Source organism: Nocardiopsis alba (assembly GCF_000710955.1).
In the GTDB taxonomy this organism is placed as follows: Bacteria; Actinomycetota; Actinomycetes; order Streptosporangiales; family Streptosporangiaceae; genus Nocardiopsis; species Nocardiopsis alba.
The window spans coordinates 1-57671 of record NZ_BAZE01000003.1; the positions used below are offsets into that span (position 1 = coordinate 1).

Consider the following 57671-nt stretch of genomic DNA (forward strand, 5'->3'; position numbering starts at 1 on the left):
AAGGGCCTTACCGCTCGACTTGCATGTGTTAAGCACGCCGCCAGCGTTCGTCCTGAGCCAGGATCAAACTCTCCATAAAGGTCACTCAACCCGACCCGGCGACCCGAAGATCAGCCTGGGAAGGGTAAACCTAGAAGAAATCCTGACCGGTCACTCTCGTGACCAATCAAAGGAACCCTCCACACCGAAGTGTGGTCGGGGCCAAAACAAACATGGCTTAAAGAAAATCAAACACGCGCTGTTGAGTTCTCAAGAAACAATCACGCTTCCCGTACAAGCTCCAGGACCAGTGTCCCGTTCTGCTCTTCCGTGGAAGGCTTTGTTCGCGTTCGCACCGTTTCCGGTGTTTCCCGCTGTGTTGTGTCTTTACTTTATCAGGTCTTCCGTGTCCCGCAACTCGGCGGTTTTCGGTGTTCCCGATCGGGGTAAAGCCCGATTTCGCTTTTCTTTCGAGTTCCGCGTTTCCGCGTCCCTTTTCGGAAGAAGCGACTCTGCGAGTTTACATGCTCCGAGCACTGCTCGAACCAGGCTTGATCGAAGAGGTGAGACCGGCCCGCCCGCGGAAGATCCCGCGTTCGTCTCGCTCGGTCTTCACCAACTGTACCCCCGGGTGGGAGTGCTCGTGACGGGTTCGGAGAAACTCTCCGGTGTCGTGGCTTACACGTCCACCGAGCGCCCCGTGACCCGCCCCGAACGTCCCCTCGTCAGAGCTTCTCGATCGGGGCGTACTTGACCAGGAAGTCCTTCTCCCCGATGTCGGCGCCGAAGTCGATGCGCGCCTTGGTCTTGTCCCCGGCCCCGTCGACCAGCTGGACCCGCCCCATACCGAAGGAGTCGTGGTTCACCAGATCGCCGACGCTGAGCGTGGGGGCCTCCTTGGCCGCCTTCTTACGGCCTCCCCCGAAGGTCCCGCCGAAACCGCCACCGCCTCGACCGCCACCGATCCCGCGCGAGGGCGGGGCCGCCAGGGACGATTCGGCGCGCCGCCAGTCGACGAGTTCCGAGGGGATCTCGTCCAGGAAGCGGGAGGCCGGGTTGTAGGAGGGGGTCCCCCAGGCGCTGCGCACGGCGGCCCGACTGACGTAGAGCCTCTCCTGCGCACGGGTGATCCCCACGTAGGCCAGGCGCCGCTCCTCCTCCAACTGGGTCTTGTCCCCCAGAGTCCGGGTGTGCGGGAAGACGCCGTCCTCCATACCGGTGAGGAAGACGACCGGGAACTCCAGCCCCTTGGCGGCGTGCAGGGTCATCAACGTGACCACGCCGCCCTCGTCGTCCTCGTCGGGGATCTGGTCGGTGTCGGCGACGAGGGAGACCCGCTCCAGGAAGTCGACGAGTGTGGGCTCGCCCGGGTCGATCCCCTGGTTCTCGGCACCTTCGAGGGCGGCCTCGTCCTCGATGAGCGCGGCGAAGGTGTTCTCGAACTCCCGGGCCACGTCGACGAACTCCTCCAGGTTCTCCACCCGGCTCTCGTCCTGGAGGTCCTTGGACTCGGCGAGCTCGGACAGGTACCCGGTCTTGCCGAGCACCGCCTCGACGATCTCGGCCGGTGTGCTCCCCGGAACGCCCTCGGAGAGCTCGTCGAGCAGCGCGGTGAAGTTGCGGACGGCGTTGGCCGAACGGGTCGCGATCCCCGGGGCCTCGTCCACCCGGCGCAGCGCCTGGGCGAACGTGATCCGTTCCCGGGCGGCGAACAGCTCGATGGACTCCTCGGCCCTGGCCCCGATCCCCCGCTTGGGGACGTTGAGGATGCGTCGCAGACTGACCGTGTCCTCGGGGTTGGCGAGCACCCTCAGGTAGGCGAGGATGTCGCGGATCTCCTTGCGCTCGTAGAAGCGCACTCCGCCGACGATCTTGTACGGCAGTCCCGTCCGGACGAAGACGTCCTCGAACACACGCGACTGGGCGTTGGTCCGGTAGAACACCGCGACCTGCCCGGGGCGAACGACACCCTCGTCGTTGAGCCTGTCGATCTCCCCGACCACGAACGCCGCCTCGTCGTGTTCGTTGTCGGCGACGTAACCGGTGATCCTGGGGCCTTCGCCCTGTTCCGACCACAGGTTCTTGGCGGGTCGGCCCTCATTGCGATCGATGACCGTGTTCGCGGCCGAGAGGATGTTCTGGGTGGAGCGGTAGTTCTGCTCCAACAGGATGGTGCGCGCGTCGGGGAAGTCGCGCTCGAACTCCAGGATGTTGCGAATGGTGGCGCCGCGGAAGGCGTAGATCGACTGGTCCGCGTCGCCCACCACGCACAGTTCGGCGGGCGGGACCACGCCGGTATCGGAGCCCTCGGCGGCACCGACCAGTTCGCGGACGAACACGTACTGGGCGTGGTTGGTGTCCTGGTACTCGTCGACCATGACGTGCCGGAAACGGCGCCGATAGTACTCGGCGACGTCCGGGTACATCTGGAAGAGGTTGACCGCGACCATGATGAGGTCGTCGAAGTCCATGGCGCCGGACTCGTGGAGACGGCGCTGGTAGAGCCGGTAGGCCTCGGCGAGCTTCTTCTCCTGCTCGGTCTGCGCCTGTTCGGCGAAGGTGTCGTAGTCGATGAGCTCGTTCTTGAGGTTGGACACCTGGAAGCCGAAGGACTTGGGCGGGAACCTCTTGGGGTCCAGGTCCATCTCCTTGCACACCAACTGCATGAGCCGCGCGGAGTCGGCGGAGTCGTAGATGGTGAACCCACTCGGGTATCCGAGTCGGTGCGCCTCCCTGCGCAGGATGCGCACGCACGCCGAGTGGAAGGTCATCGTCCACATGGTGTTGGCGGCACGGGTGCCGAGGAGCGCCTGAATGCGTTCCTTCATCTCGGCGGCGGCCTTGTTGGTGAAGGTGATCGCGAGGATCTCCCCTGGGCGCACCCCGCGTTCGGCCATGAGATAGGCGACGCGATGGGTGAGGACACGGGTCTTTCCAGAACCGGCGCCCGCCACGATCAGGAGGGGGGAACCCGCGTGCGTCACGGCTTCGCGCTGGGGACCGTTCAGACCTTCGAGAAGTTGCTCTTGGGAGGACACGTCTACCAGGTTACGACCGACCGACGACGTCGCCGGCCACGCCCGGTGTCCGGGGCGGCTTAGTCTGGTTTTCCACCAGGTGAGCCTTTCGCCCACCTGACGCATGTCCTGATCGGGGGAGATTGGTCTTGGCAGACCGGGAGACCATACGCGTGTTCGTCGACTGCGACCCGGGGATCGACGACGCCGTCGCGCTCGCGTACCTGGCCGCACGTCCCGAGGTGGAGATCCTCGGAGTCGGCGCGGTGTTCGGCAACAACACCGTGGAGGTGACCGCGAGCAACGCGCTGCGGCTGTTGGACCTGTACGGTCGCCCGGGAGTCCCGGTCGCGGTCGGCGCGGAGCGTCCGCTGGTGCAGCCCCCTCGTCTGGCCGAACACGTCCATGGCGGTAACGGCCTGGGCGATGTGGAGCTGCCCGAACCGGCGCGTGAGCCGGTGGCGGAGTCCGCGGCGGAGTTGCTCGTGCGTCTGGCCCGGGAGAACCCGGGCGAGCTGGACGTGCTGGCGGTCGGTCCGCTCACCAACCTGGCGATCGCGCTGTCCTTGGAGCCGCGCCTGCCGCGTCTGGTCCGTCGCCTGGTGGTGATGGGCGGCGCCGTCGAGACGGCGGGGAACGTGACCTCGCACGCCGAGGCCAACATCGTCAACGACCCCGAGGCGGCCGAGGCCGTGTTCGCCGCCGGGTTCGACCTCGATCTGGTGGCGCTGGACATCACGATGCGCACGGTGGCCACCGGCGAGTGGCTGGACCGGCTCAAGGAGGTGCCCGGCGATCGCGCCCGGCACACCTCGGCCTTCCTGGACTTCTACGCCGACTTCTACAAGGGGATCTTCGGTGTGCGTCAGTGCGCCATGCACGACCCCTTGGCCGCGGCGGTGCTGGTCGACCCCCACCTGGTCACCGAGGCCTTCGACGCCCCGATCCGGGTGGAGCTGGCCGGGTCGCTGACCCGGGGCATGACCGTGGCGGACCGTCGTCCTCGCCCGAGCGCCGACGAGCGCCGCGCGACGCGGGTGGTCCTCTCGGTGTCCGAGGAGGAGTTCCTGAAGCGGATGCTCGACGCGCTGCGCTGAGCCCCGCCTCTCACGGCCGTCCGCCGCCGGGTTCAGACCAGGCGGCGGGCGGTGGCCCAGCGGCTCAGCTCATGCCGGTTGGAGAGCTGGAGTTTGCGCAGTACCGAGGAGACGTGCGTCTCGACCGTCTTGACCGAGATGAACAGCTCCTTGGCGACCTCCTTGTAGGCGTACCCGCGGGCGATGTGCCGCAGGACCTCGCGCTCGCGCTGGGTGAGGCGGTCCAGCTCGGGGTCGACCGGGGGCGCGTCGGTCGCCGAGAAGGCGTCGAGCACGAAGCCCGCCAGCCGCGGTGAGAACACCGCGTCCCCGTCGGCGACACGGACGATGGCGTCGGCCAGTTCCCTACCGGAGATGGTCTTGGTGACGTAGCCGCGGGCACCGCCGCGCACCACGCCGATGACGTCCTCGGCCGCGTCGGAGACCGACAGGGCCAGGAAGCGGATCCCGGGGTTCTTGGCGAGGACGCGCCGGAGCACCTCCACCCCTCCGCCACCGGGCAGGTGGACGTCGAGGAGAACGAGGTCGGGGCGGGTCTCGTTGATCACGTGCACGGCGCTGTCGACGTCGCCGGCCTCACCGATGACCTCGACGGCGTCACCGAGCTCGCCGCGTACACCGCTGCGGAACAGACGGTGGTCGTCCACGATCACGACGCGGGGAATCGCGTCTCCGTCACTGAAGGTCGTGCTCTCTTCTCCCACACGAACGACCTTACCCCCGTGCCGGTCCCATCACAGTTCCGGGATGCGGGGCATGGTGAGCTGAACCTCGGTGCCCTCTCCCGGAGCGGTGCGGATGCGCGCGGAGCCTCCGTGGCGTTCCATTCGACCGATGATGGAGCCGCGCACCCCCATGCGGTCCTCCGGGATGGCCTCGAGGTCGAACCCTTCCCCCCGGTCGCGGACGAAGACGAGGACCTCGCGTTCCTCCACCTCTCCGAAGACGGAGATACCGGAGCCTCCCGCGTACTTGGACGCGTTGACCATCGCCTCTCGGGCGGCCCTGAGCAGGGCGCCGAGACCGTCGTCCATGGGGCAGTCGCCCACGCAGACCACCTCGATGGGGACGCCGTGCTCCTCCTCGACCTCGGCGGCGACGCGTTCGAGGGCGGGAGAGACGGTGGTCTCCGCGTCGGCGGGACGTTGGTAGAGCCAGCTGCGCAGGGCGCGTTCCTGGACGCGGGCCAGGCGTTGGACCTCTCGGGGGTCCTCCGCCCGCCGTTGGATGAGGGTGAGGGTGTGCAGCACGGAGTCGTGGATGTGCGCGGCGAGTTCGGCGCGTTCGGCGTTGCGGATGCGCTCTCGGCGCTCGGCGTCGCGTTCGCGGACGAGGCCGATGATCCAGGGCGCGGCGACCAGGGAGATGCCCGCGAGCAGGGTGAGCGCGAAGCTGAGTCCGGCACGGGCGTCCTGGAGCTGCTGTTGGAAGACCATGAAGCCGATGACGCCGATGACGATGAGCAGGACGCCCGTGCCGGTGCGCATGAGGCCTTTGGGGCCGGCGCGGCTGACGGTGCTGGCCATCCACTCGTCGCGTTCGGCCGGGTTGGCCTGCTGCCACAGGATCGTGGCGCCCAGGGCGCCGAAGATGATGAACCAGAGCAGTGGGTCGAAGACCCCGCCGAAGATCATGAAGAGCACGCCGAAGGCGGCGGCGAGACCGACGTAGGCGATGATCTGGGAGATGTCCCGGCCCTTGCGCCGGTGTTCCTCGGAGCCTTCGGGCCGGTCCTCGACCTCTTCTCGGGGCAGGGCGAAGTACAGGGCCGCGTACACGGCCAGCCCTATGCCTCCGACGGTCAACGCCATGAGGGCGAGCCGCACCACGACCGGGTCGATGCCCAGGTGGCGGGCCACGCCGGCGGCGACCCCTCCGAGGAGGCGGCCCTCGACCGCCCGGGTCAGCCGCGGGGTCTCCGCGGCCGTCGTCTCCACCGCCCGCTCACCGCCTTCGTCCGATCGCTCCGTACGGACGCGCCCGCGTGACGCGGCGCCTCCGGTTACCTGCCCTCTCCAAGCATGCCCTGTGGTCGACGCGCCGACATCGGGGAGGCACCCCTGGTCCGCGGCGCACGCCGGTCAGGGTGTGCTCAGGGTCGTCCCGGATTCCCTCTGGGACGTATCAGGGGCGACGATGGTTCCATGAGGAAGGTGCGGTGAGCGACGATGACCGACGGTGAGGCCCAGAGTCCTCCGGCCGAGGCCGGGGACGCCGTCGATCCTCCGGAGACCGGCCCCGGTCTGCGGCGCGACGACGACCGGCGGGTGATCGCCGGTGTGTGCGCCGGTCTGGGCGCCTACACGGGGGTCGACCCGGTCCTGTGGCGGACGGGTTTCGCCTTGACCGCCTTCGCCGGTGGCACGGGCCTGTTGTTGTACGTCGCGGCGTGGATGTTGATGCGCGACCCCCAGGGCGGACCGGCCACGTTCGAGCAGATGTTGGACCGGGCCATCCCGTCCAGGGCCGTCCCCCGCCTGTTGGCCGTGGGGTTGATGGGCGCGACCGCGCTGAGTCTGGTGGGCGGTTTCGGCTGGGCGACGTTGGTGTTGGCGATTCCACTGGTGTTGGGCCTGCTGACCGCGCGTGCGCGGGGCATGGAGTTGCGTTCGGTCCTGTCGGGGCTCCGCGCGGACCTGGCCAGACGGGATCCGCCGCCGACCGGACCGGTACCGCAGCCGAGCGCGGCCTACTACAACCCGGCTCAGCCGTGGGCCTCCGCTCCGCACGGACCGGTGGATCTGGCCGTGGTCTCGGAGCGCACCTCACGGGACGCCGAATCCGACGACGACCTCGACGACCCCGCGGATGAAGAGGAGGACGTTCCCGAAGGGCGTGATGACGGGAAGGGCGGCGAGGGCTGCTTCGAGAGACGGAGCCGTCCCTCCCCCCTGGCCTCGCACGCGCTGTGGACCGTGGTGACCATGGCGATCGCGCTGGTCGTGGCCGCCCCCCATCTGGGGTCGGTGTTCCACGGGGCGGGGAGTACGGACCTGCTGTTCGGTCCGGTGTACGGCCTCTACTTCATGGCGGCGGCGGTCGCGGTGGTCGGCGTGTTCTCACTGATCGGCACGTGGGCGGGCAACACGCGCGGACTGTTGTTCCTGGGGACGCTCGCCGTCCTGGGCGCGGTCCTGGTGGGAACGTTCGATCTTCCTCGGGCGAAGGTGGGCGAGGCGGTCTGGGAGCCGGAGGCGGTCGCCCACGTCGAGGGGGAACCGATGCGTCTGACCCTGGGCCGGGGGGTCCTGGACCTGAGCCGGCTCGGTTCCTCACTGGAGGCGGGACAGAGCGTGGACGTGGCGGCCCGGGTGGACCACGGCGTGCTGGTCGTGGTGCTCCCCGAGGACGCGCGGGTCGACCTGACCGCGGGCGCCGGTTGGGGCATGATCGACCCGACCGGCGCGGGGGCGGACGAGATGTACGGGGCCGACCTGACCTACGAGGAGGTCTTCGACCCGCCGGAAGGCGGCGCGAAGGACGAACCGAACGGGCCCGAGACGGGAACCGAGGAGGAACCCGAGACGAGCGGGACTGACGAGACGCCCGTGATCAATGTGAACGCGGAGACCGCGGGTGGAGTAGTGGAGGTTCGATATGGCCAAGCGCGGGATTGACGTCGGCTCGTTGATCGCCGGGGTGATGTTCCTCGGTCTGGCGGTCGTGCTCGTCGTCCGGGGCGGCGGCTCCTGGGACTTCGACCTCCTGTGGCTGATCCCGGTGCTCTTCACCGGTCTCATCCTGGTGGGGGTCGCGAGGGCCCTCCTGAGGTCGAGGGCGCGATCCTCCGAGGGGACCCGGGCTCCGGATCGGAGCGAGCGGGCCGCCCCCGAGGACTGATCCGCTACTCGGGACGCTGTTCGGCGATGGCGGCGAACCCCTCGATGCCCAGGGACTCCCCGCGCGCCTTCGGGTCCACGCCGGCGGCGCGCAGGGCCTCCTCCGCGGCCGGGGCCGAGCCGGCCCAACCCGCGAGGGCCGCGCGCAGGGTCTTGCGGCGCTGCGCGAAGGCGGCGTCGATGACCTGGAACACCTCCCGCCGGGAGGCCTTGGTGGTCGGAGCGGGTCGGCGGATCAGCTCCACCAGGCCGGAGTCGACGTTGGGGGCGGGCCAGAACACGTTGCGTCCCACGGCTCCGGCCCGGCGCGCGGAGGCGTACCAGGCGACCTTGGCGGAGGGCACCCCGTAGATCCGGCCGCCGGGGGTGGCGGTGATCCGGTCGGCGACCTCGGCCTGCACCATCACCAGGACCCGTTCGAGCCCGGGCAGGAGTTCGAGCAGGTGCAGCAGGACGGGGACCGACACGTTGTAGGGCAGGTTGGCCACCAGTGCGGTCGGCTCGGGGCCGGGGAGTTCGGTGACGCGCATGGCGTCGCCGGGGACGACGGTGAGCCGGTCGGCGAGTTCGGGCGCGTGCGCGGCGACGGTCCCCGGCAGGGCCTCGGCCAGAGCGGGGTCGATCTCGATCGCGGTGACCCTGCGCACGTGCGGGAGCAGGGCGAGGGTGAGCGAGCCGAGTCCCGGACCCACCTCGACGACCACGTCGTCCTCGCCGACGTTCGCGACGCGAACGATGCGGCGGACGGTCCCGTGGTCGATGACGAAGTTCTGGCCCAGGGTCTTGGTGGGCCGGATGCCGAACCGTTCGGCCAGCGCCCGCACGTCGGCGGGGGTGAGCAAGCGGGAACGGTCGTCGGGGTCGGGTGCGGATGTCTGTGTCACCCACACATCTTGCCGGCAGCCGCCCACCCGCTCGTCCCTGTGTCAGTCGAAGAGGTGGATCCCGCAGTGGGGCCACTGGCTCCGCCAGTCTCCGCCCACGCTGTCGTAGAGCAGTTGGGCGCGCATGGTCTGTTCCTCCGGGCTCGCGTCGGAGGGCAGCCCGCTACCGCCGACCGAGGCCCAGGTCCGCGGACTGAACTGGTAGAGGCCGTAGTAGCCGCCCGCCGAGTTGACGGCGGCGGGGTCCCCTCCGGATTCGCAGGCGGCGAGCCCGGCCCAGTCGAGTCCGGCCGCCTCTCCACCGACCTCGGGGAGGTCCGCGGTCGCCTCCTCGACCTTGGTGCCGATCTCCACCAGCCCCGCCACCGGTTCGGTGACGATCTCCTCGGAGAGTGCGTGTTCGACCTCCTCCCCCTCACGCAGGACGGTCGCCGTGGTGACCTCCTTGAGGCCGTCCTCGGGTTCGGTGACGACCTCGCGTTCCCCTTCGGGCAGGTCGGGGTTCTCCCGTTCCACGATCTCGGCCTCGATGACCACCTCCTCCGTCTCGGGTTCGCCGATCACGGGCAGGACGTGGACGACCATGTCGGGCTCGGCGGGTTCGTCGAGGTCGGGGGTGACGACGTCGTGCTCGCCCGGTTCCACCCCGGCGGCCTCCAGGACGTCGGCGACGGTCTCTCCGGTGGTGCGCGTCTCGGAGCGGATCGTGTCGTACACGACGACCATGCGGGGCGCTCGGCCGGCGGTGACGGTCAATCCATCGGAGGGGATGGCGGTGTCGTGGGCCTGGGAGAGTTCGACGCCCTCGGGGTCCAGGCCGATCTGGCGGAGCCCCTCTCCGAGGGTCGCGGCGTTGACCCGATGTTCCAGGCGGCGACCGTCGAGTTCGACGGTGAGGTCGCGCGGCGAGCGGACGATGACGTGGTCTCCGCCACCGATCGGGGTGTCCGGGGAGGGGGCGACGATGTCGTGGTCGTCGAGGGTGATCCCCGCGGAGTCGAGGACGTCCTGGACCGTGCCGCCGAAGGTGTGGACGGTGCTCCGCTCCCCGTTGGCGTCGAGGGCGACGCTCTTGTCCATGGCCAGGGCGGTGCCGCCGCAGGCCAGGGCGAGGGCCCCGGCGACGGAGGCGGCGATCAGGAGGAGGGGCGGGGAGGAGCGTGTACGCCTGCGTCCCTTGGCGCGACGTCCACCTCGTCCCTTTTTCCTTCCGGGGTTTTCGGACATGACCTTCTCACTCTTCTCCGGCACGGGAAAGGCAGGGGTTCTGTCACCGTTCCGGGGGCCGTCCGGGCGAATGCCGGCTTTGTCCCCCGCGATCGGGATCGCCGTTCGACCGTCCCTCGAGAGCAGGGTTCGACGTCCTCTTACGTGGGGGTTCCGCGCAGGAGGACGAGGGGCGCGAAGGCGAGTAGGACGACATTAACATCGGGGAGAGTTCTCCTTTTGTTATTAGCCGAAAATCGAACCACGCGACGCTCCATTAAGCCATATCGCCCCTTTTCTTCTTTTCGACTCCACCCGCCGCGTCCAGGACGCGCTCCGCGACGGATCTGGCGCCCGCGCCGCTCGGGCTGCACAATGAACCGAACCCCGTTCTAGTCAGCTCGCGTTCGAAAGGCACCCATGGGACCCCTCAACGGAATCCGCGTCGTCGAGTTCACGGGCCTCGGCCCCGCACCCATGACGGGCATGCTCCTCGCCGACCTGGGGGCCGACGTCGTCCGGATCGACCGCCCTCAGGCCGCCGAGGCCATGCGCTCCGGCGCCCCCGGCCCGCACATGTGCGAGGGCCGGGCCGTGGTCGGGATCGACCTCAAGTCGGAGGAGGGGCGGGAGACCGCCCGCGACCTGATCGGCCGGGCCGACGTCCTCCTGGAGGGCTTCCGTCCCGGGGTCATGGAACGGCTCGGACTGGGCCCCGACGACTGCCACGAGATCAACCCCCGCCTCGTGTACGCGCGGGTCACCGGCTGGGGGCAGGACGGCCCCCTGGCCCACACCGCGGGCCACGACATGAACTACGTGTCCGTGAACGGGGCCCTGCACTCCATCGGACGCGCCGACGGCCCCCCGATCCCCCCGATCAACCTCCTCGGCGACTTCGGCGGAGGCACCATGTTCACGATCACCGGGATCCTCGCCGCCCTCGTGGAACGGCAGACCTCCGGACGCGGCCAAGTGGTCGACGCGGCCATGGTGGACGGGGTCTCCCTGTTGATGTCGATGGTGCACGAGGACCGTTCGCGCGGCGCGTGGAGCGACGAGCGAGGCACCAACTACCTCGACACCGGTGCCCCCTGGTACGACGTCTACGAATGCGCGGACGGACGGCACCTCTCCGTCGGGTGCATCGAACCGAAGTTCTACCGGGCCTTCCTGGAAGGGGTCGGGCTGGCCGAGGAGGATCTCCCCGAGCAGTGGGACACCGAGAACTGGCCCGCGCTCCGGGAACGCTTCGCGAAGGTCCTGCGCACACGCACCCGGGACGAGTGGGGGCGGATCTTCGAGGGGACCGACGCCTGCGTGATGCCGATCCTGTCCATGGAGGAGGCCCCCGACCATCCGCACATGCGCGCCCGCGGCTCACTCGTGCGCGAGAAGGGGCGGATCATGGCCGGTCCCGCGCCCCGGTTCGATCGGACCCCCGGAGGGGTCACCCGGGGCGGACCGCTCCCCGACATCGACGAGGTTCTGCGCGATTGGGGCGTCACGGACTGAGCGGACGCCCGGAATCGCCGTTGTCATCGTTTTCCCACGACGAGCCGCGCAGGTCACTAGGGTGAGCGCGACCAGAGGGTGATTCGTGCGATCGGGGGGGCCGCCATGTCACCGAGTCCTGTGCTCGGCACGCGTTGGGGAGGACGACTGTGCGCGCTCCTTCTGGCCGCGGCGGTCCTCGCGGGCGCGGCGCCCGCCGCGGCCGCCGCGGGTCCGACGCCGAGGGCGCCGGAGGGACGGGAGGCCCCGGTCGTCCTGGTGGGGATCCCGGGGCTGCTCTGGGAGGACGTCACCCCCGAGCACACGCCCACCCTGTGGGAGATGGCCGGGGACGGGGCGATCGGCAACGTATCGATCCGCACCGCCACCTCCCGGACCTGTCCCACCGACGGCTGGCTCTCGGTGTCGGCCGGCCAGCGCGCCCTGTCCGAGCGGGAACGGTTCACCGTGTGCGAACCGGCCCCCGCGCCCGTGAGCGACGGCTCGGGCGCCTCCGTTCCGGGATACGACTCCTACATCGAGCAGAACCTGGCCTCCCCCTTCTCCGCGCCCGTGGGCATGCTCGGCCAGACCGTGCGCGACGAGGGCGGGCTCACCTTGGCGGCCGGCCCCGGGGCGGCCCTGGGCGCGGCCGACACCTCGGGACGTGTCGACCACTACCTGCCCTCGGCACGGGAGCTCACCCGTGAACGCCTGGAAGGGGTGTCCCTGGCCGTCGTGGAGCTGCCCGAGCTCACCCGCCTGTACCCCGACCCCGCGACCACCACCGACGGGGAGGGCGACCCCGACCCCGAGGACGTCCCCGAGTGGGTACGCGAAGAGGCGTTGGAGACCCTCGACTCCCGAATGTCGTCCCTGATCGGAGCGCTTCCCACCGGTTCCTCCCTGATGGTGGTCGGGGTGTCCATGGACACCGGGCCCTCACGTCTGACCGTCGCCATGAACGGGGAGATGACCGCCCAGGGCCTGGTCGGTCCGCACTCCTATCTGGCCTCGGAGTCCACCCGCCGCCCCGGGCTGGTGGTCCTGACCGACACCACCACGACCGTGCTCGACGCGCTGGGTATGCGGGCCCCCGCGCCCACGGGAGGACGGGTCTGGCAACTCGACGAGCGCCCGGCGACCACGGAGGCCGCCATCGGTCGACTGGTCGACTTCAACACCGCGGCGGTGGTCGTGGGCGCCTCGATCCCAGGCTTCTTCAGCGGCCTGGTCGCCCTTCAGCTGCTGATCTACGCCGCGGCCGCCTACGCCCTGCACCGGTACTCGGACGGGGAACGGAGCAAACGGGCCCTGGTCCTGTCGATCACCCGCGTCGTCGCCCTGGCCGGGGCGGCCTTCCCCGTGGCGAGCTACCTGGCCAACCTCATCCCGTGGTGGGCGGCGACCACTCCCCCTCTGGCCCTGCTGACCTCGGTACTGGCCGTGGACGCCCTGGTCGTGGCGCTGGCGATGGCGGGACCCTGGCGCCGCACCATCCTCGGGCCGATGACGGTGGTGGCGGGCGCCACCACCCTGGTGCTGTTCCTGGACCTGTGCTTCGGCGCGAACCTCCAGATGAACTCCCCCACCGGATACTCACCGATCGTGGCGGGACGTTTCTACGGGATCGGCAACATCGCGTTCGCGACCTTCGCCACCGGCATGCTCATGGCGGTGGCCGGGATCGCGCACATGCTGATCGGACGTGGCCGACGGCGGACCGCGGTGGTCACGACGCTGATCATCGGGGTGTCCTCGGTCCTGATCGTCGGCTGGCCGGGGTTGGGCACCGACTTCGGCGGCGTGATCGCCCTCATCCCGGGGCTGGCTGTGACCACGATGATGATCGCGGGGATACGGATCACCCTGCCGCGCCTGGCCGTGATCGGCGTGACCTCTCTCACGGTGATCGCCCTTCTGTCCTGGATGGACTACCTGCGGCCGATCGAGGAGCGCAGCCACTTCGGCGCGTTCGCGGCCCAGGTCGTGAACGGGGAGGCCGGTACCGTCCTGGCCCGCAAGCTCGGAGCGATGTTGGGGACCCTCGGCAACTGGCAGCTCACCCTGCTCTCGGCCGGCGCCCTGCTGTTCCTCTTCGCGGCCCTCAACCGGCCGACGAACTGGCGGATCGGGGCGCTCCAGCGGGCCTACGAGTACGCTCCCACGCTGCGTGCGGGCCTCACCGGCTCCCTGGTGACCGCGCTCGTCGGGTTCGCCGCCAACGACTCCGGTGTGGCCATCCCGGCCCTGGCGTTGACCGTGGCGGTCCCGCTCACCCTGTCGGCGTGCGTGTGGGCGCTCCAGCAACAGGAGCGGTCGCCCGAACCGGACACCGATATCGACGGAACGGAATGCCTACGAAAGGCGTGATCGTGTACACCATCGCGTACGGAAAGCGACAGGTCCACGGGCACGACCCGGCGTCTCTCACGTCACGAATAGGCTACGGCCCTGTGGTAAAGTCCGAGGCTGAACGACCCCGGTGACACGGCACCGCACCGAGCTTTCGGGGAGACGGCCCGGCGGGAGGATCCGGACCGTCCGCCTTCGGTGTCGTCCCGCGCGAGGGAATGTCCGTCGGCACCGGTGGGTTCTCCTGTGCAAGGGACCGAACGCCGTCGAAGACGGTGGCGACGAGCGGTCCCGTCCCATCGCACACCGAGTCTCCCTGCCCTTGAGCACCCGGTCATCGCCGATGACCCACGGCACCGGGAACTCGGGCCCCGGCCCGAACGTTCCCAGAACGCTGTGCTTTTCCGAGTAATCCAGGCGAGAAAGGCGTTTCCTCCCCGGCTTTCGATCCGGGGCACCACGCAAGGAACTTGATGAACCATCAGCTTGGCTCACGCGTCAACGCAACCAACGCACCGGTCACCACGCGCCCCCGGTGGGGCGACGTATGGTCTGCCTCGCCGACCTATCGGGCAAGGCCCGAGTTCGCCGGAGTCGCAATGCCCGACCTGAACATCTCCTCCACCCTCCACGAGTCCGGACGTGTCCTGACCCTGGACGGGGAGATCGACATGGCCACCGAGGCCCGCTTCCAGGACGCGGTCACCGAGGCGCTGACGACACAGCCCTTCGGCCGTGTGGTGCTGGACTGCACCGACCTGAGGTTCATCGACTCCAGCGGCCTGCGCGTGCTGATCCGCGCCCACAAGGCCGCCAAGGAGCAGCAGGCCCTTCTGGTGATCGCAGCCGCCCAGCCGCGCATCGTCCAGACGTTGCGCGTGACCTCTCTGGACACCCGTATCCCGGTGTTCGACTCGGTGGCCCAGGCCCTGGCCGCCCCGCAGAGCGCCTGACCCCCACGACGACGAAGGCCCCGCGTCCGCACGCGGGGCCCCTTTTCCGTGTCCGAAGGCCCTCCGGGCCCCCTCGGATCAGAAGAACAGCATCCACACTCCCAAGAGGGTGACGGCGGCGTTCACCAAGAGGAACACCATCACCCAGAAGGTCCCGGGCAGTCCCGTCAACCGGGCGAGCTGGTCGGCGTCGGAGTGCGGGGAGAGCTGACGCATCCGCTGTCTCTGGAGCTCGATGACGGGACGCACCCCGGCGAAGAGCAGGAACCAGATGAACAGGTAGGCGAAGGCCGCCTGGACCTCGTGCGGGGTGAACCAGCTCACGCCGAAGACGACGGCGCCGGTGGCCACGATCGAGATCACGCCGTAGAGGTTGCGGATCATCAGGAGCATGGCGGCGAGCACCACGATGCTCAGCCACAGGAGAGCGGTGATCCTCCCCGCCATCAGCATGAGGATGCCGAGGAGGCCGATGACGCTCGGCGCGACGTAGCCGGCGAAGACCGTGAGGATCATGCCGATACCGGTGGGTCTACCCCGGGAGACCGTCACCCCCGAGGTGTCGGAGTGCAGCCGGATCCCGGTGAGCTGACGACCGCTGAGCAGAGCGACGAGGGCGTGACCGCCCTCGTGGGCGATGGTGACGACGTTGCGCGCCACCCGCCAGGGCTGACCGAGCAGGACGACGGCCAAGGCCACCGCGGCCGCCCCGATGATGATCCACTGATCCGGATGGGGTTGGACGGACAGCACGTCCTGCCACACGTCACCCAAGCTGGTTCCACCCACTGGTCTCCCGACTCCCTGCGTCGACCGATTCCTCGTCAGCGGGCCCGCTCAGCCGACGCCGCGGTGGCCGGGAGGCGCACGGGCGCGCGGGCCCTTGCCGAACTTTAGGGCATCGCGCGAGTGCTACGACGGCCCGGTCCCGACCCGGGCGAACGGACCGGGGCGGCCGGCCCGGAGCACGCTCCGGCTCAGTCCCGCTCGGCCTCGCGCTTGAGCAGTCGCAGACTGCCCTCGATCGAGCGCGCGTTCCGGGCCGGGGCGCCGGACATCATGTAGAAGAACGTGTGGCCCCAGGTGTAGTCGAAGGTCTGGGTGACCCGCGTCCCTTCGCCGTCGAGTTCCTCCAGCTCGTACCGCCAGCGGTGCGAACCCACGTGTTTCCACGCGATGACCCGGTTCTCCTCGAACTCCACCACCCGGTTGGTCATCCGGTAGGGCAGCCCCATCATCCGCATGTCCATGCCGAACTCCGAGCCGAGTTCCAGCCGTTCCGGGCCGGAGACCGCCTTCAGGACGGTGCCGGAGCCGTCCAGGAGAGGGTGCTTCCCCGGCGAGGCGATCAGGTCGAAGATCCTCTTGGCCGGAGCGTCGATCACGATGCTCCGGGCCACCATGTGTTCAGCCATGCACGCATCATGTCACCGGCTCGGGAGCGCTCCGACCCGGGTCGGTGGGGATGGTCCTCATTCCCGCACGTCGTGGCGTTCCACACCGGCGAGCCCGCCGTCGACGGACATGTGCAGTACCCAGAACGATCCCTTGCGCAGCCCCAACTGTTGGGACAAGGGGGCGCCGGCACGGGTGAGCGCCTCGGCCATCAGCGCGGGGACCAGTTCGCCGTGGGTACACACGACGGTGGGCCTTCTCTCCGTGATGATCTCCGCGAACACCCGTCGGGCCTCGTCGACGTCGTACCCTCGGCCGCCCCGACCCACGGTGAGGGCCCGTTCGGTGACCATGGGCGCGTCGAACCCGACCGTGTACGGCAGCAGCGACTCCGCGCAACGGGCCGCCGCCGAGGAGACCACGCGCGGCCGCCCGTAGGCGGCCAGGACGTCCGGCAGGGCCGCCGCGTCGGCCCTGCCGGTCTCGTCGAGCGGACGCAGCAGGTCGTCACCGGTCCAGGCACGTTTCTCCCCCGCGGACAGATGCCGCAGAAGGACGATCGGGAAGGTCTCCGCGGGGCCCGCGCGGAAGTTGTCGACGACCTGGACGTCGTGCTCGTAGGTGAGCCGTTCCCGCGCCTCCTGGACCGGGACCCACTCGACGGCCTCGATCTCCTCGTTGGGCTCGTAGTCGATCGCCCCGCCGCCCCCTTCGGGAACGGCCGCCCACCACTCCACCTGCTTGGGCCAACCGTTCTTGAGATAGCGCTGGGGAGGCAGCCGACGGCCGAGCAACGGCCTCAGCCCCGTCTCCTCCTCCACTTCGCGTACCGCGCCCGTGATGGGGTGTTCACCGTTCTTGAGCTTGCCCTTGGGCAGGGACCAGTCGCCGCGACCGGGACGGCGGATGAGGACGATCTCGCGCCCCCGGTCCCCGTCACGCCACAGCACCGCCCCACCGGCGCGGATGGGTTCCAGGTATCCGCCCACCGCGGTGTCCCGGGGAGGGAAGGCACTGGTCACCCTGATGTCGGTCGTACCGTTCCCGGAGCCGGTCCCGTGACCGCTCATCCTCCGTCCACCACCCGCAGGTGACGGTCGCCGCGCAGGGTCTCCTGGAGGTCGATCAAGGGCTGTCCGTTCTCGTCGTGGGTGACCCGGGTCCACGAACCGTCGGGTTCGAGACGCCAGGAGGAGGTTCCGTCGGCCATCGCCAGGTCCATCAGGCCCACCAGCCTCCGGCACTGCTCGGGGTCGGCGATCCTGACCAACGCCTCGACACGTCGGTCCAGGTTGCGGGGCATCAGGTCGGCGCTGCCGATCCACACCTTGGGGCGGCCTCCGTTCTCGAAGACGAACACGCGGGAGTGCTCCAGGAAACGGCCGAGGATACTGCGGACGTGGATGTTCTCGGAGAGCCCGGGGACCCCCGCGCGCAGGACACAGCTCCCCCGGACCCACAGGTCGACCCGGACCCCGGCGAGGGAGGCCCGATAGAGGGCGTCGATGATCTCCTCGTCCACCAGGGAGTTCACCTTGATCCGCACACGCGCCGCCCCACCCTCGCGGGCGGCCGCGATCTCCTCGTCGATCTGTCGCAGCAGCCCTTGTCGCAGGGCGGCGGGCGCCACCAGGAGTCGTCGGTAGTGCTTCTTACGGGAGAACCCGGTGAGGCTGTTGAACAGGTCGCTGACATCCTCGCCCACCTCGTCTGCGGCGCTGAACAGACCGAGGTCCTCGTAGACGCGCGCGGTGCTCGGGTTGTAGTTACCGGTGCCGACGTGGCAGTAGCGGCGGAGCAGACCGTCGTCGTCCTGACGGATCACCATGGACAACTTGCAGTGCGTCTTGAGTCCGACCACGCCGTAGACCACGTGGCAGCCCGCGCGTTCGAGTTTGCGGGCCCACTGGATGTTGTTCTGTTCGTCGAAGCGGGCCTTGACCTCGACCAGGACCACGACCTCCTTGCCGGCCCGGGCCGCCTCGATGAGCGATTCGACGATGGGGGAATCACCGCTGGTCCGGTACAGGGTCTGTTTGATCGCCACGACCTTGGGATCGGTGGCGGCCAGGGAGAGGAACCGTTCCGTGGTGGTGGCGAACGACTCGTAGGGGTGGTGGACCAGGACCTCGCGTTCCCTGATGGTGGCGAACAGGTCTCCCGAGGTGAGCGAGCGGGGTTCGCCCGGGACCATCGGCGGATAGCGCAGGTCGGGGCGGTCCGCGTCGGCGATCTGGGCGAGCCCGGCCAGGTTGAGCGGCCCGGGGACCCGATAGATCTCCTCCTCCTCGGCGCCGAGCTCCTCGGTGAGGATGGCCAGGACCTCGTCGCTGATGGTCCGCTCCACCTCCAATCGCACGAGGGGACCGAACCTACGGCGCAGGAGTTCGTTCTCCAGCGACTGCACGAGGTCGTCGGTCTCGTCCTCGTCGACCTCCAGGTCCGCGTTGCGGGTGACCCGGAAGGCGTGGTGCTCGACCACGTGCATGCCCTCGAAGAGCTGGGGCAGGTGGGCGGCGATGATGTCCTCGACCGGGACGTATCGGCCGCCGCCGCTCGTGGCCGGTTCGATGAACCTCGGAAGGGAGGCGGGCACCTTGACCCTGGCGAACATCTGACGGTCGTCGTCCGGATCCCGAACGGTGACGGCGAGGTTGAGGGAGCGGCCCGAGATGTAGGGGAAGGGGTGGGCCGAGTCGACGGTGAACGGTGTCACCAGGGGGTAGACGGAGCGGCGGAAGTACCCGTGGAGGTACTCGCGCTCGGCGGTGTCGAGCTCGTTCCAGCGGACGATGCCGATGCCCTCCTCCGCCAGGGCGGGGGCGACGCTCTCCTCGAAGCAGGCGATCTGACGGACCACGAGTTCGTGGGTGACCTTGGAGACGCGTTCCAACAGATCCCGGGGGTGGTGGCCGCTCGAGGAGGCGACGAAGAGGCCGGTGGCCAGGCGCCGTTTGAGGCCGGCGACCCGGACCATGAAGAACTCGTCGAGGTTGCTGGAGAAGATCGCGAGGAATCGCGTCCGTTCGAGCAGCGGTATGTCCTCGTCCTCGGCCAGTTCGAGGACCCGCTGGTTGAAACGGAGCCACCCCTCCTCCCGGTCCATGAACCTGTCGGACGGTAGTTCCGCGGTGCCGAGTTCCGCCTCTGTCGGCGCTGATTCCGTGCTCACAGTGGGCAGACTCCCCCTTTTCCATGACCACACGGTGACACTCCCGCAAGGGGAAGATGACCGCGGTGCGACCCCTGTGGGTCTTCTCTACCCATATGCCCGATGACCCTCGGGTCGTACCGGGTGAAATCTCCGCCATCGCGCGAAGACTTCGCAGGTGGCGCCGGTTCAGATACCGATCTGGAGATCCGGCGGCAGGATCAGCACGAAGACCGCCAGACGCATGAGGACGTTGATCCAGGTGTTGCGGAAGCAGGCCCACAGGTATCCGTAGAGCACGCTCGCCGCACCGTAGGTGAGCATGGCCATGCCGATGTCGTGCGTCAGGTCGTGCTCCGGCGGCAACTGGGCCACCGCGTCATAGGGCTGGATGAGCGCGTAGGTCAGCGCGAAGACCGCCGAGGTGATCACGATGCCGCCCCAACGGCCCAGGAGGATCTCCAACCGGGTCTGCATCATGCATCGGAAGAAGATCTCCTCGCAGAGCGCGATCAGGGCGAAGGCGAACAGCATCGCGTACAGGGTCAAGGACGGCGGGGGCAGCCCGATGTGCGGCAGGATCAGGTAGCCCATCATCCCGACCGCCAGGGCGACGGGGGCCAGGCCCAGCCAGCGCCAGGGTTCGCTCACTCCGAGCGCGATCGCGGGCATGGCGGTGCCCTTGCCCTCGACGGTGATGCCGGAACGGTCCAGGATCAGCAGCGGGATCGCGAAGAGGAACAGGAGTCGGGACACCAGCGAGGCCGACATGGCCAGGTCCGGGGTGGTCCCGGTCTCCTCGCCGTAGACCCGCAGGACCCCCGAGATCAGCATCATCGACAGGATGAAGCCGATGAGCATGAGCCCCTGCCAGAGCAGCTCCCGGTTGAGGGGGTGGCCGTCCATGGCCCCCACCACGCGTCGGTCCAGCTCGTCCCGTCGCCCCAGCCCCCGCGACAACCCCCAGGCCACGACGCACGCCACCAGCATCGGTATCCAGGAGATCAGCAGCAGGACGGCCGAGTCCCCGAAGACCTCGGAGCGAAGGACGGGGCTGAGGATCAGTGGCCCGATGATGAGGACCGCCGCGACACCGAGCGTCCACGCGAGCCCCCATCTTCGCACTATGGTCACAAGAGTCCCCCCTGTCTCAGAACACACATTCTGCACCAGGGAAAACTAAAAGCGACTTAATGACTACGGTATGTCGTTGCCGGGTCCCGACGAGGGCGCCACACCGGTGATGCCCCACATGACGAGGGCGCCCGCCCGATCGTCGACACGACCGGGCGGGCGCCCCGCGGGAACGGGCTCAGTACCCGTTGTCCAGGACCGACTTGAGGAACGACTTGGTCCGTTCCTCCCGGGGATCCCCGAAGATCTGCTCCGGCGGCCCCTCTTCGGCGATCCTCCCCTGATCGAACATCAGGACGCGGTGGGAGACATCGCGGGCGAAGCCCATCTCGTGGGTCACGCACAGCATCGTGATGTCGGTGGTCTCGGCCACCTCCCGCAGCACGTCCAGCACACCGGCCACCAACTCCGGGTCCAGCGCCGAGGTCACCTCGTCCAAGAGGAGGATCTCCGGTCGCATGGCCAGCGCCCTCGCGATCGCCACCCGCTGCTGCTGTCCACCGGACAACTGCGTGGGGTGCGCGTCGATCTTGTCGCCCAGTCCCACCAGCTCCAGGAGTTCCTCGGCCCGCTGGGCGGCCTCGTCCTTGCCCACGCCCAACACGTGGACCGGGGCCTCCATGATGTTCTTGCGAACGGTCATGTTCGGGAACAGGTTGAACTGCTGGAAGACCATGCCGATGCGCTTGCGCCGCCGACGCAGGTGGCCCTCGTTGGCGGGCACCAGCGCGGAGCCCCTCCTCATGTGGCTGAAGGGCTCGCCCTGGATCCAGATGTGGCCCTCGGTGACCTTCTCCAGGGTCATGAGCAGACGCAGGATGGTGGTCTTGCCCGAACCGCTCGGTCCGATGAGCGTGACCCGCTCACCGGGGGCGACCGAGAAGTCCAGATGGTCCAGGACCGTGAGATCGCCGAAACGCTTGACGACCTGATCGAAGACGATCAACGGGCCGTCGGCGTCGCCCTCGACACCCGGTGTCGTCGTGTTCTCGGGGGTATCAGACGGCGGCATATCGCTTCTCCAGTCGTCGAATCACGATCGCGGACGGGATGCTCACCAGGAGGAAGAGGAACCCGACCACGGTGAAGGCCTCCACGATGCGGAAGTCGGCGCTGCCCACACGCTGGGCCTCGGTGAGCAGCTCGGCCACACCGATCGCGAAGAGCAGCGGGGTGTCCTTGAACATCGCGATCAGGTAGTTGCCCAGCGCGGGGATGACCTTGCGGATCGCCTGGGGCAGCACGATCGCCCCCCAGGTACGGGTGGTGGGGAGGCTCAGGGCGCGTGCCGCCTCCCACTGGCCCTTGGACACGCCCTCGATACCCGAGCGGTACACCTCGGCGGTGTACGAGGAGTAGTGCACTCCCAGGACCAGGATGCCCACGGTCATGCCCGAGACCGTCGACGGCGCCAGGAGGAAGACGAACACCAACTGGATGATCAGCGGTGTCGTCCGGATGAACTCCATGACGAAGTGCAGGAGGGAGCCGATGATCGGCACTCGCCGGACGATCGCGATGGCCAGGCCCAGGGCCAGGGCCATCAGATAGGCGATCACCGTGATCTGGACGGTCACCCAGAGGCCGGAGAGCAGGTCCGGCATGATCTGGAACGTCCACTCGAAATCCCAGAACATCACTTGGCCACCCCCACTCGTGTCCCGACCGAGGGCGGTCTCAGCAGGGACAGCGGACCGCCGCCCCCGGGCGTCACCCGGCCCAGCTTCCGGTTGGCGCGGCGTTCGAGCAGTCGCATACCGAGGATGAGCACCTGCGCGATCAGGTAGTAGAGGACGAGGGCACCGGAGTAGGCGACCACCGTCTCGCCCGTGGCCTCACGCAACTGCTGCGCGACGGCGGCCAGATCGGCGACACCGATCAGGTAGGCCACGGCCGTGGCCTTCATCAACTCGATGACCAGGTTGCCGAAGGTCGGCAGCATCTGTGCCCAGGCCTGAGGGACCACGACCAGGCGCATCCGCTGGAACCAGGAGAGGTTCAGAGCGACGGTCGCCTCGACCTGGGCCCTCGGCACCGCGTTGATCGCCGAGCGCACGACCTCGGCGCCGTACGCTCCCACGTTGAGCCCCAACGCCAGGATCGCCGCGAACATGTCGTCCAGCTGGAAACCGGTGGCGACGGGCAGTGCGTAGGCCATCCAGAACATCAGGACCAGGGCGGCGATGCCCCGGAAGACCTCCACGTAGACCGTGGAGACGGCTCTGGGCAACCAGTGGCCGGCCGTCCCCATGATCCCGAAGACCATGGCGAGGACGAAGGCCAGCGCGCTCCCCCCGAGGGTGAGCTGAACGGTCACCCAGGCGCCGTCGAGGAACCTGGGCAACCGTTCTATGAGGAATTCGATCTGTTCCACGGGGCTCAGCCCTCGCAGAGCTCAGCGGTGCTCGTGCCGTCGGGGAGGTCGTCCTCGGTGAAGCCCCACTCCTCGCCCAGCTCGAGCAGACGACCGCTCTCGGTGAACTCCGCGATGACCCGGTTCATCTCCTCCAGGAGTTCGGTGTCGTCCTGCCGGACGCACAGACCGCCCCAGCCCTTCTCCTCCTTGCCGTCCATGACCGGGAAGAAGGGCTCGGAGACCTCGAAGTCGCCGCCGCGCTCCTGGATCAGGTAGTGGTGGGACACGCTCAGCATGGAGACCGCGTCCACACGGCCGGACTCCAGCAGCTCGTAACCGGCGGTCTGATTGCCGATGAGCTCCATCTGGCCGTCGGGGACCCCGAAGTACTCGGCGTACGTCTGCTCCACAGAACCGTTGAGGACGGCGAGCTTGAGGTCGGGATTGTCCGCGAAGTCCTCGAAGTGCTGGATGTTGTGCGGGTTGCCCGAGGCCACCATGAACGCCTCGGGAGAGGTGGCGGTCGGCTCGGTGAAGGCGACCTGGCCACAGCGATCGGGTGTGATGAACACACCGGCGGCGAGGACGTCGAAACGATTGGCGTCCAGGCCGGGGATCAGACCGTCCCAGTTGACGGGCGAGGCCTGGATCTCGGGGACCCCCAGTTCCTCGAAGACGGCCTGGGCGACGGCGGGAGACTGCCCCGCGGGGTCACCGGCGTCGTCGACGAAACCGAACGGGATCTCGTTGGCCAGACCGACCGCGACGAAGCCCTGCTCACGCAGTCGCTCCAGGGTCGACTTCCCGTCCTCGTTCGCTCCGCCGTTGCCGTCGACCCTGGTGCACGCCGAGAGACCGGCCACGGCGAGCCCGACACCACCCAGGCGGAAAGCGTCTCTGCGGCCCCAGGTTCCCCGCCGACGCGCTGGTCCCTGTTTCTTCACGACTGCTCCTCGGATACTCGCGAGAGCGGCGCCTTCGCCCGAAGAAGAGGGGGGCGAGGGCTCCGCGACGTTCGAATGATGTGGATCGCCTCGTGTGGGCTGCTGCCGTGGTGTGGTCCACGGCTCCGTCCGTCACCCGGGAACAGGGGACGACGGCACTGGTACGGGGTCTCCCTCCCCGAGCCCGCCCCTCAGTAACGGGGCACCTTTGGTCCGTTATGCACTGGTTATGAGCTTCAGGCCATCAGGTGTCCTTTGTAAGAACCCTCTTCACCCCGGTCACCTGTGCGGGGTGACCCAGGGTCCGTACACCCGTCACCCAGGGGTGTCCACCCTCGCGACGACCGAAGGGCGGGGTCCGCGTACGCGGACCCCGCCCTTCGGTCGTACGACCCTCGCCCTGGATCAGGCGGGGGCCTCCTCCTCGACGACCAGCGGGTAGACGCCGTTCTCGTCGTGGACCTCGCGCCCGGTCACGGGCGGGTTGAAGACGCACAGGACACGGAAGTCGGTCTTGGGGCGGACCGTGTGCTTCTCGTGGCCGTTGAGCAGGTAGAGGGTGCCCGGGGTGATGATGTGCTTCTCCCCGGTCTCCTCGTTGGTCAGCTCGGCCTCACCCTCGATGCAGTGCACGAGCTCGACGTGATTGGCGTACCAGAACGTGGACTCGGTGCCCGCGTACAGCACGGTCTCGTGGAAGGAGAAGCCCACCTTCTCCTTGGCCAGGACGATCCGACGGCTGCGCCAGTTCTCGGTCTTGATGTCGGCGTCGGTGTCGTTGATCTCGTCCAGACTGCGAACGATCACTTGGGTCTCCTAACGTGCCGGTGCGCGGAGAGTGCGCTGGTTACACGGTACGGGGCCGACCGATGTCCCGCACGGAGACACCGACCGGCCCCGAAGATTTCGGTGGTCGGTCCTTCGGACGCCCGGTCTCCACCCCGCCCCGACGCACGGACGCGCGTCGGGGTGGAGGGACGGATCCCGGGCACTTCGTCACGCCGGCTGGGCGACCTTGACGGCGGCCCGGGCGGCGTCGGCCATGATGTCCAGACCGGCGTTGAGCTCCTCCTCGGTCGAGGTGAGCGGCGGCAGGAGCTTGGCGACCTCGTCCTGGGGACCGGAGGTCTCCAGGAGCAGGCCCCGCTGGAAGGACTCGGCGGCGACCTTCTTGGCGATGCCCTCGGTCTCGAACGCCAGACCGCGGGCCAGGCCGCGGCCGCGCACGTGGGCGCCGAAGTCGCCGTACTCGGAGGCGATCTCCGAGAGACGGGCCTCGACCATGGCGCCCTTGGCCAGGGTGGCCTCGGCGAAGGAGTCGTCGGTCCAGTAGCGACGCAGCGTCTCCGTGCCGGTGACCATGGCCGGGTTGAAGCCGCGGAAGGTGCCGTTGTGCTCACCCGGCTCCCACACGTCCAGCTCCCGCTTGAACAGCGTGAGCGCCATCGGCAGACCGTAGCCGCTGATGGACTTGGACAGGGTGACGATGTCGGGGGTGATCCCGGCCTCTTCGAAGCTGAAGAACCGGCCGGTACGACCGCAGCCCATCTGGATGTCGTCCAGGATGAGCAGGATGCCGTACTCCTTGCAGAGCTCGGAGAGCCCGCGGAGCCATTCGGCGCTGGCGACGTTGATGCCGCCCTCGCCCTGGACGGACTCCACGATCACGGCGGCCGGGGCGTCCAGTCCGCTGCCGCTGTCCTCCAGCAGGCTGCGCAGCCACAGGAAGTCCGGGGTCTTGCCGTCGAGGTAGTTGTCGAACGGCATGGTCGCCACGTGGTCGAGCGGCACACCGGCGCCACCGCGCTTCATGGAGTTGCCGGTGACGGCCAGGGCGCCCAGGGTCATCCCGTGGAAGCCGTTGGTGAAGTTGATGATGGTCTGGCGTCCGGTGTACTTCCGGGCCAGCTTGAGCGCCGCCTCGACGGCGTTGTTCCCGGCCGGGCCGGGGAACTGGATCTTGTAGTCGAGTCCGCGCGGTTCGAGGATGATCTCCTCGAAGGTTTTCAGGAACTCGCGTTTGGCCACGCTGTAGGCGTCGAGGCTGTGGACGATGCGATCGTCCGTCAGGTAATCGATGAGCGACTTCTTCAGCTCCGGGTTGTTGTGCCCGTAGTTGAGCGAACCGGCCCCGGCGAAGAAGTCCAGGTAGGGCTTGCCGTTCTCGTCATAGACGTGCGAACCGACCGCCTTGTCGAAGACGACCGGCCAGCTACGGCAGTATCCGCGGACTTCGGACTCGAGGCGCTGGAAGGTCTCCATCGTGATGTTCCTTGATTCCTTTCCCCAACTTCGTGGGCTCAGGGCTTAGACGAGGGGTGGGTCAGGATCGCGTTCGATCCGGTACGGACGGTCAGTCGTCGGAGGCGGTGGGCTCGGGGCCGATGGGGCCGATGCGCACGAGGTCCTCGGGGTCGTGGTTCTCGCCCCCGCCGGCCGGGAAGTGCTCCTCGGTGAAGAGCGGGCTCCACTCGGCCTCGGTCCCCAGGTCCCTCGCGAACGAGGCGAAGAGGGCACGAGAGGCCTTGTTGTCCGGGGTGACGGTCGCTTCGAGGTACCGAAGTCCCTGCTCGGCGAAGGTCTCGCCGATGAAGTCGAGCATCCGGCGGGCCAGGCGCCGACCACGGTGAGCGGAGTCGACGGCCACCTGCCAGAGGAAGTACGTGTCCGGGCTGTCGGGACGGACGTAACCGGTGACGTAGGCCGCCACCCGCCCGTCGGCGTCCCTCGCCACGACGCTGGTCGCGGCGAAGTCCCGGCACCAGAGCGTGTAGGCGTACGGAGAGTTCACGTCCATCCCCGTCTCGCCGGCCAACCGCCACATGTGCGGCCCGTCCTCCGGGGAGGGGTGGGTCAAGCGCACGTCCCCACGGCCCACGGCCTCGGCGGTTTCGGAGCCCGGGGCTCCGTCGTCGTTTCGGTCGTGTGCTTCGAGGTTCGTTCGTAGATGTGGCACGTCGACCGAACTTAGCGAACGAAGACCAAAAGAGTTTCAGCGAGATTCCGCGCAGATGTTTGAACAGATAGGGCGCGGGTATGGCTCGTCTATTTAGCAGTGTTCGGCGACCTCGGCCGACACTCGCAGATGACGCGCGGTAGCGGTGGAGCGGCCCGCGCACCCCCTGTCCATCAGGGGGTTCGCGATCCTTTCCGGACCCGGTTCACCCGGGGGAGGCGCCCACCGTCCGGCCGATCGCCTCTAGGCGTCAGGGTCAAACATAGAGCCTCGGAGCGCGATATTAAGCGTGCGTTAAGTCACATGAATTCGGTGGGAACCTAGCGACATAACGCCCTCGAAGGACTGCGGCCCACGTCACACGGTACGCGCTCCGAGCTCCGAAAGCGGCTGTACGCAGGAAAATCCCTCGGCCTCTGAACGGGTCGAGAGACCGCCCTCTTCGCCCCTTTCGCCCCTCGCCCACCTCGCGAACGGGGTCCGAAGCCCCCTCCTCCCCGACGGACGTCCTTGATGATTCTCGGATTTTGGAGCAGACTTCCTGTAGTACGACCTCATGTAGTACTACAATTAGTCGCACCGCTTCGCCGCAGCCCAGAAGGGTCGCAAACCTGGGACGGCAGCGTGGACACCAACTTCGCTGACCCACCGTGGGATCCACGGTGCGGACCACTGACCAGGGATCGGAGGCACTCGTGAACCGCCTGTACCACGAGAGCGAGGACTGGGTCGAGCAGGGGAACTGCCGCTCATACGACCCTGAGATCTTCTTCCCGGTGAGCAGCACCGGGATCGGTCGCATCGACACGGAGAAAGCACTCGACGTCTGCCGCAGCTGTACTGTTCGCCCGGAATGTCTGCGGTGGGCCCTTCGCGCCGGTGAGGCTCATGGAGTCTGGGGTGGCACCACCCCCGAGCAGCGTCGCTACATGCGCCGCGAGCTGGTACCGGCGGGATAGCCCCGGGTGAGGCCGTCGGGTGCGCCACGCGCCCGGCGGTCTTCCCATGTCCCCGGTCACCGTCTTGCGGCACCGGAGGGCACGGCCTAGGTTCTCTAACGTGCGACCCGCTCACGGCACGCTCCGTCTCACGCGCACGGCCTTCCTCGCCGGCGCGTGCACCGGGCTTGCCTGGGGAGGTCACAACCTCTGGGCCGCCACCCCGGCCGGGGTCGAGGGCTTCGCCCTGGCCACGCTCCTCCTCTTCTGCCTTCTGTGGCGCTTCACCCGCGTCATGCGGGGGTTCGGCGACATCTTCGCCGTGCTGGCCCTCGCGCAGATCGCCCTCCACCTGACCCTCCAGGGTTCGGCGGGCCCGCTTCCGATCGCCCTCGACACGGGGATCGACCACAGCGGACACGGGCTGCTCACCCACACACTCGGCTTCGCCCCGGGCATGCTGTTCGCACACCTGTGGGCCGCCCTGCTCGCCGCCGCGCTCCTGGCCCACGGTGAATCGGCGCTATGGTCCCTGACCTCCGCCGTCTCCAGGGCCCTGCCGCGGCTGCTCCGCGTTCCCGATCTCGCGTTCGACCCTCCCGGACGAACGCCCGCGTCCCCTTCGAAGGGCCTGTTCTCCCTCGCCGTCCGCGCGTCGCACGGCCCCCGTGGGCCCCCCGGTTCGCCCACGTCCCCGCCCATCCCGTCGTGAACGCTCCCCGCGTTCCCTCGGTGTGCTCCGGGGACCGGCGAAAAGAGCCGGGCGAGCACGGTCGCACCCGTGCCGGCCGGACGTGAACCCTCACCCCGACGGCCTGAGAGAAGAACATGAGAAGAATCCGCACCGCAGCCGCCCTCGTCGTCCCCGTGGCGGCCGCCCTGCTGCTGGCCCCCTCCCCCGCCCTCGCGCACGACGTCCTCACCGGCTCCAACCCCGAGGACGAGGCGACCCTGGAGACCCTCCCCGAGGAGGTCGTGCTCACCTTCAACAACGCCCCGATGGAAGGGGGAAGCGGCAGCGCCATCGTCGTGACCGGCCCCGACGAGGAGACCCAGTACGAGGACGGAGAGCTGGTCTTCGACGGCACCGACGTCTCCGTGGGCCTGGCCCCGCTGGACCAGGCCGGCGACTACACCATCGCCTTCCGCGTCGTCTCCTCCGACGGCCACCCCATCCAGGAGACGCTCACCTTCACCGTGACCGACGAGGCCATCGCCGAGGCCGCTCCCGAGGAGCCCGCCGAGGAAGAGGCCCCTGCCGAGAACGAGGCCGCGGACGAGCAGGCCGAGGAGGCCCCTGCGGAGGAGGCCCCCGCCGAGGAGGCGGGCGGCTCCTCCTCGACCATGCTGATCATCGGTGGTGTCGTCGTCCTCGCGATCATCGGTCTGATCGCGATGCTCGTGACGCGCATGCGCAACCGCCCCGGTTCCGACTCCTGATCCGTAAGGATCCGGCCCACGGACACCGGACACACGAAGGGGCCCGTACGCCGAAGCGTGCGGGCCCCTTCCCGTCGTGGTGCCCCGAGACCGTGAGCGGTCCCGGGCACGACCGTCAGCGTCGCCGCGCCAACAGGATGCTGATGTTGTCCTTGCCCCCGGCCCCCATCGCGGCCTGCCAGAGGGCGTGGACGGCGGCCTCGTCGCTACCGGCCTCGGCGATGATCCGCTCCATTTCCTCCGGCAGCACCAGGTCGGACAGGCCGTCGCTGCACATGAGCCAGGCGCTGGGGTCGGCGGCCTCGTCCCGGCCCACATGCGGGACCATCGATCCGCCCGAGCTTCCGCCCAGGGACTGGGTGATGAAGTTGGTCGTGACGGGACGTCCGTCCTCGGAGGGCGGTAGGGCCGGAGAGTCGTCCTCCGAGAGCTGACGCAGGTGGCGCCCCTCCAGACGGTAGGTACGCGAGTCTCCGACGTTGAACCAGAAGTTGCCGTCGCTGTTGAGCAGGACGCCCGCGACCGTGGTCCCCATCCCCGAGAACTCCGGGTGCTGGGAGGCGTGGTCCTTGATCTCCTCGTCGATGTGGGTGAGGAGCTGGGCGACCTCCTCGGTGTTGTTGAGCCGCGGCCCCATCTCGGCCATGCGGTGCACCGCGTGCTCGGAGGCGATCTCCCCGGCGGCCTGGCCGCCGATACCGTCCGCGACCGCGAGGATCACCGGTTCGCTCACCGGCAGCACGCAGCGGACCGGGGAGGTCATGTTCGCGCTGGCGACGGTGAGCGCACCCATGACCACGGAGTCCTCGTTGGCAGGGCGGATAGCGCCCCGGTGCGTGAGGGCCGTGACTATGACTTCCCCACCAGCGACACCCATACGCCCTTCCTCCCGTTTCGTCGGCCGTGGCCGGTTGCCCGGCGCCCAGCGCCGGGCCTTGGTCGAGTCCCGTTCAACGTCTGGATTCTGTAACCGTACCGAGCCACCGCCGGAGTCGGTCAAAATCCGCGTACATCATGGCGGAAAACACCCGGATATGCAGTTCCCGCACCGCTTTTCGCCGCCAAAAGTGTTGCGCGGGTGACCTGAGGGACTTCCAGCGCCGTCCCCCTCGGTTCCGGTCCGACAGTAGCGTTGCCGGAACCCGACCAACAGGGCCTATCGGAATGTTCGACGAAACCGCAGACCAGGGCTTCGCGGCGACGAAGGGCCCGGGTACTCCGGGAGGGTTTCGGACAGCCTGTGGGATAGAACGCACGTTGTCGGCCGGTCCGGGGTCTGGCAGAATGGTCGGAGTTGGGTGTCTAAGACGCAGACACACACGACCCCGCCCCGCGCGCGGACCTGGCCACAGGTACGCCCGGTGGCGCTCAGTCTCCTACGACGGTCGTTTGGTGTGGTCTGTCATGCGTCTCTCCCCTCCTCTCTCTCCTCTTCCGCCGCGCCGTGCCCTTCGTACGCGCGTCTTCCTCGACGCCGCACGGCGTTCCCCACCGGCCGCGATCGCGCCGTCCCCGTATCCCCCGTCATCCTCCGCGGGCGCCTCGTAACGAGACGACGCCCCTCGGTCGGCCCCGCTCCCCGCTCCGGCCACCGACCACAGTCATCCCGGGTGGACTCCGACTCCCCGCTCCGGAGTCCCGCCGGGACCAACCACTAAGGACACCACGGCGGTGTCCAAGGAGTTCAGCCCAGTGAAGATCGCCATGGTCGCCGAACACGCCAATCCCCTTCCCGCTCACCGGGGCGAGCCGGCCTGCCCCGCGAGCCTGCACGCCTGTGCCCTCTCCCGTCAGCTCGCCAAACGCGGTCACCGGGTGACCGTCTACGTCCGCCGCAGCGACCCCGAGCAGCCCGAGGGCCGCACCCGTATGGCCCGCGGCGTCTCCGTCGCCTACCTCGACGCCGGCCCCGCCCGCCCCCTCACCGAGGACGAGCACGCCGAGCACACCGGGGCCTTCGGCACCGCGCTCGCCGCCGTCCTCGACGAGGACACCCCCGACGTGCTGCACGCCATCGGCTGGACCAGCGGCCTGGCCGCCCTCCACGCTCAGGCGCACAGCGAGAAGGACCAGAGCGGGACCCCCATCGTCCAGACCTTCCACTCCCTCAACGCCAGCGAACAGCGGTCCGGCATGGCCCACCGTCCCGACCGCGCCCGCATGGAGACGATCCTGGCCTCCCGGGCCGACCACGTCCTGGTCAACTCCACCGACCAGCAGGGCGAGCTGGCCCGACTCGGTGTGCCCCGACACCACGTGAGCGTCGTCCCCTTCGGCGTGGACACCGACCACTTCAGCGTGGAGGGCAGCGCCTCCACCGAACCCTGGCACTCCCGCCGCGAGGAGCGTCCCCGTCTCATCTCGGTGACCTCCCTGACCGCGCCCGGTGGCGCCGAACGTCTGGTCGAGGCGATGACCCGCCTGCCCGAGGCCGAACTGCTGCTGGTCTCCACCGCCGACGACCGCACGGTCGCCCTCGACGAGAACGCCCGCCGCGTCGAACTGCTGGCCAAGGAGGCCGGGGTGAACGACCGCGTGCACCTGACCGGACCGGTGGAGCGCAAGGAGCTCCCGCGTCTGCTGCGCTCCGCCGACGTGTACGTCTCCGCCGCCTCCCACGACCCCTACGGCGGCGCCGTCCTGGAGGCCATGGCCTGTGGTCTCCCGGTCGTCGCCACGGCCACCGGGGCCGTCCCCGGCGCGGTCCTGCACCGCACCAGCGGCGTGCTCATGCGGTTCGGCCGTCCCGACGAGGTCGCGCGCTCGGTACGCGCCGTCCTCAACACGCCGACCATGAGCAGTGCCTACGGCATCGCCGCGGTCGACCGCGCCCGCTCCCGCTTCACCTGGCAGCGCATCGCCGTGGAGACCGAGCTCGCCTACGAGCGTTCCCGCCCACAGCAGACCGACCACCAGGACCGTTCCGACGAGGACGAGGCGGAGCTGCTCCTGTCCGGGTCCGCCCACTGAGCGGTCCTCCACCCTCGATGACGTTCGAACACCAGGGACTGCTCCTGCGCCGTGGAAGACGCTCTTCCACGGCGGTCGGGGAGCGGCTCCGCTCCACCGTCCGGGCCGGCGTCCGGACCGTGCTCGCCGTGACCGATCCGGCCGCCCTCCTCGACGGGCTCGCACCCGCCGAACGCGACCGGATCGAGGTCATCGAGCGGGACACCCTCTACGACGCCCCGGGGCGCGCCCTGGCCGCCCTGCACCGGATGGCCCTGCTCCACGGCTCCGTCAGCGTCGTGGCCGAGCCTCCCCTCCTACCCTCCGACGGGTTGGAGGGACGCGAGTGGCACCGGATGGAATCGGTGCTGAGCACGGCCCTTGCCCCCATGGACATGAGCCTGTTGTGCGTCCATGACGAACAGTGGCTCCGTCCGGGGAACAGGTCCGCGGTCCTGGCCACCCATCCGATGCTCCTGGGCGCGCGCACCGCCCGACCCAACCCCGACTACCGGGGCACCGAGGCCTTCGGGCGGCGGGTCCGCGCGCCCGAGCCGATGGCCGTGACCGGCCCCTCCCACCGGCTGGAGATCTGTCCGTCGCTCCCCCGGTTACGGGAGGACCTCGGCGACCTGGGACGGCTCCTGGGTCTGGCCGACGGCCTCGTGGACGGCCTGGTCGTCGCGGTGAACGAACTCGCCGCGAACGTCCTGGAACACGGGGCGGGCAAGGGCACGGTCCAGGTATGGCGTGGACCGGACCGATGGGTGTGCGACGTCTTCGACGAGCGAGGCGGCCTCACCGACCCGTTGGCCGGCTACCGACCGGCGGACAGTCTCCGACCACGCGGATACGGGCTGTGGATCACCCGCCAGATCTGCGACTACATGGAGATCTGCGGGAGCAGGGACGGATCCCTGGTGCGATTGCACTTCGTCGACCGCGTCTGACCGGCCGTTCTCCGAGCTCACCCCCTGTATTCTGCGGCACGCGCCCGTCCCCCGAGGCGGGCGCCCCCTTCGAGAGGAACCATCATGACCACCGAGTCGAACGCCGACGCCCCGGCCGAACTCCTCGACCGGGCCCGGCGGGACTACAAGGAACTGACCGCGCGAGGCCTGAAGCTCGACCTCACCCGCGGCAAGCCCGCCCCGGAGCAGCTCGATCTCTCCGAGGGGCTGCTCTCCCTCCCCGGCGACCGGCACCACGCCCCGGACGGCACCGACGTGCGCAACTACGGCGGCCTGCGCGGCCTGCCGGAACTCCGGGAGATCTTCTCCGACGTGCTCCAGGTCCCCGCGGACCGCCTCCTCGCGGCCGGGAACTCCAGCCTGGAACTGATGCACGACTGCCTGGTCCACGCCTTCCTGAGCGTCCTGCCCGGCGCCGAGACGCGTTGGGCCGACCAGGAGCGGATCGCCTTCCTGTGCCCCGTGCCCGGCTACGACCGGCACTTCGCCCTCACCGAGCGGTTCGGCATCGAGATGATCCCCGTACCGATGGACGACTCCGGTCCGGACATGGACGTCGTGGAGCGGCTCGTCGCCGAGGACCCGGCCGTCAAGGGCATCTGGTGCGTGCCCAAGTACAGCAACCCGAACGGGGTCGTCTACGGCGACGAGACCATCGCGCGTCTGGCCCGGATGACCACCGCCGCCCCGGACTTCCGGATCTTCTGGGACAACGCCTACGCCGCCCACCACCTCACCGACGAGCCCGTAGAGATCGCCGACCTCTCCGCCGCCTGCGCGGAGAGCGGGAACCCCGATCGGCCGTTCGTCTTCGGCTCCACCTCGAAGATCACCTTCGCCGGGGCCGGCGTCGGCTTCTTCGGTTCCTCGACCGCCAACGTGGACTGGCTGACCGCCAACAGTTCCAAGCGTTCGATCGGCCCGGACAAGGTGAACCAGCTCCGGCACCTCCTCTTCCTGAGGGACGCGGAAGGGCTGCGGATCCACATGGAGCGCCAGCGGAGCCTGCTCCAGCCCAAGTTCGACACCGTCCAGCGGATCCTGGAAGCCGAGCTCGGCGGTACCGGGCTGGCCGAGTGGACCACCCCCACCGGTGGCTACTTCGTCACCCTGGAGGTCGGCGAGGGCTGCGCCAAGGAGGTCGTGCGCCGCGCCGCCGAGGCGGGTATCGTCCTGACCCCGGCCGGGGCGACCCACCCCTACGGCGACGACCCGCGTGACGCGACGATCCGTATCGCGCCCAGCTTCCCCTCCCTGGAGGAGCTGGAGAAGGCGATGCTCGGCCTGACCACGTGCGTGCGCCTGGTCGGCTACGAGAAGCGCCACGGGAACTGACCCGTGCTTCGGGGCGCGGGCCGCGACATCGGCGCGCGCCCCGCGTCAGCCGGCCTCGGCGAAGGAGGCGACCGCCTTCCCCACGCTCTCCATGATCGGGATCACCTGGTCGATGCCCGCGATCACGAACAATCGGTTGACCTGCTGCTGAGGCTCGGCGATCACCAGACCCACACCGAGGTCGCGGGCCTGCCGGAAGGCGGCCACCAGCACCCCGATGCATCGGGAGTCGCAGAACCCCACCTTGTCGAAGGCCACCACCACGCCCTCGGGCCCTTCGGACAGCACCTCGTCCAAAGCCTCGGCCAGGGCCGGAGAGGTGACCGCGTCCATCTCGCCGACGGGCGTCACCACGGCGACACCGTTCTCTCGGCGGATCGAGATGTCTGACGTCACGGTCGCTTCTCCTTGTCGTTCGCGTGCACCGGGTGGGACTCGCGCCCGCCCTGGGGCGGACCGGCCGCCACCGCGTTCCGCGACGGCCCCGACCTCTCATCATGACGCCTCCCGATCACACTCGGGACTCGTATCGATGTGTTCACCGGGACGTTCACGCCGAGAGGCTCACCCTCGACGCCCGCGCCCTCGCATCCGCGGCTGGGGGCCGGTGTTCTCCGCCACCAGGTCCCGGGCCACCTCCACGACCCGCTTCCGATTGCGCTGGGCCACCTCGCGCAGGGCCGCGAAGGCGGTGTCGGCGTCACAGCCCCGGGCGTGCATGATGATCCCCTTGGCCTGGTCGATCACCGTACGCGCCGACATCGCCCTTCGCATGTGGGCGGACTCGCGCGCCGCGTCGGCCTGACGCCCCGCCGTGTGCAGGGCCATCGCCGCGTGTTCGGCCAACAGCGCGGTGAGATGGGTGACCACCTCTTCGTCGAAGGCGTCCGACCGTCCCGAGTGCACGCCGAAGGTGAGGACACGGTCCTCCCCCTCGCCGGGAAGCTTGCTGGGCTGGGTGATAGAGGAACGGTCACCGCACTGGACGGCCATGCTCGTGTATCCGGGCCAGCGCTGGTCGCGGAGCACGTCGGAGACGCGGACCCTGCGCATCTCGCGGACCGCCTCGACCGTGGGGCCCTGGTCGGTCGTGTACTGGTATTCGAAGGCCTCGGAGAGGTCGGAATGGGAGGCGCCGTAGTCGCTGACCACGTGACGGCCGGTCCCGTCCGGGGCGACCACCTCGCGCCAGAGCACGACCAGGGAGGCCGAACATCCGGGAACGCCCCACGCGGCGGCGCGGCTCATCTGGTCCAGAGCCCGCTCGGGGGTGGTGCTCTCCTCTTGTCCCAGAGCGCCGATGTCACGGGCGAGGCGTTCGATCCACATCGTGCGAACCTCCTCCGCTCGTCCCGTTCTCCCCCACCAACGGTAACCTTCGGAAAGGCCTCGACCGGACACGGGCCGTCCTCAGCACGGGGACAAAGCACCTTCTCGGCACCCGCCCCGGGCCCGCCGAGCACCGCCGCACCGCCCTCGAAGACGACCGGGAGACCGTGAGCGTGTCGGACAACCTCGCCGATCTGCAACGCGAGATCAACGCGTTGAGCGAACGTGTCGCCGCCCTGGGCAACACCCACGCCACCTACCCGGACGATGCCCAGGGCACCGCCGAGGCCGCCCTCGCGGAGTTGGAGTACGCGGAGCGTCTGCTCGGCGACGCCGGAGCGGAGCTGGCCCGTGCCCACAGCAACCCCGCCGCGCCCCGCCGCTCCGGCGATGACAACGACCGGGTCCTGCTGCGGGCCGTGTTCAACGAGCTCAGCGTGCCCGTGGTGCTGTTGGACCACGACGGCTACATCCGGAGGATCAACAACTCCGGGGCCGAACAGTTGGGCGGAGCGCCCGGTTATCTCACCGGCAAGCCCTTCGCCCACTTCGTCGACCTGCGCAAGCGCGCGGCCATGCAGTCGTGGCTGGCGGCGGTGCTGCGCGGTGACGGGCCCGCCTCGTTGGAGTCCCGGCTGGCCCAGCGGGGGTGGGCCGAGGACGTGCATCTGACCCTGACCCGGTTGGAGCTGCCCACGGAGGCCCAGCCACTGGTCCTGGTGGCGATGTCGCCGCCGATGCACGGCGACGAGGAGGAGGGGCCGGCTCCGTTGGAGTCGGAGGTCGAGGACCAGGTGGTGGTCCTGGCCGCCCGACGGTTGGACGTGCTCACCCGGATGACCCGGCTACTGCTGCGCGGCACCACTCCGACCAGGGGGCTCGCGCTGACCGAGGCCGCCGACCTGCTCGCCGACTCCTACGCAGACTGGGTGATCATCGACGTCTGTGATCTGCCGAAGGACCCTCAGGCCGCGCGCCGCGCCACCGTGGTCGGCCCGGCCGACGTGCCCGACGGCCAGGCCGAGGAGGTGGCGGCGCTGCCCCCGGGCGACTCCGACATCCCCGGCGAGGTGCTGGGGCGCGGCCAGTCGCTGTTGTTCCCCTTGATCGAGGACGAGTCGGTGCTCGGCCACCTGGCCTCGGGCGCCCCGGTCCTGGCCGCCCTCGGCGCCGGTTCACTGCTGTCGGTGCCTCTGCGCGGCAGCCGCGGCGTCCGAGGCGCGCTCACCCTGATCCGCCGCAGCAACCGGGGCAGCTTCCGTCTCGCCGACCTCGGCCTGATCGAGGAGATCGGCGAGCACATCGGCCTCGCCCTCCCGCCCCGCCCCTGACCGGTTCGGGCACCTCCGCCCTCTCACATCTCCCAGGGGGCGACCGCCACGCGGTCTCCTACAGCACCCCCCCTGGGGGTCGGTGCACACGGTCTCCCACACCAACCCCCTGGGGTCGGTGCACACGATCTCCTACCTCGCCACGGGGGGTTGCCCGTTCGGGCGCCGGCGGGGTTCTGGAGGTGCCGCAGGTGGGGTCGCGAGGAACGAGTGGCCACACCGTAGGTGCCGAAGGTTCCCGCCTCCCTTGGCGCCCGAACACGGCCCGAAGCGCCGGCGGAGGGCCAAAGCAAACACTTTCGGACCCCAACCCCGGCAGGGTGTAACCCACACCCGACCTCCTACCTCAACCCCCTGTAGTGACCGGCACTCGGTCTCCTACCTTCACCCCCGGAGACCCCGAAGCGCCAGCGGAGGGCCAAAGCAAACACTTTCGGGCCCCGACCCCAGCAGGGTGTAACCGGTACATGGTCCCCTACCTCAACCCCCAGGGGTGCCCGAAGCGCCGGCGGAGGGCCAAAGCAAACACTTTCGGGCCCCGACCCCAGCAGGGTGTAACCGGTACGCGACCTCCTACCTCGACCCCCTGTAGTAACCGACACCCGACCTCCCACACCAACCCCCGGAGGCCCCGAAGCGAAGCGGAGCACCGAAACTAGTCGTCGGGCCCGTGCAGGGTGTCCACGAGGGTGGACAGGCGTGAGGCCGAGCGGTCGACCCTGCGCACGGCGTCCACCAAGGGCTGGTCGACCTCCTGGTAGTTGGTGACGATGTGCTCGCGCAGGTCCGCGAGGTCGGCCTGGACCTGGCGGGAGCGTTGGGCGAGCTGTTCGGCGAGGACCTTGCCCGGTTCCCCGGTCTCCTGGTTGAGGACCCGTTGGAGGGAGCGGGCCTGTTCACGCATCTGGGCCTTGAGCTGGTGCAACTCCACGAAGACCTCGACCTTGGAGCGCAGGACCCATGGGTCGAACGGCTTGATCAGGAAGTCCACGGCCCGCGAGGAGTAACCGCGGAACACCTGGTGCCGGTCGACCTCCTGCGCGGTGAGGAAGATGATCGGCACGTCCTTGGTCTTCTCCCGCTGCTTGATGTGCGCGGCGGTCTCGTACCCGTCCATTCCGGGCATGATCACGTCGAGCAGGATGACGGCGAAATCGGTGCCCAGAAGGTGTTTCAGCGCCTCCTCGCCGGAGTTGGCCCGCACCAGGTTCTGGTCCAGGGAGGTGAGGGCCGCTTCCAGAGCGATGAGGTTCTCGTCGCGGTCGTCGACGAGAAGGATGTTGGCCTTCTGAGTCACTGCTGGTTACTCCGAGTCGTGCGGCGGGGTGTCTCCGGCGTCACCGGGGTCCCCGTTCGAGTCGTTGTCGTCCCTGGTCTCACCGTGACCACTGTGGTCCGTTCCGCCATTGTGCCCGTCCTCGGACGCTTCCGTGTCACCGCTCCGCTCGTCGGCGGCGGCTCCGGCCCGGGTCTCCTCCGGTCCGGCGGTCAGCCAACGGCGCATCACGTCCAACAGATGGTCCAGGTCGACCGGCTTGGTGACGTAGTCGGTGGCTCCCGCCGCCAGGCTGCGTTCCCGGTCTCCCTGCATGGCCTTGGCCGTGAGCGAGATGATCGGCAGATCCTCGAACTGGGGCATCTCCCGGATCCGCTGGGTGGTCTGGTTACCGTCCAACTCGGGCATCATGACGTCCATCAGGACCAGGGAGATGTCCTCGTTGGCCTCCAGCTTCTCGATCCCGGTGTGCCCGTTGTCCGCGTAGAGGACCTCCAGGCCTTGGGCCTCCAGAGCGCTGGTCAGGGCGAACACGTTGCGCACGTCGTCGTCGACGATGAGCACCCGTTGTCCGGCCAGGACCGCCCTCCGTTCGGGGTCGGGCCGTGCCTCGCTGTGCTCCTCGGCGCCGGGCTCCTCGGGCTCGGGCGCCTTGAGCACCTGCACCATCGGCAGCGGCTCGTCCGGCTGTCCGGAGTCCGTCAGAGCGGCCACGACCGCGTCGAAGTCCTCGTCGGGCAGGTCGAGGTCGCTGTCGCCGACGGCGGCTCCGAGGGCGTCGTGCTCTCCGCCGCCCTGTTCCAGGACGGCGAGGGGCTCCAGGGTGCCGCCGGTCTCGTCGACGGCCTCTCCGGCGTCCTCGGGCAGCCGGACCGGGAGCAGCAGGGTGAACGTCGACCCTTGGCCGGCCACGCTCTGCACCCGGATCTCACCGCCGAGCAGACGGGCGAAGTTACGGCTGATGGAGAGCCCGAGCCCGGTTCCTCCGAAGCGGCGCGAGGTGCCGCCGTCGCCTTGGTGGAAGGCCTCGAAGATCACCTGGAGCTTGTCCTCGGCTATGCCGATCCCGGTGTCCGCGACGGTGAAGGCGATGACCTCCTCGTTCTCCACGAACATGTCGAGATCGGTGTCCTCCAGAGCCCAGGCCGGCTCGATGAGCAGTCGTACCTCGCCCTGCGAGGTGAACTTGACCGCGTTGGAGAGCAGGTTGCGCAGGATCTGCTGGAGCCGCTGTTCGTCGGTCCACAGGGTCTCGGGGATGTCCGGTGAGACGTCCACCGCGAACGCCAGCCCCTGTTCCCCGGTGACCGGTCGGAACGTGGCCTCCACGTAGTCGACGAGCTGGGCGATGGACACCTCGCTGGGCTGCACCTCGGCGCGGCCCGCCTCCACCTTGGACAGGTCGAGGATCTCGTCGATGAGCAGGAGCAGGTCGCTTCCCGCCTTGTGGATGGTCTGGGCGAACTCGACCTGCTTGGGCGTGAGGTTCTGTTCGGCGTTGTCGGCGAGCAGACGCGCCAGGATCAGCAGGCTGTTGAGCGGCGTGCGCAGCTCGTGCGACATGTTCGCCAGGAACTCGGACTTGTACTTGGACGAGACCTGGAGCTGGTGGGCGCGCTCCTCCAGAGCGTTGCGGGAACGCTGGATCTGCTGGTTCTGGAGTTCGATCGCCCGGTTCTGGTTGGCGAGCTGGGTCGCCTTCTGCCGCAGCTCCGCGTTCATGCCGCGCAGCTCCTCCTGTTGGCGTTGGAGCTCGTTGGAGCGTTCGCGCAACTGGCTGGTGAGCTGCTGGGACTGTTCGAGCAGGTACTCGGTGCGGTTGTTGGCCAGGATGGTGTTGATCGTGGTCCCGAGCAGGGAGACCAACTGGCGGAGGAAGTTCTTGTGGATCTCCCGGAACTCCTCATAGGAGGCGAACTCCACCACACCCAGAGAACGTCCCTCGGTGACGATCGGGAGGATGTACAGGTGGTTCGGTGCGGCCTCGCCCAGGCCGGAGCCGACCGTGACGTAGCCGGCCGGCAGGTTGCCCACCTGCTGTTCCACCTGCTGGGACAGGGCCTCGCCGGCCAGCCCGACACCCTTGTGGATGCGCAGTCGGCCTTCATCGGGTTCGAATCCGAACCCGGCGTAGAGCCGGAAGATGTCCTCGTGGTCCTGGTCCTCGGGCAGGTAGCAGGCCCCGTGCTGGGCACCGATCAGCGGCGTGACCTCGGTCATGATGAGGCGGGCCAGCTCGTTGAGGTCGCGGTGCCCCTGGATGCGCCCGGAGATGCGGGCCAGGTTGGACTTGAGCCAGTCGGCGTCGCGCTGGTCGGCGGTGGTCTCGCGCAGATTGGACACCATCAGGTTGATGTTGTCCTTGAGCTGCTGCATCTCGCCGAGGGTGTCGACCTGGATGTTGCGGGTCAGGTCGCCCTTGGCGACGGCGTTGGCGACCTCGGCGATGGCCCGCACCTGTGTGGTGAGGTTGCCCGCCAGCCCGTTCACGCTGTCGGTGAGCTGCTTCCAGGTTCCGGTGACGCCCTCGACCTTGGCCTGGCCGCCCAGCTGTCCCTGGCTGCCCACCTCGTAGGCCACTCGTGTGACCTCGGTGGCGAAGGCCGACAGTTGGTCGACCATGGTGTTCACCGTCGTCTTCACCTCGAGGATCTCTCCCTGGGCGTTGACGTCGATCTTCTTGGTGAGGTCACCGGCGGCGACCGCGGTCGTCACCTCGGAGATGTTGCGCACCTGCGTGGTGAGGTTGTGCGACATCGAGTTGACGTTCTCGGTGAGGTCGTTCCAGATGCCGGAGACGCCCTTGACGCTGGCGCGACCGCCCAGCTTGCCCTCGGTACCCACCTCACGGGCCACACGGGTCACCTCGTCCGCGAAGGCGGAGAGCTGATCCACCATCACGTTGATGGTGTCCTTGAGCTCCAACATCTCGCCCTTGGCGTTGACCGTGACCTTCTTGGTCAGGTCGCCGGCGGCCACCGCCCGCGTCACCATGGAGATCTGTCGCACCTGGTAGGTCAGGTTGTTGGCCATCGAGTTGACGTTGTCCGTCAGGTCCTTCCAGACCCCGGAGACGTCCCGTACGTGGGCCTGTCCGGCCAGTTTGCCCTCGGTGCCGACCTCACGCGCGACGCGGGTGACCTCGTCGGCGAAGGTCGACAGCTGGTCCACCATCGTGTTGATGGTGTCCTTCATCTCGAGCATCTCGCCCTGGGCGTCGACGGTGATCTTCTTGCCCAGGTCGCCCTTGGCGACCGCCGTCGTGACCTGCGAGATGTTGCGGACCTGGTAGGTGAGGCTGTTGGCCATCGAGTTGACGTTGTCGGTCAGGTCCTTCCAGATACCCGACACGCCCTTGACGCTGGCGCGACCGCCCAGCTTGCCCTCGGTACCCACCTCACGGGCGACCCGGGTGACCTCGTCCGCCAACGAGTCGAGCTGGTCGACCATGGTGTTCACGGTGTTCTTCAGGGCGAGCATCTCGCCCTGGACGTCGACCTCGACCTTGCGGGTCAGGTCGCCTCGGGCGACCGCCGTGGTCACCTTGGAGATGTCGCGGACCTGATTGGTCAGGTTGTCCGCCATGGAGTTGACGTTGTCGGTGAGGTCCTTCCAGATGCCCTGGACCCCGCGCACGTTGGCGCGACCACCGAGCTTGCCCTCGGTGCCCACCTCACGGGCCACTCGAGTGACCTCGTCCGCGAACGTGGAGAGCTGGTCCACCATCGTGTTGAAGGTGTCCTTGAGCTCCAACATCTCGCCCTGGACGTCGATGGTGATCTTCTTGCCGAGATCACCGCGGGCGACGGCGGTGGTGACGGTGGAGATGTCCCGTACCTGGAGGGTGAGGCGGGAGGCCATCTGGTTCACCGACTCGGTGACCTCGCGCCAGGCGCCGGAGACGTCCTCGACGCGGGCGCTGCCGCCCAGCTTGCCCTCGGTTCCCACCTCGCGGGCGACCCGGGTGACCTCCTCGGTGAAGCCGCTCATCTGCTCGGCCATCCGGTTGACCGTGTTGGCCAACCGCAACAGGTCGCCCTTGAGCTCCCCGCTGCGTCCCTCGGTGGAGGCTCGACGGTTGAGCTCGCCCTCGGCGACCGAGTCCAGCACCTGGGCGACGTCGGTGACCGGCCGGGCCACCTCGTCCATGAGGAGGTTGAGCGCGCGGGCGCTGTTGCCCCAGGCGCCTCGGGCCGGGTGGACGGTGACCCGTTCGTTGAGTCGACCCTCCTCACGGACCACGTCGCCGACGCGCTGCAACTCGCTGCTGAGCTGTTCGCTGTGGTCGACCACCTCGTTGAAGACCGAGGCGATCTCGCGGAGCCTTCCGCTACCACGCGATCGGAGCCGGACACTGAAGTCGCCGTCACGCATCCGGTACAGAGCGTTCAGTATCTCGTCGAGTTGATCGTCGGCCAGTTCCATGACCGCCTCGGGCATGAACCCCTCCTCAATCCGCACACCACGTCGGCCACCGATCACCATGCCGGGGTCGTCCCGACTCGACCCTCAGCGCAGTGGGCCGGTCCCGTGCCGGGTGCGGGCACGGGACACGGAGGACACGCGTGCGATCACATGTCCACCGGTGACACCCCGTCACGCTACCGTCGCGAAGTACCACCCGAAAGAAGCGGATGTGTCGTCTTACACTAACCGGCCGTGCCATCGCGCACAGGCGGGTTGAGGATCTCGTCTTCTCGGCGTTCCGCGAACAGAGGTCCGCACGCGTGGGAACCGATCCCGCGTATCGTGGCAGGAACCACCCCTCCACCACCCGCGCCCAGTGACGAAGGACACCGACGGCTTGGCAGCACAAGACGCGTTGAAGGTCGCTCGACGAGAGTTCCCCCCTGCTCCAGAGACCGCGGCGGCCGCCCGAGAGTTCGTGCACGACACCCTGCTGAACTGGGGTGTCCCCGACCCGTTCGACGACATCATCCTGTTGGTCAGCGAACTGGTCACCAACGCCGTCATCCACGCGGACTCCGCGCTGGAGGTCACCGTCCGGCGCACCGACGGTTCGACCGAGGTGATGGTCACCGACTCCGCGCCCGAACGCGCCGTCCCCCAGGCCGGGCCGCTCGCGGTGGACACCTCCCCCTCGACCGGCGACGAACGCAGCGGGGGCCTGGGGCTGGCCCTGGCCTCGGCGATCGCCTCCAGCTGGGGTGTCAGCTATGGGCGTAACGACAAGGCGGTGTGGTTCCGGATCGAGGACAAGGGCACCGAGCACTCCTCTCTGGAGTCGCCGCCGGTGCGCAGGGGTCCCTCCCGTCCCGCGCGTCCGCCCGCGTGGTCGGCGCTGGACGCGGCGTTGGGCTCCCGACTCAGCCTTCCCCAATTGCTGGAACGCACCGTGGAGTACGCGACCACGGCCCTGGGCGGTGACGCCGCCTACATAGCGCTGGCGACCTCGGACGAGACCATGTGGGAGATCCGGGCGGCGATCGGGCTGACCGGCGGCGCCCCTTGGCGTTCGGTGCGGGTGCGCACCGAGGAGACCTTCCCGTCGGCCGCTCCCGAGACCGGGCCGGTGATCAACGACGATCTGATGATCGCCCGCGCCAACCGGGGCGTACTGTCCCGCGCGGGGATGCGGTCCCTGGTGACGGCCCCGCTGATCGTGGACGGCCGGGTGACCGGGCTGCTGGCGGTGGCCTCCACCCGGGCCCGCCACTTCGGACCGGCCGCGGCCAAACGGCTCCAGGAGGGCGCCGACCTGATAGCTCTCCCGGTGGAGCGGTCCCGTCTCGCCGAGGTGGAACTGAGCCGCCGCGCCTCGCTGAGCTTCCTGGCCGAGGCCAGCGACCTGCTCGCCGGCACGTTGGACGAACGGATGACCGGGGCCCTGGCCGCCCAGCTCATCACGTCGCGACTGGGCCGCTGGTGCGCCATCCACACCATCAACGAGCTGGGCATCTCCAGGCTCACCCACGTGGTGCACAGCGACGAGAACCTCAACGACATCCTGCGTTCCCTGCTCACGGCGCTGCCTCCGCGCGAACAACGCGAGCCGCAGCCCCTGTGGACCCAGAAGGAGCTGGCCGCCGAGGGGCTGGACGAGCAGATGACGGGCGTCCTGGCGCGCGGCCCCGCGATCAGCATCCCGCTGATCGCGCACGGCCGGGCCCTGGGCCGGATGACCATCGGCAAGAACGAGACCGACGACTTCACCCGCGAAGAGGCCGACGTCGCCGACGACCTGAGCCGTCGGGTCGCCTCGGCGATGGAGAACGCCCGTCTGCACGAACGGCACACCGCGATGAGCACGGCGCTCCAGCGCAGTCTGCTGCCTCCCAAGGACAAGGAGCCGGTGATCCCCGGTGTGGACCACGCGGTCTACTATCGTCCCTCGGACGAGCGCAGCGAGGTCGGCGGGGACTTCTACGACGTCTTCTCCGCCAGCGGACGATGGTGCTTCGCCATCGGCGACGTGTGCGGTACCGGACCGGAGGCGGCCGCCGTCACCGGTCTGGCGCGACACACCCTGCGCGCGCTGGCCCGAGAGGGGTTCACCCCGGCGCACATCATGCAGCGGTTGAACATGGCCATCCTGGACGAGAACACCTCGACCCGATTCCTGACGATGCTGTACGGGGAGATGACCCCCGCCACCGACGCCGCCGGAGGCATGCGCGTACGCATGGTCTCGGCCGGGCATCCGCTCCCGCTCCGGCTGAACCAGAAGGGTCGGGTGGAGCCCTTCGGCACCTCCCAGCCCCTGCTGGGCGCCTTCGAGGACGTGGGCTTCAGCACCGAGAGCGTGGACATCCGCCCGGGCGAGGTGGTCCTGGCGGTGACCGACGGCGTCACCGAGCGCCGCAGCGGAAGCGACATGCTCGGCGACGAGGGGCTGACCGAGATCTTCTCCCACGCCGCCGGGCTGACCGCCCAGGCGGTGATCAGCCGGATCGAGCGCGAGCTGGAGGAGTACGCTCCGGGCGGCAACTCCGACGACACCGCGATGCTCGTCCTGCGCTTCCTCTGACCCCGCGGCCTCAGAGCCAGCCCATGTCCTGAGCGGTGCGGATCGCGGCCATGCGGTTCTCCGCGCCGGTCTTGCCGATGGCGTTGGACAGGTAGTTGCGCACGGTGCCCTCGGTCAGATGCAGGGCCTTGGCGATCCCGGCCACGGTCGCCCCGTCGGAGGCGGCGCGCAGCACCTCGGTCTCGCGATCGGTGAGAGGGCTCTCACCTCCGACCATCGCGGCGGCGGCCAGGTCGGTGTCGATGTACCGACCGCCGCCGTGGACCTTGCGGACGGCACCGGCGAGCTGCTCGACCGGCGCGTCCTTGGCCAGGAACCCCCGGGCCCCCGCCTCCAGGGCCCGACGCAGGTAGCCGGGCCGACCGAAGCTCGTCAGGATGACGACCCCGCAGCCGGGGGCGCGCCGCCCCAGCTCGGCCGCGGCCTCCAGGCCGGTGGCGCCCGGCATCTCGATGTCGAGCACGGCGACGTCGGCGGCGTGTTCGAGAACGGTGTCGACCACCTGGTCGCCCCGCCCCACCTCGGCGACGACCTCGATGTCGTCCTCCAGGCCGAGCAGAGCGGCTATGGCGCCCCTGACGAGATGTTCGTCGTCCGCGAGCACGAGCTTGATCACAGGTGGGGCCTTCCCTGTCGTATCGGCCTGGTGTTGGGGAGAAACGGTATCGTTCCGGACATCGTCCGGCATCACGGCGGGAATCCCTTCCCGGTCCCACGCGTTCTCCCGGCCGTGAGCCGAACTCGAAACCGCTCTGTATCGGGCTCTCACCCTGTTCTAACCCACGGGCCACATGATGAAGCATGTCCGTACATCGTCCCATCAGCCGGAGGATGAGTTGCAGCCGAACGAACCGAGTAACGGCCGGGAGACCGACGCGGAGGCCCAGAGCCCCGCGGGCCCCGAGGAGCACCCTGCCCAGGACTCCGCTCTCACCGGTGGTCAGGGACAGGACGTCCCCGTGAACGACGTCGCCCCGGAGGAGCCCGCGAACCCGGAGCCCGCTCCGAACGGCGACCCCCGCCCCTTCCAGAACACCGCCCAGGCCCCTCCGAGCGGCCCCCAGGGCACCCCCCGCTTCTCCCCTCCCGAGGGGACCGGCCCCGGCTGGGCCACCGGCCCCGAGAGCACCGGCCACCCCTCCTACGTCTTCCCCGGGGCGGGCCACCAGGCCGCCCCCGGGCCGAACGCCCCCGGCACGGGCGTTCCCGGACAGAACACCTCCGGTCCGGGCGTCCCCCCGGGGAGCACCCCGGGTCAGGGCCCCGCGACCGGCCCCTTCGGTCCCGGCCCCTCCGGCCCTCAGCACACCGCGGCCTTCGCCGTCGGGCGGCCCGGCGGTCCCGGCCCCTACGGAGGCCCGTTCGGGCAGCCGCCCTTCGGCCCTCCTCAGGAGGCTCCCAAGAAGCGCGGCGGTGGCCGGATCGTCGGGATCGCCGCGGCGACCGCCCTGGTCACCAGTCTCATCGTGGGGCCCGCCGCCGCCCTCGGCACCGCCTACCTGCTGCCGGGCGCCGAGCCGATCAGCTCGCTCACCGGTGAGCAGGGCAGCACCGCCACCGAGGGGGCCGTCGGCGAGGTCGCCGACCAGGTCCTGCCCAGCGTGGTCTCCATCCAGACCAGTCAGGGCGGCGGCAGCGGCGTGATCCTGTCCTCGGACGGTCAGATCCTCACCAACGCGCACGTGGTCGACTCGGCCACCGACGGCCGTCTCCAGGTGCGCTTCAACGACGGCAGCGCGGCCGACGCCGAGATCCTCGGTTCGGACCCGGTGTCCGACATCGCGGTGATCCAGGCCCAAGGACGCGACGATCTCACCCCGGCCACGCTGGGCGACTCCGACCAGGTCGGGGTCGGCGGCGACGTGGTGGCGATCGGTTCGCCGCTGGGCCTGTCCGGCACGGTGACCACCGGTGTGGTCAGCGCGCTCAACCGCCCGGTGAACACCGGCGCCACCGAGAGCGGCGGCGCGCAGACCTCCACCGTGATCAACGCGATCCAGACCGACGCCGCGATCAACCCGGGCAACTCGGGCGGTCCTCTGGTGAACATGGCCGGTGAGGTGATCGGGATCAACACCGCGATCGCCGGTCTGTCCCAGGAGAGCGGCTCCGTGGGGCTGGGCTTCGCCATCCCGATCAACCAGGTCCGGCCGATCGCCGAGCAGTTGGTCGCCGAGGGCAGCGCGAGCTACCCGGCCATCCAGGCGACCATCGCCCCGGCCCGGAGCGGGGGCGCGCAGATCATGGAGGTCACCGACGGCGGTGCCGCCGCCGAGGCCGGCCTGAAGGAGGGCGACGTCGTGGTCTCCCTCGAAGGCGAGGCGGTGAACTCCCCCGACCAGCTGATCGCCCAGATCCGTGCCCACCAGCCCGGTGACGAGGTGACCCTCGGTGTGGTCTCCGAGGACGGAGGCTCTCCGAAGGACGTCCAGGTGACCCTGGGCGAGCAGAGCGCCGGGGCCGCCGCTCAGGAGGAGCCCGAGGAGGACTGACCTCCCTGGCAGGGGAACGGGGACACCCGGTCTCCTACCTCAGCTACGGGGGGTTGCCCGTTCGGGCGCCGGCGGGGTTCTGGAGGTGCCGTAGGTGGGGTCGCGAGGTACGAGTGGCCACACCGTAGGTGCCGAAGGTTCCCGCCTCCCTTGGCGCCCGAACACGCGCCGAAGCGCCAGCGGAGGCGCAAAGCAAACACTTTCGGGCCCCGACCCCGGCAGGGTGTAACCGGTACGCGACCTCCCACCTCAACCCCCTGGGGTGACCGGCACTCGGTCTCTCCCCCCCCCGGGGGGGGTGCCCGAAGCGAAGCGGAGGCGCAAAGCAAACACAGACCCGGACTCCGGGGGCGGGTGACGGGGGCGTCGCTCCGCCGGGGTCCGGCGAGGGGGCGGCCCGCCGTACGGCGGGCCGCCCCCTCGCGTATGCGTGTGGGGAGACACGGCGCCACAGGGAAGACATAAGACGATACGGAGAGTATTGTTCCCTGCGCCGTGTGCTACCTCTCCGGTCGCCCAGGTGTCACCGGAAGGTCGGCGACGGTCCATACGGGTGTCCCACACTGGGGGCTCATCCTCATCGGACCGGAGCACGGGCCAGCCGCTCGACGCCCCAGGAGAAACCGGTATGTCGACGTCCTTCGCGCAGCAGTCCCCCACCGGTCCGGCACGGATCCGGGCGGAGCGGGGAAGGCACGGCACGAAAGTCCTCATCGGGACCGACACCTATCCGCCTGATGTGAACGGCGCCGCGTATTTCACCGCCAGGCTAGCCCGAGGGCTGGTCGAGCGCGGGGCCGAGGTGCACCTGTTGTGCCCGTCGCCGTCCGGTGTTCCGCACGTGGTGGTGCGGGACGGCGTGATCGAGCACCGTCTCAGGTCCATGCCCTCCCTGGCCCATGAGAGTGTGCGGCTGGCGTTGCCGCCGGGGGTGAGGGGCCATCTGGATCGGCTGTTGGAGCGGTTGCGTCCGGACGCGGTGCACATCCAGAACCACTTCCTGATCGGTCGGATGCTCGCGCGGGCCGCGCACGACCACGACGTTCCGGTGATCGCCACCAACCACTTCATGCCGGAGAACCTCTTCGACCATCTGCGGGTCCCTCGTCCGTTGCGCCCGTATACGGCGCGGCTGGCCTGGTGGGATCTGGGTCGGGTGCTGTCGAGGGTCGAACACGTGACCACGCCGACCCCGGCCGCGGCCCGTCTCCTGTTGGATCAGGGGTTCGCGCGGCCGGTCGAACCGGTCTCCTGCGGGATCGATCTGGACCGTTTCCATCCGCTTCCCGCGCGATCGACGGTCTCCGAGCGCCGTCGGCTGCGGGGCCGCTTCGGGCTGGCCGACCGTACGACGATGCTGTTCGTGGGCCGGCTCGACGAGGAGAAGAACGCCGACGAGCTGATCCGTTCCCTGGCCCACGCGCCCGACGTCCAGTTGGCGTTGGCCGGGCAGGGGTCTCATCGGGGCAGGTTGGAGGAGCTCGCCGAGGCCGAACGCGTGGCGGACCGGGTCGTGTTCCTCGGGTTCGTGGCGCACGAGGATCTGCCGGACGTGTATCGCTGCGCCGACGTGTTCACCATCGCGGGCACCGCCGAGCTACAGAGCATCGCCACTTTGGAGGCCATGGCCAGTGGCCTTCCGATCGTGGCCGTGGACGCCATGGCCCTGCCCCACCTGGTGGAGGAGGGCCGGAACGGGTACCTGTACCCGCCGGGTTCGCCGATCGAGCTCGCCGCACGGGTGGACGCGGTGGTCTCGGACGAGGCCGTGCGCGCCCGGTTGGGGGAGCACAGCCGATCGATGGCCGAGCGGCACCGCCTGGAGGACTCCCTGGAGCGTTTCGAGGCCATCTATCGGCGGGCGGGCGCCATCGTCCCCGCGCAGAGGGGTACGACGTAGCCGCCCGCCGCCCGGTGGCCTCCTAGCCCTGTTCGGTCGGCCCCTCGTCCTGGGGCGGCCGGTACAGGGGCAGTTGGAAGCCGATCACGGTACCGCCGCCCTCGCGGTTGCGCGCGAAGACCCGCCCTCCGTGATCGTGGGCGATCTCCCGGACCATGGAGAGCCCCAGACCCGAACCGGGCAGGCCTCGGGCGACGGTCGCCCGGAAGAAGCGTTCGAAGAGGTGGTCGATCTCGGCGGGGTCCACTCCGGGCCCCCTGTCGAGCACCTCGACCACGCCCTGACGTACCCGGATCTCGATCGGCGCGGCCCCGGCCTCGTCGAACTTGGCCGAGTTCTCCAGCGGGTTGGCGATGGCCCGTTCCAACGCCCCGGGGCGTCCCCACACGACGCTGTCGTCGGCGTCGACCAGGATCTCGCGGCCGGTGCGTCGTCGGGTACGGGTGGCGACCCGAGTGGCGACGTCGGCGAGCGCGACGGGGCTGCGCGCCTCGTCCTCATGGTTGCCGGTGGCCAGCCCGACCAGTTCGTTGACCAGGTCGGTGAGTTCCCGGGTCTCTCCCTGGAGGTCGTCGATGAGTCTCTGGCGACCGTCGGGCGAGAGTCGGTCCACCCGGCCCAGGACCTGGACGTTGGTCCGCAGGCTGGTGAGCGGTGTGCGCAGTTCGTGGGCCGCGTCCTGGACGAGGCGACGCTGTTCGTCCTTGGACCGGGCCAGTCGGGCGAGCATGGCGTTGAAGGCGCTGGTGAGCCTGCCGACCTCGTCGTGGCCGGGTTCCTCGGGGGTGCCGTTCCCTCCGTTCCCCCCGTTCCGTTCGGTGGTGACCGGGTCCAGACGGCCGGTGGAGCTCACGTACTCGGCGGCGTCGGTGAGACGCACCAGGCGGCCGGTGATGCGGTGGCCGACCAGCCAACCGACGGAGGCGGCGCACAGGGCGACGAACAGCCCCACCCACAGGATCTGGGTGGCCAGTCTGCCGATCATCTGCTCGACCGGCGAGAGGCGTTGCAGGAGTTGGATGGCGCCCCGGCCGTCCCCCAGGGAAACGGTGCCCACCCGGTACTCCTGGTCGTGGACCTGCTGTTCCCGGGTCCGCACCACCCCGGGCTCGTCGGTGCGGGCGACCTCCAGGTCCTCCGTGGTGGGGTGGAAGGAGGACAGTTCGTGCCGGTTGGCGAGCAGACGCGCCCAGCTGCCGTCCGGGCCGAGCACCTGGGCGTCCAGGCTGCCGGGGGCCAGGAAGGCGAACCGGTTCTCCTGCACGTCCTGGCTGTCCTGGGCCGAGATGACGAGCTGGCGCGACAGGTTCCGCACGGCGGAGTCGAACTCGTTCTCGGCGTCGGCCCGGATGAGCGCGGCGGCCGTGCTGTAGGCGAGCGTCCCGACCAGGGCGATGGTGACGACCGCGACCGCCGCGAACAGGACGGCGAAGCGGGTGCCCAGCCGCCAGTCGCCCGGGGCGAACAGGACACGTCGGCCGTGGTCTCCGGAGGTCTCGCGCGGGGCGGACACCCGGCTCACCCCTGGCGGAGCGTGTACCCGACGCCCCGCACCGTCTGGATCAGGGGGGGACCACCGTCCTCCAGCTTGCGCCTCAGGTAGCTGATGTAGACCGCCAGGTTCTTGGACTCGGGGCCGAAGTCGTAGCCCCAGATCCGGTCGTAGATGGTGGCGTGGTCCAGGACGATCCCGGCGTTGCGCATGAGCAGTTCGAGCAGGTCGAACTCGGTCTTGGACAGCTCCACCTCGCGTTCGCCGCGCCAGACGCGGCGCGCCCGAGCGTCCAGCCGCAGTTCGCCCACCCGCAGCGGCGCCTCTCCGTCGAGGTCCTCGGTGATGGGGGCGGCCCGGCGCAGCAGGGCCCTCAGGCGGGCGAGGAGCTCGTCGAGTTCGAAGGGTTTGGCCAGGTAGTCGTCGGCACCGGCGTCCAGCCCCGCCACCCGGTCGGGGGTCTCCACCCTGGCCGTCAACATCAGGATGGGGGTGCGATCGTGCTCGGCGCGCAGGACCCTGGCCACGCCGAGGCCGTCGACCCCGGGCATCATGACGTCCAGGACGAGGAGGTCCACGGGTTCGGCGTGGACGGCGGCCAGGGCCTGGACACCGTCCGCGACCGTGCGCACCGTGTACCCCTCCAATTGGAGAGCGCGTTCCAGGGACTCCCTGATGGCCCGATCGTCGTCGGCGATCAGAACGGTGGCGGTGCTTTCCATGGCCCCATGCTCTCCCACCTTGGTGAGAGAGCGGTAAGAGCGGCTTGGGAACGGCGTGTGCCCCGTGAGGTCAGACTCACGTACCGGGGTCGAAGGTACGGGTGCGGCGGAGCCCGGCGGCCCGCCCCTTGCCGGCGATCACCAGGGCCATCTTCCGAGAGGCCTCGTCGAGCATCTCCTCCCCCAGCATGACGGCGCCCCGACGGTCCACGGTGGTGGCGTGCGCGTAGGCGTCGAGGATGAGTTCGGCGTGGTCGTAGTCCTCCTGGGAGGGCGCGAAGATCTCACCGGCCGCCTCGACCTGGAGCGGGTGCAGGACCCACTTGCCGTCGAAGCCGAGCGCGGCGGTGCGACCGGCGGCCCTCCGGAAGGCGTCGACGTCGCGGATCTGGAGGTAGGGGCCGTCGATGGCCTGGAGTCCGTGGGCTCGGGCGGCCACGAGGATGCGCATGAGGACGTGGTGGTAGGCGTCGCCGGTGTCGTAGCCGGGCGGCTGTTCGCCCACGACCAGGCTCTTCATGTTGATCGAGGCCATGAAGTCGGCGGGCCCGTAGACGAGGGTCTCCATACGCGGGGAGGCGGCGGCGATCTCCTCGACCGCGGTGAGGCCTCGGGCGTCCTCGATCTGCGCCTCGATGCCGATCCGGCCGACGGGCAGGTCGACGGCGCGCTCGATCTGGGTGAGCAGGGTGTCGAGCCAGTGCACGTCGCGGGCGGCGGTCACCTTGGGCAGGATCAGGGTGTCCAGGTGGGCTCCGGCGTTCTCGACCACGGTGATGACATCGCGGTAGGCCCACTCGGTGGTGATGTCGTTGACCCGCACGGAACGGACCTTGCCGTCCCATCCCCCGTCCTCGAGCGCTCTGACGACGCCGGCGCGGGCGGCCTCCTTCTCCGATGGGGCGACCGCGTCCTCCAGGTCCAGGAAGAAGGCGTCGACGTCCAGTCCCCGGGCCTTCTCGACGAACCGGGGGTTGGATCCCGGTACGGCGAGCACCGACCGCCTCGACCTCGGTTCCGTCATGGTGTGTCCCCGCTCCGTCCACTGTGCGCGATCTCCGGTCCCGGATCGGGCCCGCGCCGATCATCATCGCACCGTGCGGTGCGTAGAGTGTGCCCCGGGCCCGGGGCACGCGGGACCGAGGACCATACGGGGAGTGCACATGTCCGCGACGTTCCACCCGACCAGCACCCATTGGGGCGCCTTCCAGGTGGAGGTCGAGGGCGACCGTGTGGTGGGGGTCCGTCCGAACCCGGAGGACACGGCGCCGTCCCCGGTGATGGCCAACACCCCCGCGGCCCAGCACCACCGCACCCGTGTGGCCCGGCCGGCCGTGCGTCGTCGCTGGTTGGAGCACGGCCCCGGGCCGGATCCGCGTCGCGGCGACCCCGACGACGTGTACGTGGAGGTGGAGTGGTCCACAGCCCTGGACCTGCTCGCCGCCGAGCTGGACCGTGTGCGCACCTCCCACGGCAACGAGGCGATCTACGGCGGCTCCTACGGCTGGGGCAGCGCGGGTCGGATCCATCACGCCCAGAGCCAGCTCCACCGGTTCCTCAACAGCATCGGCGGGTACACGCGTTCGCGCACCACCTACAGCCATGGCGCGCTGGAGGTGCTGTTCCCGAGACTGATCGGCACCCGGGGCGCCAATCACCTGCTGCACCGGGCCCCTTCCTGGGAACGGATCGGGGAGCACACCGAACTGCTGGTGAGCTTCGGCGGTCTGCGCCTGTCCAACACGTGGATCGCCTCCGGGGGGCGGGCCCTCCAGACGGCGGGCCCGGCCATGCGCGCCGCCGCCGAGGCCGGGGTGGAGTTCGTGTCCGTCTCTCCGCTGAGCGACGACACCCCCGAGGACCTGAAGTGCTCCTGGATCCGGACACGTCCCGGGACCGACACCGCCGTGCTGTTGGCGCTGATCCACGTGTTGTTCGACGAGGGGCTGGCCGACATCGGGTTCCTCGACCGGTACACGGTGGGCGCCGACCGGTTGCGCGCCTACGTGATGGGGGAACGGGACGAGCGAGGCGCCCCTGGCGGGGTGGAACGTTCTCCCGAATGGGCGGAGTCGGTGAGCGGGGTCCCCGCGGCCGAGCTGCGCTCCCTGGCCCGGCGGATGACGGAGCGGCGCACCCTCGTGAACGTGGGCTGGTCGCTTCAGCGGGCCCGCTACGGCGAGCAGCCTCTGTGGGCGGGGTTGGCCCTGGCCTGCTGTCTGGGACAGGTGGGCCTGCCCGGAGGCGGGTTCGCCTCCGGCTACGGTTCCATGGGCAACTACGGCGGTGGCGCCACCCCGGTAGGGCTGCCGCGCATGCCTCAGGGGGACAACCCGGTCGACTCGTTCATTCCGGTCGCCAAGATCTCCGACATGTTGCTGGGCCCGGGCCTGTCCTACGACTACGACGGGGAGCGCCGCCGTTTCCCCGACATCCGCCTGGTGTACTGGGCGGGCGGAAACCCCTTCCATCACCACCAGGACCTGGCCCGGTTGACCAGGGCGTTCGGCCGTCCGGAGACGGTGGTGGTGCACGAGACGCATTGGACCGCCACGGCCAGGCACGCCGACATCGTGATCCCCGCGACCACGGCGCTGGAACGCGATGACATGGCCGCGAGCCAGGGAGACCTGACCCTGCGGGCGATGCCCCGCGTGGTATCGCCGCACGGGCGGGCCCGTGACGAGTACGACACCTACGCCGACCTGGCCGAGCGGCTCGGGGTCCGGGGCCGGTTCACCGAGGGGCGGACCTCCGGCGAGTGGCTGCGTCTGGCCTATGAACGGTGGCGTTCGATGTTGGCCCGCCGTGACCTCCACGTCCCCGACTTCGATGGGTTCTGGGCGCGCGGGCGGATCGAGATCCCCGGCCGGGTCGAGGACGAGGCCCTTCTGGGCGACTTCCGCGCCGACCCGGAAGGGCGACCGCTGCGCACTCCCAGCGGCCGGATCGAGCTCTATTCGGAGACGATCGCCTCGTTCGGCTACGAGGACTGCCCGGGACACCCGGTGTGGCTCCCCGGGCCCGCGGTGACCGGCCACGATGAGGGTGACGAGGCCGCGGCGGAGGAACTCCCCCTGGTACTGATCGCCAACCAACCGAAGGAACGCTTCCACGGCCAGCAGGACATGGGCGCCCACAGCGTCGCCCACAAGGTCGCGGGACGCGCGCCGTTGCGCATGTGCCCCGAGGACGCCGAGGAGGCGGGTGTGTCCGACGGGGATGTCGCGCGGGTGTGCGGGCCGAGCGGTTCCTGTCTGGCCGGTGTGGTGGTCGACGACGCCCTGCGACCGGGGATCGTCCAGCTCTCCACGGGTTCCTGGTACGACCCGTCCGGGACCGACGTGACCTGTGCGCACGGCAACCCCAACGTCTTGACCGTGGACGAGGGCACCTCCTCGCTCGGTCAGGGGTGCACGGGCCAGCTGGTGCGGGTGCGGGTGGAGCCGTACGAGGGCACCCCTCCCGAGGTGCGGGTCTTCCGTCCCCCGCTGGGGATCGCCGAGGCTCCCGCCCCGGAGCGGGAGGGGCTCAACGGGTGAGCAGTCGATCCACCCCGCGGGGCAGCAGCACCCCGACCAGACCCAGCAACGCGTAACCGACCTGGCCGGGGGCGAGCATGCCGAGGATCGCCCCGGTGTTGGCCGTGGGCGCGCGGAGGAACTCGCCCATCCGGGGATGGGCGTGCGGCACGCCGTTGCCCATGGTGAGCAGGCCGAGCAGCGCGACCCCGACCAGGACCGTCCAGACCGTTCCGGCGGTACCGGCGCGGGCCAGCCAGTTCTGGAAGTGGTCCGCCGCCACCACCGCGTAGGCGGGACCGGCGGGTTCGACCGTCGTCCCCGACCAGAACAGGACGGCGCCGGGCAGGGCGAGCAGGAGCGTCGCCGCCACGATGACCGCCCCGGTGGCGGTGCCGGCCAACCCCAGCCTCAGGGAGAGGTCGCGGGCCCGGGTATCGAGCTCCTCCCCCGTGGGGTGACGGCGTCGGCTCCGCCCCTGTGAACGCGCCTCGCCCATGGCGTCGGCACGACGCTGTCGCAGGAAACGCAGCGTGTCGCAGAGCGCGGTGGGGCCTCGTCGGGCGGCCCGGAGCACGGTGGCGCCCTCGTGCGCGATGGCGGTCAGCGTGGTGGCCAGGGTGACCGGCAGGTCCCCCCAGAACAACGCCAGACGCCGGAACAGCGGGGCGATGTCGGCGGGCACCCGCACCCGTGTGGACACCGAACGCCCGTGCGCGCGACGCCGCATCCGGGCGAGCGGGGCCCTGCCCGGCAGCGGCGGTGTGCTCTCCGCGGCCGAGGCGATCAGACGATGGTCCATGACGACCGCGCAGATCAGGGCCAGCAGCAACAGCCACGGTGTGAGGGCCCCGCCGCCCATCATCCGGTGCAGGAAGGTGGAGACCGGGTCCAGGGCGCCGGCGGCCAGCAGCGCGTTGAAGTGGAGATGTTCCAGGTAGACCAGGGCCGAGGCCACCACCGGCAGGGCCCACAGCCCTCCGCCGTACCTGCGTCCGACGATGGCCAGTCCGAGGGCGGCACCGATCAACCCGGTCACCACGGCGTGCCCGGAGAAGACGGCGAGGACGGCGCCCTCGGTGTCGTGGATCGTGCTGCCTCCGGGCAGGAACAGGCTCTCGGAGCCCAGGGTGGGTGCCTGGATCTCGGTGAACAGCCGTTCGGCGAGCTGGAAGCCGGCGCCGGACGCCGCGGCCAGCAGGAGGAAGTCCACGGCGGCCAGCCGACGCACCCGGTGGCGGGCCACCAGGAGGAGGATCGACAGCGGCGCCAGTTTGGCCAGTTCCTCCAGGGTGACGGCCACGTAGGTGTAGCCGAGCACGTGGTAGCGGTCCAGCCCCATGAGGGCGGTGATCGAGGCCTCGGCCAGGGCGACCGGCCAGACCAGGAGCGCGCCCAGCGCGACCACTCTGAGCAGGGTCGCGAAGGAGACGGTCCGGGACCGCGCCAGGAAGGCCAGCTGGAACAGCAGCACGAAGGTGAGGGCCAGCGCGGGCAGGGCGGGCCCCAGTTCGGGAACGGTCAGCGGCGCCACCAACAGCACCACGACCATGAGCCAACCCCAGGTGCCGCGCAGCGCCCTCAGGGAGCGGACGGCCCCCGGGGAGCGCTCCCTGGCCCGTTGGGCCCGGCGGGTCAGACGTTCGTGCAGGTCCGGCCCCGGGCCCCGGTTGCGCGAGTGCCGTGCCCCGGGTTCGACGCAGTGGTACTGCTGGGCGGCGGCGAGGAGTTCGGGGCGTTTGGTCCGTCGGGCCTTGGCCGCGAACTCGGCGCGTACCCCGGGGATGTCCGAACCGACGATCTCACGGACGAAGTCGGCCGGACCGGCGGCCACGGTGAGTTCGTTAGCGGCGATCAGGACGGCGGCGGAGAAGTCCTCGACGCAGACCAGGAAATCGGTGGGGCCGGTCCCCCAGCCCCGGATGAGGTCGATGAGGGTGTCGGTGTCGAGGGGGACCTCGGTGACGGGGTCGTAGGAGAACTCCGCCCGGGTCCGACAGACCAGGAGCCGTTCGACGCCCATCGCCCGGCCGGCGTCGACGATCCCCTGGACCAGCCCCCGGTCCCTGGGCACCGAGAAGGGGGTCGTGACCTTGCCCCCGGCCCGCACCCAGGAGGGGTCGAACTCGGTGGGGCCGGCACAGACGCGCAGCACGAGGTCGCGCGCGAGCATCGCCTGTTCTTCCATGGACTTCCTCGTGCCGGGGGGCGGGATCACGTCGGGGCC

General features: G+C 69.5%; 44 protein-coding genes and 1 rRNA gene. 17 read left to right on the forward strand and 28 right to left on the reverse strand.

Annotated elements, in window-relative coordinates:
- Together TR33_RS05700 and pcrA are read right to left on the reverse strand one after the other, a co-directional pair.
- A 16S ribosomal RNA gene (locus tag TR33_RS05700) occupies positions 1-79 on the reverse strand; the annotation flags it as partial.
- A gap of 625 nt (positions 80-704) precedes the next feature.
- On the reverse strand, positions 705-3017 hold the full coding sequence (pcrA, locus tag TR33_RS05705) for a DNA helicase PcrA (protein ID WP_042282014.1): 2313 nt from the start codon (positions 3015-3017) through the stop codon (positions 705-707).
- Positions 3018-3163: 146 nt separating this feature from the next.
- On the opposite strand from pcrA, the gene TR33_RS05710 reads away from it, so the two are divergent.
- A complete protein-coding gene (locus tag TR33_RS05710) occupies positions 3164-4093 on the forward strand; it encodes a nucleoside hydrolase (RefSeq protein WP_042282596.1) in 930 nt (309 codons plus the stop codon).
- Positions 4094-4125: 32 nt separating this feature from the next.
- Here TR33_RS05710 and TR33_RS05715 read toward each other — a convergent pair whose 3' ends face one another.
- Both TR33_RS05715 and TR33_RS05720 read right to left on the reverse strand, forming a co-directional pair.
- Entirely contained in the window at positions 4126-4797 is a 672-nt protein-coding gene (locus TR33_RS05715) for a response regulator (protein WP_014912170.1), read from the reverse strand.
- A 30-nt stretch (positions 4798-4827) separates the two neighbouring features.
- Positions 4828-6030 carry an ATP-binding protein gene (locus tag TR33_RS05720; protein ID WP_014912079.1) on the reverse strand — a complete coding sequence of 401 codons (1203 nt, stop codon included), beginning with the start codon at positions 6028-6030 and terminating at the stop codon, positions 4828-4830.
- A 231-nt stretch (positions 6031-6261) separates the two neighbouring features.
- On the opposite strand from TR33_RS05720, the gene TR33_RS05725 reads away from it, so the two are divergent.
- A complete protein-coding gene (locus TR33_RS05725) occupies positions 6262-7710 on the forward strand; it encodes a PspC domain-containing protein (RefSeq protein WP_042282016.1) in 1449 nt (482 codons plus the stop codon).
- A complete protein-coding gene (locus tag TR33_RS05730) occupies positions 7691-7933 on the forward strand; it encodes a hypothetical protein (protein WP_014909007.1) in 243 nt (80 codons plus the stop codon). The genes TR33_RS05725 and TR33_RS05730 overlap by 20 nt, the downstream gene beginning before the upstream one ends.
- A 4-nt stretch (positions 7934-7937) precedes the next feature.
- Here TR33_RS05730 and rsmA read toward each other — a convergent pair whose 3' ends face one another.
- The gene (rsmA, locus tag TR33_RS05735) at positions 7938-8822 is read right to left on the reverse strand and encodes a 16S rRNA (adenine(1518)-N(6)/adenine(1519)-N(6))-dimethyltransferase RsmA (RefSeq protein ID WP_017536196.1); all 885 of its coding nucleotides are present in this window, start codon (positions 8820-8822) and stop codon (positions 7938-7940) included.
- 36 nt (positions 8823-8858) lie between these two features.
- Positions 8859-10043, reverse strand: a complete 1185-nt coding sequence (locus TR33_RS05740; RefSeq protein ID WP_042282017.1) for a resuscitation-promoting factor — start codon at positions 10041-10043, stop codon at positions 8859-8861.
- A 399-nt stretch (positions 10044-10442) separates the two neighbouring features.
- Here TR33_RS05740 and TR33_RS05745 point away from each other — a divergent pair, with 399 nt between their 5' ends.
- The 3 genes from TR33_RS05745 (at position 10443) to TR33_RS05755 (ending at position 14824) form a co-directional block, all read left to right on the forward strand.
- Positions 10443-11537: a CaiB/BaiF CoA transferase family protein gene (locus TR33_RS05745; protein ID WP_042282019.1), complete on the forward strand. Its 1095-nt coding sequence runs from the start codon at positions 10443-10445 to the stop codon at positions 11535-11537.
- A gap of 105 nt (positions 11538-11642) precedes the next feature.
- Positions 11643-13889: a threonine/serine exporter family protein gene (locus TR33_RS05750; protein WP_234305764.1), complete on the forward strand. Its 2247-nt coding sequence runs from the start codon at positions 11643-11645 to the stop codon at positions 13887-13889.
- A gap of 581 nt (positions 13890-14470) precedes the next feature.
- Positions 14471-14824, forward strand: a complete 354-nt coding sequence (locus TR33_RS05755) for an STAS domain-containing protein (RefSeq protein ID WP_014909058.1) — start codon at positions 14471-14473, stop codon at positions 14822-14824.
- A 78-nt stretch (positions 14825-14902) separates the two neighbouring features.
- Here the strand turns inward: TR33_RS05755 and TR33_RS05760 are convergent, their stop codons facing one another.
- The 12 genes from TR33_RS05760 to ectA all read right to left on the reverse strand — a co-directional run bounded on the left by TR33_RS05760 (position 14903) and on the right by ectA (position 26667).
- The gene (locus TR33_RS05760) at positions 14903-15598 is read right to left on the reverse strand and encodes a M50 family metallopeptidase (protein WP_042282025.1); all 696 of its coding nucleotides are present in this window, start codon (positions 15596-15598) and stop codon (positions 14903-14905) included.
- Between the two features lie 203 nt (positions 15599-15801).
- Positions 15802-16239 carry an SRPBCC family protein gene (locus TR33_RS05765; protein ID WP_014913443.1) on the reverse strand — a complete coding sequence of 146 codons (438 nt, stop codon included), beginning with the start codon at positions 16237-16239 and terminating at the stop codon, positions 15802-15804.
- Positions 16240-16296: 57 nt separating this feature from the next.
- Positions 16297-17289 carry an NUDIX hydrolase gene (locus TR33_RS05770; protein ID WP_042282029.1) on the reverse strand — a complete coding sequence of 331 codons (993 nt, stop codon included), beginning with the start codon at positions 17287-17289 and terminating at the stop codon, positions 16297-16299.
- On the reverse strand, positions 17286-19391 hold the full coding sequence (locus tag TR33_RS05775; RefSeq protein WP_084570217.1) for an RNA degradosome polyphosphate kinase: 2106 nt from the start codon (positions 19389-19391) through the stop codon (positions 17286-17288). Before TR33_RS05775 ends, TR33_RS05770 begins: the two co-directional genes overlap by 4 nt.
- A gap of 168 nt (positions 19392-19559) precedes the next feature.
- Positions 19560-20495 carry a CPBP family intramembrane glutamic endopeptidase gene (locus TR33_RS05780; protein WP_042282035.1) on the reverse strand — a complete coding sequence of 312 codons (936 nt, stop codon included), beginning with the start codon at positions 20493-20495 and terminating at the stop codon, positions 19560-19562.
- Between the two features lie 187 nt (positions 20496-20682).
- Positions 20683-21516 (reverse strand): ectoine/hydroxyectoine ABC transporter ATP-binding protein EhuA, encoded by an 834-nt coding sequence (gene ehuA / locus TR33_RS05785; protein ID WP_017536203.1) that lies wholly within the window; start codon positions 21514-21516, stop codon positions 20683-20685.
- The gene (gene ehuD, locus TR33_RS05790) at positions 21503-22141 is read right to left on the reverse strand and encodes an ectoine/hydroxyectoine ABC transporter permease subunit EhuD (RefSeq protein ID WP_042282037.1); all 639 of its coding nucleotides are present in this window, start codon (positions 22139-22141) and stop codon (positions 21503-21505) included. The genes ehuA and ehuD overlap by 14 nt, the downstream gene beginning before the upstream one ends.
- Positions 22141-22869: an ectoine/hydroxyectoine ABC transporter permease subunit EhuC gene (gene ehuC / locus TR33_RS05795; RefSeq protein WP_026125308.1), complete on the reverse strand. Its 729-nt coding sequence runs from the start codon at positions 22867-22869 to the stop codon at positions 22141-22143. Before ehuC ends, ehuD begins: the two co-directional genes overlap by 1 nt.
- 14 nt (positions 22870-22883) lie before the next feature.
- The gene (ehuB, locus tag TR33_RS05800; RefSeq protein ID WP_014908683.1) at positions 22884-23723 is read right to left on the reverse strand and encodes an ectoine/hydroxyectoine ABC transporter substrate-binding protein EhuB; all 840 of its coding nucleotides are present in this window, start codon (positions 23721-23723) and stop codon (positions 22884-22886) included.
- 486 nt (positions 23724-24209) lie between these two features.
- The gene (locus TR33_RS05805) at positions 24210-24611 is read right to left on the reverse strand and encodes an ectoine synthase (protein WP_014910344.1); all 402 of its coding nucleotides are present in this window, start codon (positions 24609-24611) and stop codon (positions 24210-24212) included.
- Positions 24612-24800: 189 nt separating this feature from the next.
- Positions 24801-26066 carry a diaminobutyrate--2-oxoglutarate transaminase gene (ectB, locus tag TR33_RS05810; RefSeq protein WP_014909366.1) on the reverse strand — a complete coding sequence of 422 codons (1266 nt, stop codon included), beginning with the start codon at positions 26064-26066 and terminating at the stop codon, positions 24801-24803.
- A gap of 91 nt (positions 26067-26157) precedes the next feature.
- Positions 26158-26667, reverse strand: coding sequence for a diaminobutyrate acetyltransferase (gene ectA / locus TR33_RS05815; protein ID WP_081536567.1), 510 nt, complete (start codon positions 26665-26667; stop codon positions 26158-26160).
- Between the two features lie 788 nt (positions 26668-27455).
- Here ectA and TR33_RS05820 point away from each other — a divergent pair.
- The 3 genes from TR33_RS05820 (at position 27456) to TR33_RS05830 (ending at position 29138) form a co-directional block, all read left to right on the forward strand.
- Positions 27456-27719, forward strand: a complete 264-nt coding sequence (locus TR33_RS05820) for a WhiB family transcriptional regulator (protein WP_014911313.1) — start codon at positions 27456-27458, stop codon at positions 27717-27719.
- Positions 27720-27819: 100 nt separating this feature from the next.
- Positions 27820-28410, forward strand: a complete 591-nt coding sequence (locus TR33_RS05825) for a hypothetical protein (protein WP_014911702.1) — start codon at positions 27820-27822, stop codon at positions 28408-28410.
- Between the two features lie 116 nt (positions 28411-28526).
- On the forward strand, positions 28527-29138 hold the full coding sequence (locus TR33_RS05830) for a copper resistance CopC family protein (protein WP_014911875.1): 612 nt from the start codon (positions 28527-28529) through the stop codon (positions 29136-29138).
- A gap of 115 nt (positions 29139-29253) precedes the next feature.
- Here the strand turns inward: TR33_RS05830 and TR33_RS05835 are convergent, their stop codons facing one another.
- Positions 29254-30015, reverse strand: coding sequence for a PP2C family protein-serine/threonine phosphatase (locus TR33_RS05835; RefSeq protein WP_026125309.1), 762 nt, complete (start codon positions 30013-30015; stop codon positions 29254-29256).
- 815 nt (positions 30016-30830) lie between these two features.
- On the opposite strand from TR33_RS05835, the gene TR33_RS05840 reads away from it, so the two are divergent.
- The 3 genes from TR33_RS05840 to TR33_RS05850 all read left to right on the forward strand — a co-directional run bounded on the left by TR33_RS05840 (position 30831) and on the right by TR33_RS05850 (position 34393).
- Entirely contained in the window at positions 30831-32108 is a 1278-nt protein-coding gene (locus tag TR33_RS05840) for a glycosyltransferase (protein ID WP_042282041.1), read from the forward strand.
- A 17-nt stretch (positions 32109-32125) separates the two neighbouring features.
- Positions 32126-33037, forward strand: a complete 912-nt coding sequence (locus TR33_RS05845) for an anti-sigma factor RsbA family regulatory protein (protein WP_042282044.1) — start codon at positions 32126-32128, stop codon at positions 33035-33037.
- A gap of 84 nt (positions 33038-33121) precedes the next feature.
- The gene (locus TR33_RS05850) at positions 33122-34393 is read left to right on the forward strand and encodes an aspartate aminotransferase type Ic (RefSeq protein ID WP_014909473.1); all 1272 of its coding nucleotides are present in this window, start codon (positions 33122-33124) and stop codon (positions 34391-34393) included.
- 45 nt (positions 34394-34438) lie between these two features.
- Here the strand turns inward: TR33_RS05850 and TR33_RS05855 are convergent, their stop codons facing one another.
- Together TR33_RS05855 and TR33_RS05860 are read right to left on the reverse strand one after the other, a co-directional pair.
- Entirely contained in the window at positions 34439-34789 is a 351-nt protein-coding gene (locus tag TR33_RS05855) for an STAS domain-containing protein (RefSeq protein WP_017536210.1), read from the reverse strand.
- A 168-nt stretch (positions 34790-34957) separates the two neighbouring features.
- Positions 34958-35722, reverse strand: coding sequence for a GAF and ANTAR domain-containing protein (locus tag TR33_RS05860; protein WP_042282045.1), 765 nt, complete (start codon positions 35720-35722; stop codon positions 34958-34960).
- Positions 35723-35895: 173 nt separating this feature from the next.
- Here TR33_RS05860 and TR33_RS05865 point away from each other — a divergent pair, with 173 nt between their 5' ends.
- Entirely contained in the window at positions 35896-37053 is a 1158-nt protein-coding gene (locus TR33_RS05865; protein ID WP_042282047.1) for a PAS domain-containing protein, read from the forward strand.
- Positions 37054-37708: 655 nt separating this feature from the next.
- On the opposite strand, the gene TR33_RS05870 is transcribed toward TR33_RS05865, so the two are convergent.
- Together TR33_RS05870 and TR33_RS05875 are read right to left on the reverse strand one after the other, a co-directional pair.
- On the reverse strand, positions 37709-38350 hold the full coding sequence (locus tag TR33_RS05870) for a response regulator (RefSeq protein ID WP_014910200.1): 642 nt from the start codon (positions 38348-38350) through the stop codon (positions 37709-37711).
- A gap of 6 nt (positions 38351-38356) precedes the next feature.
- Positions 38357-42769 (reverse strand): HAMP domain-containing protein, encoded by a 4413-nt coding sequence (locus tag TR33_RS05875; protein WP_042282598.1) that lies wholly within the window; start codon positions 42767-42769, stop codon positions 38357-38359.
- A gap of 382 nt (positions 42770-43151) precedes the next feature.
- On the opposite strand from TR33_RS05875, the gene TR33_RS05880 reads away from it, so the two are divergent.
- Entirely contained in the window at positions 43152-45317 is a 2166-nt protein-coding gene (locus TR33_RS05880) for a SpoIIE family protein phosphatase (RefSeq protein ID WP_026125311.1), read from the forward strand.
- A 10-nt stretch (positions 45318-45327) separates the two neighbouring features.
- Here the strand turns inward: TR33_RS05880 and TR33_RS05885 are convergent, their stop codons facing one another.
- Entirely contained in the window at positions 45328-45933 is a 606-nt protein-coding gene (locus TR33_RS05885) for a response regulator transcription factor (protein ID WP_014911598.1), read from the reverse strand.
- Positions 45934-46153: 220 nt separating this feature from the next.
- Here TR33_RS05885 and TR33_RS05890 point away from each other — a divergent pair, with 220 nt between their 5' ends.
- Both TR33_RS05890 and TR33_RS05895 read left to right on the forward strand, forming a co-directional pair.
- Entirely contained in the window at positions 46154-47809 is a 1656-nt protein-coding gene (locus tag TR33_RS05890) for a S1C family serine protease (protein WP_042282049.1), read from the forward strand.
- Positions 47810-48437: 628 nt separating this feature from the next.
- The gene (locus TR33_RS05895; RefSeq protein WP_042282051.1) at positions 48438-49709 is read left to right on the forward strand and encodes a glycosyltransferase; all 1272 of its coding nucleotides are present in this window, start codon (positions 48438-48440) and stop codon (positions 49707-49709) included.
- A gap of 22 nt (positions 49710-49731) precedes the next feature.
- Here the strand turns inward: TR33_RS05895 and TR33_RS05900 are convergent, their stop codons facing one another.
- From TR33_RS05900 to TR33_RS05910, 3 genes are all read right to left on the reverse strand, one after another.
- Complete coding sequence (locus TR33_RS05900) at positions 49732-51222, reverse strand: sensor histidine kinase (RefSeq protein ID WP_042282054.1); 1491 nt, start codon at positions 51220-51222, stop codon at positions 49732-49734.
- A 5-nt stretch (positions 51223-51227) separates the two neighbouring features.
- Positions 51228-51923: a response regulator transcription factor gene (locus tag TR33_RS05905; RefSeq protein ID WP_017536218.1), complete on the reverse strand. Its 696-nt coding sequence runs from the start codon at positions 51921-51923 to the stop codon at positions 51228-51230.
- Positions 51924-51999: 76 nt separating this feature from the next.
- A complete protein-coding gene (locus tag TR33_RS05910; protein WP_026125312.1) occupies positions 52000-52947 on the reverse strand; it encodes an HpcH/HpaI aldolase/citrate lyase family protein in 948 nt (315 codons plus the stop codon).
- A 139-nt stretch (positions 52948-53086) separates the two neighbouring features.
- Here TR33_RS05910 and TR33_RS05915 point away from each other — a divergent pair, with 139 nt between their 5' ends.
- Complete coding sequence (locus TR33_RS05915) at positions 53087-55465, forward strand: molybdopterin-dependent oxidoreductase (protein ID WP_199806107.1); 2379 nt, start codon at positions 53087-53089, stop codon at positions 55463-55465.
- Here the strand turns inward: TR33_RS05915 and TR33_RS05920 are convergent.
- Positions 55455-57632: a PrsW family intramembrane metalloprotease gene (locus TR33_RS05920; protein ID WP_042282599.1), complete on the reverse strand. Its 2178-nt coding sequence runs from the start codon at positions 57630-57632 to the stop codon at positions 55455-55457. The two genes, TR33_RS05915 and TR33_RS05920, sit on opposite strands and share 11 nt — an antisense overlap.
- Positions 57633-57671 lie beyond the last annotated feature (39 nt).

Excerpts from the sequence above, each read along its gene's own strand:
- TR33_RS05725 (WP_042282016.1), top strand. The coding sequence starts at position 6,262 with ATGACCGACGGTGAGGCCCAGAGTCCTCCGGCCGAGGCCGGGGACGCC.
- TR33_RS05730 (WP_014909007.1), top strand. The coding sequence starts at position 7,691 with ATGGCCAAGCGCGGGATTGACGTCGGCTCGTTGATCGCCGGGGTGATG.
- TR33_RS05740 (WP_042282017.1), bottom strand. The coding sequence starts at position 10,043 with ATGTCCGAAAACCCCGGAAGGAAAAAGGGACGAGGTGGACGTCGCGCC.
- TR33_RS05745 (WP_042282019.1), top strand. The coding sequence starts at position 10,443 with ATGGGACCCCTCAACGGAATCCGCGTCGTCGAGTTCACGGGCCTCGGC.
- TR33_RS05750 (WP_234305764.1), top strand. The coding sequence starts at position 11,643 with ATGTCACCGAGTCCTGTGCTCGGCACGCGTTGGGGAGGACGACTGTGC.
- TR33_RS05755 (WP_014909058.1), top strand. The coding sequence starts at position 14,471 with ATGCCCGACCTGAACATCTCCTCCACCCTCCACGAGTCCGGACGTGTC.
- TR33_RS05765 (WP_014913443.1), bottom strand. The coding sequence starts at position 16,239 with ATGGCTGAACACATGGTGGCCCGGAGCATCGTGATCGACGCTCCGGCC.
- TR33_RS05770 (WP_042282029.1), bottom strand. The coding sequence starts at position 17,289 with ATGAGCGGTCACGGGACCGGCTCCGGGAACGGTACGACCGACATCAGG.
- ehuA (WP_017536203.1), bottom strand. The coding sequence starts at position 21,516 with ATGCCGCCGTCTGATACCCCCGAGAACACGACGACACCGGGTGTCGAG.
- ehuD (WP_042282037.1), bottom strand. The coding sequence starts at position 22,141 with ATGTTCTGGGATTTCGAGTGGACGTTCCAGATCATGCCGGACCTGCTC.
- ectB (WP_014909366.1), bottom strand. The coding sequence starts at position 26,066 with ATGGAGACCTTCCAGCGCCTCGAGTCCGAAGTCCGCGGATACTGCCGT.
- TR33_RS05830 (WP_014911875.1), top strand. The coding sequence starts at position 28,527 with ATGAGAAGAATCCGCACCGCAGCCGCCCTCGTCGTCCCCGTGGCGGCC.
- TR33_RS05835 (WP_026125309.1), bottom strand. The coding sequence starts at position 30,015 with ATGGGTGTCGCTGGTGGGGAAGTCATAGTCACGGCCCTCACGCACCGG.
- TR33_RS05845 (WP_042282044.1), top strand. The coding sequence starts at position 32,126 with ATGACGTTCGAACACCAGGGACTGCTCCTGCGCCGTGGAAGACGCTCT.
- TR33_RS05850 (WP_014909473.1), top strand. The coding sequence starts at position 33,122 with ATGACCACCGAGTCGAACGCCGACGCCCCGGCCGAACTCCTCGACCGG.
- TR33_RS05860 (WP_042282045.1), bottom strand. The coding sequence starts at position 35,722 with ATGTGGATCGAACGCCTCGCCCGTGACATCGGCGCTCTGGGACAAGAG.
- TR33_RS05875 (WP_042282598.1), bottom strand. The coding sequence starts at position 42,769 with ATGCCCGAGGCGGTCATGGAACTGGCCGACGATCAACTCGACGAGATA.
- TR33_RS05895 (WP_042282051.1), top strand. The coding sequence starts at position 48,438 with ATGTCGACGTCCTTCGCGCAGCAGTCCCCCACCGGTCCGGCACGGATC.
- TR33_RS05905 (WP_017536218.1), bottom strand. The coding sequence starts at position 51,923 with ATGGAAAGCACCGCCACCGTTCTGATCGCCGACGACGATCGGGCCATC.
- TR33_RS05910 (WP_026125312.1), bottom strand. The coding sequence starts at position 52,947 with ATGACGGAACCGAGGTCGAGGCGGTCGGTGCTCGCCGTACCGGGATCC.
- TR33_RS05915 (WP_199806107.1), top strand. The coding sequence starts at position 53,087 with ATGTCCGCGACGTTCCACCCGACCAGCACCCATTGGGGCGCCTTCCAG.
- TR33_RS05920 (WP_042282599.1), bottom strand. The coding sequence starts at position 57,632 with ATGGAAGAACAGGCGATGCTCGCGCGCGACCTCGTGCTGCGCGTCTGT.